Annotated in this window: 50 protein-coding genes, 2 tRNA genes and 2 rRNA genes (2 of these 54 running past the window's edge); 26 read left to right on the top strand and 28 right to left on the bottom strand. The window is 60.6% G+C overall.

Going from position 1 to position 57,671, the window contains the following annotated elements; genetic code table 11:
* The 5 genes from ACXX81_RS00765 to tyrS all read right to left on the bottom strand — a co-directional run.
* A 23S ribosomal RNA gene (locus ACXX81_RS00765) occupies positions 1–818 on the bottom strand (it extends 2,074 nt beyond the left edge of the window).
* 247 nt (positions 819–1,065) lie between these two features.
* A tRNA-Ala gene (locus ACXX81_RS00760) sits at positions 1,066–1,141 on the bottom strand.
* Positions 1,142–1,171: 30 nt separating this feature from the next.
* A tRNA-Ile gene (locus ACXX81_RS00755) sits at positions 1,172–1,248 on the bottom strand.
* A gap of 82 nt (positions 1,249–1,330) precedes the next feature.
* Positions 1,331–2,867 (bottom strand): 16S ribosomal RNA (locus tag ACXX81_RS00750).
* Together the 16S and 23S rRNA genes with 2 tRNA genes alongside form the textbook arrangement of a ribosomal RNA operon.
* 552 nt (positions 2,868–3,419) lie before the next feature.
* Positions 3,420–4,619 (bottom strand): tyrosine--tRNA ligase, encoded by a 1,200-nt coding sequence (tyrS, locus tag ACXX81_RS00745; RefSeq protein ID WP_209985422.1) that lies wholly within the window; start codon positions 4,617–4,619, stop codon positions 3,420–3,422.
* Positions 4,620–4,828: 209 nt separating this feature from the next.
* Here tyrS and ACXX81_RS00740 point away from each other — a divergent pair, with 209 nt between their 5' ends.
* Positions 4,829–6,238: a peptidoglycan DD-metalloendopeptidase family protein gene (locus ACXX81_RS00740; RefSeq protein ID WP_322212045.1), complete on the top strand. Its 1,410-nt coding sequence runs from the start codon at positions 4,829–4,831 to the stop codon at positions 6,236–6,238.
* Positions 6,239–6,241: 3 nt separating this feature from the next.
* Complete coding sequence (locus ACXX81_RS00735; protein ID WP_458571073.1) at positions 6,242–7,333, top strand: anhydro-N-acetylmuramic acid kinase; 1,092 nt, start codon at positions 6,242–6,244, stop codon at positions 7,331–7,333.
* Between the two features lie 90 nt (positions 7,334–7,423).
* Here ACXX81_RS00735 and erpA read toward each other — a convergent pair whose 3' ends face one another.
* Positions 7,424–7,774 carry an iron-sulfur cluster insertion protein ErpA gene (erpA, locus tag ACXX81_RS00730; RefSeq protein WP_003176443.1) on the bottom strand — a complete coding sequence of 117 codons (351 nt, stop codon included), beginning with the start codon at positions 7,772–7,774 and terminating at the stop codon, positions 7,424–7,426.
* A 163-nt stretch (positions 7,775–7,937) separates the two neighbouring features.
* A complete protein-coding gene (gene argC / locus ACXX81_RS00725; RefSeq protein WP_209985429.1) occupies positions 7,938–8,972 on the bottom strand; it encodes an N-acetyl-gamma-glutamyl-phosphate reductase in 1,035 nt (344 codons plus the stop codon).
* Between the two features lie 134 nt (positions 8,973–9,106).
* On the opposite strand from argC, the gene hemJ reads away from it, so the two are divergent.
* From hemJ to coq7, 6 genes are all read left to right on the top strand, one after another.
* A complete protein-coding gene (gene hemJ, locus ACXX81_RS00720; protein ID WP_003232547.1) occupies positions 9,107–9,535 on the top strand; it encodes a protoporphyrinogen oxidase HemJ in 429 nt (142 codons plus the stop codon).
* Between the two features lie 24 nt (positions 9,536–9,559).
* Entirely contained in the window at positions 9,560–10,510 is a 951-nt protein-coding gene (locus ACXX81_RS00715) for an NAD(P)H-dependent flavin oxidoreductase (RefSeq protein WP_458571072.1), read from the top strand.
* Positions 10,511–10,578: 68 nt separating this feature from the next.
* Positions 10,579–11,535 (top strand): DUF805 domain-containing protein, encoded by a 957-nt coding sequence (locus tag ACXX81_RS00710; protein ID WP_458571071.1) that lies wholly within the window; start codon positions 10,579–10,581, stop codon positions 11,533–11,535.
* A gap of 63 nt (positions 11,536–11,598) precedes the next feature.
* Positions 11,599–12,387, top strand: a complete 789-nt coding sequence (locus tag ACXX81_RS00705) for an SDR family NAD(P)-dependent oxidoreductase (RefSeq protein WP_209985437.1) — start codon at positions 11,599–11,601, stop codon at positions 12,385–12,387.
* 45 nt (positions 12,388–12,432) lie between these two features.
* Positions 12,433–12,771 (top strand): histidine triad nucleotide-binding protein, encoded by a 339-nt coding sequence (locus tag ACXX81_RS00700; protein WP_057006693.1) that lies wholly within the window; start codon positions 12,433–12,435, stop codon positions 12,769–12,771.
* 118 nt (positions 12,772–12,889) lie between these two features.
* Positions 12,890–13,537 (top strand): 2-polyprenyl-3-methyl-6-methoxy-1,4-benzoquinone monooxygenase, encoded by a 648-nt coding sequence (coq7, locus tag ACXX81_RS00695; protein ID WP_209985439.1) that lies wholly within the window; start codon positions 12,890–12,892, stop codon positions 13,535–13,537.
* Positions 13,538–13,565: 28 nt separating this feature from the next.
* On the opposite strand, the gene ACXX81_RS00690 is transcribed toward coq7, so the two are convergent.
* The gene (locus ACXX81_RS00690; RefSeq protein WP_003210947.1) at positions 13,566–13,988 is read right to left on the bottom strand and encodes an OsmC family protein; all 423 of its coding nucleotides are present in this window, start codon (positions 13,986–13,988) and stop codon (positions 13,566–13,568) included.
* Positions 13,989–14,203: 215 nt separating this feature from the next.
* Here ACXX81_RS00690 and crp point away from each other — a divergent pair, with 215 nt between their 5' ends.
* Positions 14,204–14,848 (top strand): cAMP-activated global transcriptional regulator CRP, encoded by a 645-nt coding sequence (gene crp / locus ACXX81_RS00685; RefSeq protein ID WP_209985442.1) that lies wholly within the window; start codon positions 14,204–14,206, stop codon positions 14,846–14,848.
* Here crp and ACXX81_RS00680 read toward each other — a convergent pair.
* The 4 genes from ACXX81_RS00680 to ACXX81_RS00665 all read right to left on the bottom strand — a co-directional run bounded on the left by ACXX81_RS00680 (position 14,845) and on the right by ACXX81_RS00665 (position 18,165).
* Entirely contained in the window at positions 14,845–15,540 is a 696-nt protein-coding gene (locus ACXX81_RS00680; protein WP_458571070.1) for a lipoate--protein ligase family protein, read from the bottom strand. The genes crp and ACXX81_RS00680 overlap by 4 nt on opposite strands.
* Before the next feature lie 139 nt (positions 15,541–15,679).
* Positions 15,680–16,516 carry an indole-3-glycerol phosphate synthase TrpC gene (trpC, locus tag ACXX81_RS00675; protein WP_458571069.1) on the bottom strand — a complete coding sequence of 279 codons (837 nt, stop codon included), beginning with the start codon at positions 16,514–16,516 and terminating at the stop codon, positions 15,680–15,682.
* The gene (trpD, locus tag ACXX81_RS00670; RefSeq protein WP_458571068.1) at positions 16,513–17,562 is read right to left on the bottom strand and encodes an anthranilate phosphoribosyltransferase; all 1,050 of its coding nucleotides are present in this window, start codon (positions 17,560–17,562) and stop codon (positions 16,513–16,515) included. The genes trpC and trpD overlap by 4 nt, the downstream gene beginning before the upstream one ends.
* Positions 17,563–17,571: 9 nt before the next feature.
* On the bottom strand, positions 17,572–18,165 hold the full coding sequence (locus ACXX81_RS00665) for an aminodeoxychorismate/anthranilate synthase component II (protein ID WP_003232567.1): 594 nt from the start codon (positions 18,163–18,165) through the stop codon (positions 17,572–17,574).
* A gap of 418 nt (positions 18,166–18,583) precedes the next feature.
* On the opposite strand from ACXX81_RS00665, the gene estP reads away from it, so the two are divergent.
* Complete coding sequence (gene estP / locus ACXX81_RS00660) at positions 18,584–20,506, top strand: esterase EstP (protein ID WP_458571067.1); 1,923 nt, start codon at positions 18,584–18,586, stop codon at positions 20,504–20,506.
* A gap of 75 nt (positions 20,507–20,581) precedes the next feature.
* Here the strand turns inward: estP and trpE are convergent, their stop codons facing one another.
* The 10 genes from trpE to ACXX81_RS00610 all read right to left on the bottom strand — a co-directional run bounded on the left by trpE (position 20,582) and on the right by ACXX81_RS00610 (position 32,295).
* A complete protein-coding gene (gene trpE, locus ACXX81_RS00655; RefSeq protein WP_209985457.1) occupies positions 20,582–22,063 on the bottom strand; it encodes an anthranilate synthase component I in 1,482 nt (493 codons plus the stop codon).
* 70 nt (positions 22,064–22,133) lie between these two features.
* Positions 22,134–22,952, bottom strand: a complete 819-nt coding sequence (locus tag ACXX81_RS00650; RefSeq protein WP_057006684.1) for a phosphoglycolate phosphatase — start codon at positions 22,950–22,952, stop codon at positions 22,134–22,136.
* On the bottom strand, positions 22,949–23,623 hold the full coding sequence (rpe, locus tag ACXX81_RS00645; protein ID WP_209985460.1) for a ribulose-phosphate 3-epimerase: 675 nt from the start codon (positions 23,621–23,623) through the stop codon (positions 22,949–22,951). The genes ACXX81_RS00650 and rpe overlap by 4 nt, the downstream gene beginning before the upstream one ends.
* An 84-nt stretch (positions 23,624–23,707) precedes the next feature.
* Complete coding sequence (locus ACXX81_RS00640) at positions 23,708–24,856, bottom strand: iron-containing alcohol dehydrogenase (protein WP_057006682.1); 1,149 nt, start codon at positions 24,854–24,856, stop codon at positions 23,708–23,710.
* Positions 24,857–24,997: 141 nt separating this feature from the next.
* Entirely contained in the window at positions 24,998–25,822 is an 825-nt protein-coding gene (locus ACXX81_RS00635; RefSeq protein ID WP_209985466.1) for an ABC transporter permease, read from the bottom strand.
* A 12-nt stretch (positions 25,823–25,834) separates the two neighbouring features.
* Positions 25,835–27,082, bottom strand: coding sequence for an ABC transporter permease (locus tag ACXX81_RS00630; protein WP_458571066.1), 1,248 nt, complete (start codon positions 27,080–27,082; stop codon positions 25,835–25,837).
* 147 nt (positions 27,083–27,229) lie between these two features.
* Complete coding sequence (locus tag ACXX81_RS00625) at positions 27,230–28,270, bottom strand: ABC transporter substrate-binding protein (RefSeq protein ID WP_458571065.1); 1,041 nt, start codon at positions 28,268–28,270, stop codon at positions 27,230–27,232.
* Positions 28,271–28,313: 43 nt separating this feature from the next.
* Positions 28,314–29,426 carry an ABC transporter ATP-binding protein gene (locus tag ACXX81_RS00620; protein ID WP_209985475.1) on the bottom strand — a complete coding sequence of 371 codons (1,113 nt, stop codon included), beginning with the start codon at positions 29,424–29,426 and terminating at the stop codon, positions 28,314–28,316.
* 226 nt (positions 29,427–29,652) lie between these two features.
* On the bottom strand, positions 29,653–30,282 hold the full coding sequence (locus ACXX81_RS00615; RefSeq protein ID WP_003232590.1) for a response regulator: 630 nt from the start codon (positions 30,280–30,282) through the stop codon (positions 29,653–29,655).
* A gap of 18 nt (positions 30,283–30,300) precedes the next feature.
* On the bottom strand, positions 30,301–32,295 hold the full coding sequence (locus tag ACXX81_RS00610; RefSeq protein ID WP_458571064.1) for a PAS domain-containing sensor histidine kinase: 1,995 nt from the start codon (positions 32,293–32,295) through the stop codon (positions 30,301–30,303).
* A 75-nt stretch (positions 32,296–32,370) separates the two neighbouring features.
* On the opposite strand from ACXX81_RS00610, the gene ACXX81_RS00605 reads away from it, so the two are divergent.
* Positions 32,371–33,345, top strand: coding sequence for an alpha/beta hydrolase family protein (locus ACXX81_RS00605; protein ID WP_458571063.1), 975 nt, complete (start codon positions 32,371–32,373; stop codon positions 33,343–33,345).
* A gap of 290 nt (positions 33,346–33,635) precedes the next feature.
* Here the strand turns inward: ACXX81_RS00605 and ACXX81_RS00600 are convergent, their stop codons facing one another.
* The 3 genes from ACXX81_RS00600 to ACXX81_RS00590 are packed head-to-tail and all read right to left on the bottom strand — an operon-like array spanning position 33,636 to position 36,101.
* On the bottom strand, positions 33,636–34,403 hold the full coding sequence (locus ACXX81_RS00600) for a TerB family tellurite resistance protein (protein ID WP_057006680.1): 768 nt from the start codon (positions 34,401–34,403) through the stop codon (positions 33,636–33,638).
* A gap of 1 nt (position 34,404) precedes the next feature.
* A complete protein-coding gene (gene murU / locus ACXX81_RS00595; RefSeq protein WP_458571062.1) occupies positions 34,405–35,079 on the bottom strand; it encodes an N-acetylmuramate alpha-1-phosphate uridylyltransferase MurU in 675 nt (224 codons plus the stop codon).
* Complete coding sequence (locus ACXX81_RS00590; protein ID WP_322212059.1) at positions 35,076–36,101, bottom strand: aminoglycoside phosphotransferase family protein; 1,026 nt, start codon at positions 36,099–36,101, stop codon at positions 35,076–35,078. Before ACXX81_RS00590 ends, murU begins: the two co-directional genes overlap by 4 nt.
* A gap of 130 nt (positions 36,102–36,231) precedes the next feature.
* Here ACXX81_RS00590 and ACXX81_RS00585 point away from each other — a divergent pair, with 130 nt between their 5' ends.
* The 11 genes from ACXX81_RS00585 (at position 36,232) to ACXX81_RS00535 (ending at position 50,358) form a co-directional block, all read left to right on the top strand.
* Positions 36,232–39,009: an LPS-assembly protein LptD gene (locus tag ACXX81_RS00585; protein ID WP_458571061.1), complete on the top strand. Its 2,778-nt coding sequence runs from the start codon at positions 36,232–36,234 to the stop codon at positions 39,007–39,009.
* Positions 38,990–40,324, top strand: coding sequence for a peptidylprolyl isomerase (locus ACXX81_RS00580; RefSeq protein WP_458571060.1), 1,335 nt, complete (start codon positions 38,990–38,992; stop codon positions 40,322–40,324). The genes ACXX81_RS00585 and ACXX81_RS00580 overlap by 20 nt, the downstream gene beginning before the upstream one ends.
* Positions 40,321–41,310 carry a 4-hydroxythreonine-4-phosphate dehydrogenase PdxA gene (pdxA, locus tag ACXX81_RS00575; RefSeq protein ID WP_209985499.1) on the top strand — a complete coding sequence of 330 codons (990 nt, stop codon included), beginning with the start codon at positions 40,321–40,323 and terminating at the stop codon, positions 41,308–41,310. The genes ACXX81_RS00580 and pdxA overlap by 4 nt, the downstream gene beginning before the upstream one ends.
* A complete protein-coding gene (gene rsmA / locus ACXX81_RS00570) occupies positions 41,307–42,119 on the top strand; it encodes a 16S rRNA (adenine(1518)-N(6)/adenine(1519)-N(6))-dimethyltransferase RsmA (protein WP_057006674.1) in 813 nt (270 codons plus the stop codon). The genes pdxA and rsmA overlap by 4 nt, the downstream gene beginning before the upstream one ends.
* 239 nt (positions 42,120–42,358) lie before the next feature.
* Entirely contained in the window at positions 42,359–42,739 is a 381-nt protein-coding gene (gene apaG, locus ACXX81_RS00565) for a Co2+/Mg2+ efflux facilitator ApaG/CorD (RefSeq protein WP_209985501.1), read from the top strand.
* Positions 42,739–43,584, top strand: coding sequence for a symmetrical bis(5'-nucleosyl)-tetraphosphatase (locus ACXX81_RS00560; RefSeq protein ID WP_209985504.1), 846 nt, complete (start codon positions 42,739–42,741; stop codon positions 43,582–43,584). Before apaG ends, ACXX81_RS00560 begins: the two co-directional genes overlap by 1 nt.
* Positions 43,585–43,593: 9 nt before the next feature.
* Positions 43,594–43,923, top strand: a complete 330-nt coding sequence (gene glpE / locus ACXX81_RS00555; RefSeq protein WP_458571059.1) for a thiosulfate sulfurtransferase GlpE — start codon at positions 43,594–43,596, stop codon at positions 43,921–43,923.
* 284 nt (positions 43,924–44,207) lie between these two features.
* Positions 44,208–46,130: a PrkA family serine protein kinase gene (locus ACXX81_RS00550; RefSeq protein WP_003194732.1), complete on the top strand. Its 1,923-nt coding sequence runs from the start codon at positions 44,208–44,210 to the stop codon at positions 46,128–46,130.
* A 104-nt stretch (positions 46,131–46,234) separates the two neighbouring features.
* Positions 46,235–47,506, top strand: coding sequence for a YeaH/YhbH family protein (locus ACXX81_RS00545; RefSeq protein WP_057006670.1), 1,272 nt, complete (start codon positions 46,235–46,237; stop codon positions 47,504–47,506).
* Complete coding sequence (locus tag ACXX81_RS00540; RefSeq protein ID WP_209985511.1) at positions 47,503–49,068, top strand: SpoVR family protein; 1,566 nt, start codon at positions 47,503–47,505, stop codon at positions 49,066–49,068. Before ACXX81_RS00545 ends, ACXX81_RS00540 begins: the two co-directional genes overlap by 4 nt.
* A gap of 63 nt (positions 49,069–49,131) precedes the next feature.
* Positions 49,132–50,358: a multifunctional CCA addition/repair protein gene (locus ACXX81_RS00535; RefSeq protein ID WP_231423603.1), complete on the top strand. Its 1,227-nt coding sequence runs from the start codon at positions 49,132–49,134 to the stop codon at positions 50,356–50,358.
* 3 nt (positions 50,359–50,361) lie between these two features.
* Here the strand turns inward: ACXX81_RS00535 and folK are convergent, their stop codons facing one another.
* Together folK and folB are read right to left on the bottom strand one after the other, a co-directional pair.
* Entirely contained in the window at positions 50,362–50,886 is a 525-nt protein-coding gene (gene folK / locus ACXX81_RS00530) for a 2-amino-4-hydroxy-6-hydroxymethyldihydropteridine diphosphokinase (protein WP_209985517.1), read from the bottom strand.
* Positions 50,877–51,230, bottom strand: coding sequence for a dihydroneopterin aldolase (gene folB / locus ACXX81_RS00525; protein WP_209985521.1), 354 nt, complete (start codon positions 51,228–51,230; stop codon positions 50,877–50,879). The genes folK and folB overlap by 10 nt, the downstream gene beginning before the upstream one ends.
* 74 nt (positions 51,231–51,304) lie before the next feature.
* Between folB and plsY the strand changes: the two genes are divergently transcribed.
* The gene (gene plsY / locus ACXX81_RS00520; protein ID WP_458571058.1) at positions 51,305–51,874 is read left to right on the top strand and encodes a glycerol-3-phosphate 1-O-acyltransferase PlsY; all 570 of its coding nucleotides are present in this window, start codon (positions 51,305–51,307) and stop codon (positions 51,872–51,874) included.
* A 33-nt stretch (positions 51,875–51,907) separates the two neighbouring features.
* Here the strand turns inward: plsY and tsaD are convergent, their stop codons facing one another.
* The gene (gene tsaD, locus ACXX81_RS00515) at positions 51,908–52,933 is read right to left on the bottom strand and encodes a tRNA (adenosine(37)-N6)-threonylcarbamoyltransferase complex transferase subunit TsaD (RefSeq protein ID WP_231423601.1); all 1,026 of its coding nucleotides are present in this window, start codon (positions 52,931–52,933) and stop codon (positions 51,908–51,910) included.
* Positions 52,934–53,136: 203 nt separating this feature from the next.
* Here tsaD and rpsU point away from each other — a divergent pair, with 203 nt between their 5' ends.
* The 3 genes from rpsU to rpoD form a co-directional block, all read left to right on the top strand.
* Positions 53,137–53,352: a 30S ribosomal protein S21 gene (rpsU, locus tag ACXX81_RS00510; RefSeq protein ID WP_002551877.1), complete on the top strand. Its 216-nt coding sequence runs from the start codon at positions 53,137–53,139 to the stop codon at positions 53,350–53,352.
* A gap of 443 nt (positions 53,353–53,795) precedes the next feature.
* Positions 53,796–55,766: a DNA primase gene (gene dnaG / locus ACXX81_RS00505; RefSeq protein WP_322214613.1), complete on the top strand. Its 1,971-nt coding sequence runs from the start codon at positions 53,796–53,798 to the stop codon at positions 55,764–55,766.
* A 67-nt stretch (positions 55,767–55,833) separates the two neighbouring features.
* Positions 55,834–57,671, top strand: partial view of an RNA polymerase sigma factor RpoD gene (gene rpoD / locus ACXX81_RS00500; RefSeq protein WP_209985529.1) — the 5' portion only. The gene runs 13 nt beyond the window's last position; only the first 1,838 of its 1,851 coding nucleotides appear in the window; the start codon lies at positions 55,834–55,836; its stop codon lies off the right edge, out of view.

The following is a 57,671-nucleotide window of genomic DNA, read 5'->3' as shown; positions in this document are numbered from 1 at the left end:
AATAGCTTTCGAGGAGAACCAGCTATCTCCGAGCTTGATTAGCCTTTCACTCCGATCCACAGGTCATCCGCTAACTTTTCAACGGTAGTCGGTTCGGTCCTCCAGTTAGTGTTACCCAACCTTCAACCTGCCCATGGATAGATCGCCCGGTTTCGGGTCTATTCCCAGCGACTAGACGCCCTATTAAGACTCGCTTTCGCTACGCCTCCCCTATTCGGTTAAGCTCGCCACTGAAAATAAGTCGCTGACCCATTATACAAAAGGTACGCAGTCACCCAACAAAGTGGGCTCCCACTGCTTGTACGCATACGGTTTCAGGATCTATTTCACTCCCCTCTCCGGGGTTCTTTTCGCCTTTCCCTCACGGTACTAGTTCACTATCGGTCAGTCAGTAGTATTTAGCCTTGGAGGATGGTCCCCCCATATTCAGACAAAGTTTCTCGTGCTCCGTCCTACTCGATTTCATGACTAAGAGATTTTCGCGTACAGGGCTATCACCCACTATGGCCGCACTTTCCAGAGCGTTCCGCTAATCTCAAAGCCACTTAAGGGCTAGTCCCCGTTCGCTCGCCACTACTAAGGGAATCTCGGTTGATTTCTTTTCCTCAGGGTACTTAGATGTTTCAGTTCCCCTGGTTCGCCTCTTACGCCTATGTATTCAGCGTAAGATAACCATCTTATGATGGCTGGGTTCCCCCATTCAGACATCTCCGGATCAAAGTCTGTTTGCCGACTCCCCGAAGCTTTTCGCAGGCTACCACGTCTTTCATCGCCTCTGACTGCCAAGGCATCCACCGTATGCGCTTCTTCACTTGACCATATAACCCCAAGCAATCTGGTTATACTGTGAAGACAACATTCGCCGAAAATTCGAATTTCTCAGTTAAGAGAACTCACAAATTTTACCTTAGCCTGATCCGTTACCAGTGAAAGTAACGTTCAGTCTATCTTTCTATCACATACCCAAATTTTTAAAGAACGATCTAATCAAAGACTAGAAATCAACATTCACCATCATCACAATGGAATGCTCATTTCTAAGCTTTCATACAACAGAAGCAGTAGTGGTGGAGCCAAACGGGATCGAACCGTTGACCTCCTGCGTGCAAGGCAGGCGCTCTCCCAGCTGAGCTATGGCCCCGTATTTCTACAGGCGTTTCCCACACAAAATTGGTGGGTCTGGGCAGATTCGAACTGCCGACCTCACCCTTATCAGGGGTGCGCTCTAACCAACTGAGCTACAGACCCAATTTCGGGCTGCTTCTTATCGTCTTCTTCAATGAATCAAGCAATTCGTGTGGGAACTTATGGAGCAGCTGATGTCGTCGATTAAGGAGGTGATCCAGCCGCAGGTTCCCCTACGGCTACCTTGTTACGACTTCACCCCAGTCATGAATCACACCGTGGTAACCGTCCTCCCGAAGGTTAGACTAGCTACTTCTGGTGCAACCCACTCCCATGGTGTGACGGGCGGTGTGTACAAGGCCCGGGAACGTATTCACCGCGACATTCTGATTCGCGATTACTAGCGATTCCGACTTCACGCAGTCGAGTTGCAGACTGCGATCCGGACTACGATCGGTTTTGTGGGATTAGCTCCACCTCGCGGCTTGGCAACCCTCTGTACCGACCATTGTAGCACGTGTGTAGCCCAGGCCGTAAGGGCCATGATGACTTGACGTCATCCCCACCTTCCTCCGGTTTGTCACCGGCAGTCTCCTTAGAGTGCCCACCATTACGTGCTGGTAACTAAGGACAAGGGTTGCGCTCGTTACGGGACTTAACCCAACATCTCACGACACGAGCTGACGACAGCCATGCAGCACCTGTCTCAATGTTCCCGAAGGCACCAATCTATCTCTAGAAAGTTCATTGGATGTCAAGGCCTGGTAAGGTTCTTCGCGTTGCTTCGAATTAAACCACATGCTCCACCGCTTGTGCGGGCCCCCGTCAATTCATTTGAGTTTTAACCTTGCGGCCGTACTCCCCAGGCGGTCAACTTAATGCGTTAGCTGCGCCACTAAAAGCTCAAGGCTTCCAACGGCTAGTTGACATCGTTTACGGCGTGGACTACCAGGGTATCTAATCCTGTTTGCTCCCCACGCTTTCGCACCTCAGTGTCAGTATTAGTCCAGGTGGTCGCCTTCGCCACTGGTGTTCCTTCCTATATCTACGCATTTCACCGCTACACAGGAAATTCCACCACCCTCTACCATACTCTAGTCAGTCAGTTTTGAATGCAGTTCCCAGGTTGAGCCCGGGGATTTCACATCCAACTTAACAAACCACCTACGCGCGCTTTACGCCCAGTAATTCCGATTAACGCTTGCACCCTCTGTATTACCGCGGCTGCTGGCACAGAGTTAGCCGGTGCTTATTCTGTCGGTAACGTCAAAACAATCACGTATTAGGTAACTGCCCTTCCTCCCAACTTAAAGTGCTTTACAATCCGAAGACCTTCTTCACACACGCGGCATGGCTGGATCAGGCTTTCGCCCATTGTCCAATATTCCCCACTGCTGCCTCCCGTAGGAGTCTGGACCGTGTCTCAGTTCCAGTGTGACTGATCATCCTCTCAGACCAGTTACGGATCGTCGCCTTGGTGAGCCATTACCCCACCAACTAGCTAATCCGACCTAGGCTCATCTGATAGCGCAAGGCCCGAAGGTCCCCTGCTTTCTCCCGTAGGACGTATGCGGTATTAGCGTCCGTTTCCGAACGTTATCCCCCACTACCAGGCAGATTCCTAGGCATTACTCACCCGTCCGCCGCTCTCAAGAGAAGCAAGCTTCTCTCTACCGCTCGACTTGCATGTGTTAGGCCTGCCGCCAGCGTTCAATCTGAGCCATGATCAAACTCTTCAGTTCAAACATCTTTGGGTTTTTAAGAAACCCTAAACTTTGCTCAGCAATCGTTGGTTATTCTTTGATTTCTCGCGGAGTAACTTGCGATGCTGATAATCTTGTTGACTATCAGTCTGACTCCACAAGCACCCACACGAATTGCTTGATTCAGTTGTTAAAGAGCGGTTGGTTAAGATGTTTCGTCTCAACCGAGGCGCGCATTCTACAGCAGCCTCATTTGCTGTCAAGTGATTATTTTCAGAAGCTTTCGAAGAATTCTTCAACAACTTCAACCACTTGCGCTTCCGATCTCTCGTCAGCGGGAGGCGAATTCTACAGCGTTACACGCTGCTGTCAACACCTCTTTTTCTCCGCTTTCGACCGAGAAGATCGAAACGTTAATAGCGCCAAACAACACCGCACTATCAACTTCTTCTGGACTTCGATGAACTGAAGCAACTCGCTGTCGAATCTTGCATAACTACTTGTTTACCAAGGAGTTTTCCGTTTCGACTGCGCCGGAAGTGGGGCGAATTATAGACAGATATAATTCGCCGTCAACACTTAATTTCAGGTTTATTCGGCTTTGAGCGTAATACGCGCAAATGCCTTCTTTCCAGCCTGGCAAACGTGAGTAGCGCCCAGCTCATACATAAAGGTGCGATCAACAACCTCACCGTCTATACGCACACCACCGGACCCCAGCAGATCACGCGCAACCGCAGAGTTCTTCACCAAACCTGCCTTATTAAGGACAGCCGCCACGGGCATCGCCTCTGCAGCAGTCAACTCGATCTCCGGCAGGTCATCCGGCAGCTCGCCATCCTTCATGCGGTTACCTGCCGCACGATGAGCATTGGCCGCAGCCTCCTCACCGTGGAACCGCGCAACGATTTCCTCCGCCAGCTTGATCTTCACATCCCGTGGATTGGCGCCCGCCTCGACTTCAGCCCGCAGCCCATTGATCTCATCCATGGAACGGAAGCTCAACAGCTCGAAGTAGCGCCACATCAGCGCATCCGGGATCGACACCAGCTTGCCATACATCACCCCTGGCGCTTCCTGAATACCCACATAGTTACCCAAGGACTTGGACATCTTCTTGACACCATCCAACCCCTCCAGCAACGGCATGGTCAGAATGCACTGAGCCTCCTGCCCATACGCGCGCTGCAACTCGCGCCCCATCAGCAGGTTGAACTTCTGATCGGTACCCCCCAGCTCAACATCCGCGCGCAACGCTACCGAGTCATACCCTTGAACCAACGGGTAAAGGAACTCATGAATGGCAATAGGCTGATTGGTGGAGTAACGCTTGTCGAAATCATCGCGTTCAAGCATGCGCGCCACCGTGTACTGGGACGTCAAGCGAATGAAGTCCGCCGGCCCCATCTGATCCATCCAGGTGGAGTTGAACGCAACTTCGGTCCTGGCCGGATCAAGAATCTTGAACACCTGAGTCTTGTAGGTCTCGGCATTATCGAGTACCTGCTCGCGAGTCAGCGGAGGGCGCGTGGCGCTCTTGCCACTCGGATCCCCGATCATCCCGGTGAAGTCACCTATAAGGAAGATGACCTGATGCCCCAGCTCCTGAAACTGACGCAGCTTGTTAATAAGCACGGTATGACCCAGGTGCAGATCCGGCGCCGTGGGATCAAAGCCAGCCTTGATACGCAGGGGTTGACCACGCTTGAGCTTTTCGATCAGCTCGGCCTCGACCAACAGTTCTTCCGCACCACGTTTTATCAGCGCTAGCTGCTCTTCAACCGACTTCATAACAGACCCGCAAGGCTCAGATTCAAAAGGGAACCAACCATACAAGATCAGGGACTAATTACAAGTTTTGCCCTGCGCACGGACACCGTTCAGCAAGCCCAGCGTTCGCGAGCTTGCGCCACAGATGATTTGGTTATATTTTATACAGTTATTTCATCTTCATCATGTCATTCATCTTTTCCATTTCATCTTCAAAGTCAAAATTACCTATGACCACTGAACCGTCTAAAGCGCCACCGCTTTACCCGAAGACCCACCTGCTCGCCGCAAGTGGTATCGCCGCCCTTCTTAGCCTGGCACTCCTGGTATTCCCTTCCAGTGACGTAGAAGCCAAACGAACCTCCCTGAGCCTTGAGCTGGAAAGTCCCGCTGATCAACTGACACAAGATCAAGACGCTTCCGACGCGCAACAAGCCACAAACGTTCCGACAGAATCGCCATTTGCCCAGATAGAAAACACCCCGGAAGATACCCGGCAGGCCGAGGCAAAGCCTGCGGCAGACAGCATCAAGAACCCGCTACACCGCGAAGTGATCGTGGCCAAAGGCGACACGCTTTCCACTCTGTTCGAAAAGGTCGGCCTTCCTTCCGCCACCGTTGGCGAGGTATTGGCCACAGACAAACAGGCCAAGCAATTCACCCAACTCAAGCGCGGTCAGAAGCTTGAGTTCGAACTGACTCCAGACGGCCAGTTGAACAACCTGCACACCGCTCTCAGCGACCTGGAAAGCATCAGCCTGAGCAAAGGCGCCAAAGGTTTTGCATTCAATCGAGTCACCACCAAACCAGTGATGCGCTCTGCCTACGTGCACGGCGTGATCAACAGCTCTCTATCGCAGTCAGCGGCACGCGCGGGCCTGTCCCACAGCATGACGATGGACATGGCCAGCGTGTTCGGCTACGACATCGACTTCGCCCAGGACATCCGCCAGGGTGACGAATTCGACGTGATCTACGAGCAGAAAGTCGCCAATGGCAAAGTGGTGGGCACCGGCAACATTCTCTCCGCACGCTTTACCAACCGCGGTAAAACCTACACCGCCGTGCGCTACACCAACAAACAGGGCATCAGCAGCTACTACACCGCCGATGGCAACAGTATGCGCAAGGCGTTCATCCGCACACCGGTGGACTTCGCTCGTATCAGCTCGCGCTTCTCGATGGGTCGCAAGCATCCCATCCTGAACAAGATTCGCGCGCACAAAGGTGTCGACTATGCGGCCCCCCGCGGCACGCCCATCAAAGCGGCAGGTGACGGCAAGGTCTTGCTGGCAGGGCGTCGTGGCGGCTACGGCAACACCGTGATCATCCAGCACGGCAACACCTACCGCACCCTGTACGGCCACATGCAAGGCTTCGCCAAAGGCGTCAAGACCGGCGGTTCGGTCAAACAGGGCCAGGTGATTGGCTACATAGGGACTACCGGCCTGTCCACCGGCCCGCACTTGCACTATGAATTCCAGGTCAACGGCGTGCACGTCGATCCATTGGGCCAGAAGCTGCCGATGGCCGACCCGATCGCCAAGGCCGAGCGAGCGCGCTTCATGCAGCAGAGCCAGCCACTGATGGCGCGCATGGATCAGGAACGCACCACCTTGCTCGCCTCGGCGAAGCGTTAAGGTATGCCGCGCTATATAGGTGTGATGTCCGGAACCAGCCTCGATGGCCTGGACGTCGCGCTGATCGAACAGGACTCGGCGATCAACCTGATCGCCACCCATTACATCCCTATGCCGGACACCCTGCGCGCCGAGTTGCTCAGCCTGTGCGCCAGTGGCGCGGACGAAATTGCCCGCTCGGCCATCGCCCAACGGCACTGGGTGGAGCTTGCCGCTCAGGGCATCCATGCATTGCTGGATCAGCAAAACCTCAAGCCTCAGGATATTCGCGCGATTGGCAGCCACGGCCAGACCATTCGTCACGAACCCGCACGGGGCTTCACCGTACAGATAGGCAACCCGGCGCTGCTGACCGAGCTCACCGGCATCACCGTGGTCAGCGACTTCCGCAGCCGTGACGTGGCCGCCGGTGGCCAGGGCGCGCCCCTCGTACCCGCGTTCCACGAAGCGCTGTTTGGCGAACGAACCGGCAACCGTGCGGTGTTGAATGTGGGAGGCTTCAGCAACCTCAGCCTGATCGAGACGGGCAAACCTGTAGCCGGTTTCGACTGCGGACCGGGCAACGTGCTGCTGGATGCGTGGATCCACCAGCAACAAGGCGAGCACTTTGACCGTGACGGCCAATGGGCAGCCAGTGGCAAGGTAGAGCCAGCGCTACTCAGCGCGCTGCTCAGCGATCCGTTCTTCCTGACCCGAGGCCCGAAAAGTACCGGTCGAGAAGTATTCAACCTGCCATGGTTGCAACAACACCTGGCACGGCTGCCCGCCTTCCAGCCCGAGGATGTGCAGGCGACTTTGCTGGAGCTGACGGCTCTGACCATTGTCGAGTCCCTGCAGGCAGCTCAACATCAGACCGAAACCCTGCTGATCTGCGGCGGCGGCGCCCATAACGCCACGCTGATGAAGCGCCTGGCCGCCCTGCTTCCCGCCACCCAGGTCAGCAGCACCGCCGTCTATGGCGTCGACCCGGACTGGGTGGAGGCCATGGCGTTCGCCTGGCTGGCCCACTGCTGCCTGGAGGGCATCGCCGCCAATCGCCCGAGCGTCACCGGCGCCCGTGGGTTGCGAGTACTGGGCGCAATCTACCCCGCCTGACTGCTCCGCAAAACCGACAGACAGCAAAACGCCGCTTGGCCGATCAAAGCCAAGCGGCGTTTTTGTACGCGATGCAGACTCGGTTATCGATCAGATCGAAAACGAAGAACCGCAACCACAGGTCGTGGTCGCGTTAGGGTTCTTGATCACGAAACGCGAACCTTCCAGACCTTCCTGATAATCCACTTCGGCACCTGCCAGGTACTGGAAACTCATCGGGTCCACGACCAGGCTCACGCCCTCGCGCTCGACGATGGTGTCATCGTCGGCCACATCTTCATCGAAGGTAAAACCATACTGAAACCCTGAACAACCGCCGCCCGTAACAAATACGCGCAGCTTCAAGCGATCATTACCCTCTTCATCGACCAGGCTCTTCACCTTGTGCGCAGCACCGTGGGTAAATTGCAAAGCCGTGGGGGTGAAGGATTCAACGCTCATGCTGATAATCTCCCGGCGTAACGCCGTCATATGCGTAATGACCGGCATTATCCGCTTCTCCTAGAAAAGCGGTCAACTATTGTTACGGTATATCAATCGGCAACGCGCTCATAAAAACACAAAAGGCCCGATTAGCGGGCCTTTGCGTATCTACAGCAAAGACTCAAGGCAACATGCCCGCGTGGGAAAGACCCAGCTTCTCATCCAGACCAAAGAGGATGTTCATGTTCTGCACCGCCTGGCCCGACGCCCCCTTGACCAGATTGTCGATCACCGACAGCACCACCACCAGGTCGCCATCCTGCGGACGGTGTACCGCAATCCGGCACACATTGGCACCGCGCACACTGCGGGTTTCCGGATGACTGCCAGCCGGCATGACATCGACGAACGGCTCATTGGCATAGCGCTTTTCAAACAGTGCCTGCAGATCGACCGAGCGATCGACCACGGTTGCGTACAGCGTGGAATGAATACCGCGAATCATCGGCGCGAGGTGCGGCACAAAGGTCAGGCCCACGTCCTTGCCCGCTGCCCGGCAGAGGCCCTGGCGGATTTCCGGCAAATGACGATGCCCTTTAACGGCATAAGCCTTCATGCTTTCTGCGGTCTCGGAGTACAGCGAACCTACCGCCGCTCCACGACCGGCGCCGCTCACTCCCGACTTGCAGTCTGCGATCAGGCGCGAAGCGTCGGCCAGCCCGGCTTCCAGCAACGGCAGAAAGCCCAGTTGGGTTGCGGTCGGGTAGCAACCTGGCACCGCAATCAAGCGGGCTTGCTTGATCTGCTCACGATTGACTTCCGGCAGGCCATACACCGCCTCCTCCAGCAACTGCGGCGCGCCGTGCGGCTGGCCATACCACTTGGCCCATTCATCGGCGTCCTGCAGGCGGAAGTCGGCGGAGAGGTCGATGACCCTGGTACCGGCGGCCAGCAGTTCGCCGGCCAACGCATGGGCAACCCCGTGAGGGGTGGCAAAAAACACCACGTCACAGGCGCCCAGGGTCTTGACGTCCGGCACGCTGAACGCCAGGCCGTCGTAATGGCCGCGCAGGTTAGGGTACATATCGGCCACGGCCAGGCCGGCCTCGGATCGAGAGGTGATGACCACCACCTCAGCCTGCGGATGCTGAGCCAACAGACGCAGCAATTCGACACCGGTGTAACCCGTGCCGCCGACGATACCGACCTTGACCATAACCCTGCCCTCAACGAACCACTGGAAAGCCGTCGATAATAGGGGTCGTATCGCCCTGCGACAACCGTCAACGTGACGTATGGGCGCATCAGCCACTACTATCTTCCCTACCGTGAACCTGGGAATAACTAGAAATGCTCTATCTATGGATCAAAGCCTTCCACATCATCAGCATCGTCTGCTGGTTTGCCGGGCTGTTCTACCTGCCGCGCCTGTTCGTCTACCACGCTCAAAGCGAGGACACCGTCAGCAAGGAACGCTTCAGCGTCATGGAGCGCAAGTTGTACCGCGGCATCATGGGGCCGGCGATGATTGCCTCCCTGGTCTTTGGCATCTGGCTGATCGTCCTCAACCCGGGCATCTTTCAATCCGGCGGCTGGATCCACGCCAAGCTGACCCTGGTAGTGCTGCTGATCGGCTATCACCATATGTGCGGCGCGCAGGTAAAACGCTTCGCTCGTGGTGAAAACACTCGCAGCCACGTGTTTTATCGCTGGTTCAACGAAGTGCCTGTGCTGATGTTGCTGGCCATCGTAATTCTGGTCGTGGTCAAACCGTTCTAACTTCAATCACTCGGAGTTGCGCCAATGTCACTGCCCGCCTTGCTCGAACAGCGTCTGCACCTACCCCTGGTGGTAGCGCCGATGTTCCTGATCTCCAACCCGCAACTGGTACTGGCGTGTTGTCGCAACGGGGTGGTCGGCAGTTTCCCGGCGCTCAACCAGCGTGAAAGCAGCGGCTTCAAGGCCTGGCTGGAGGAAATAGAAGCGGGCCTGGCGCAGTTCGATAACCCCGCGCCGTACGCCGTGAACCTGATCGTGCACAACAGCAACCCACGGCTGCAGGCCGACCTCGCGATCTGCGTCGAACACAAGGTCCCCATCGTCATCACCAGCCTCGGTGCGGTAAAGGAGCTCGTGGACGCCGTGCACAGCTACGGCGGCCTGGTGTTCCACGACGTCACCACCCGGCGCCATGCCGAAAAGGCCGCCGAAGCAGGTGTCGATGGTTTGATCGCCGTGGCCGCAGGCGCCGGAGGCCATGCCGGCACCTGGAGTCCTTTCGCGCTGATTGCCGAAATTCGTCAGTTCTTCGACAAAACCCTGCTGCTGGCCGGCTGCCTCAACCATGGCCACGAAGTGCTCGCCGCGCAAATGCTGGGCGCAGACCTGGCCTACCTCGGCACACGCTTTATCGGCACCACCGAAAGCCATGCTCCGGATGCCTATAAAGAGATGCTGCTCACATCACACGCCGCCGACATCGTGCACACTCCGGCTGTTTCCGGTGTGCCCGCAAGCTTCATGCGCCAGAGCCTGGAAAACGCCGGCTTCGACCTCACGGCCCTGCAAGGCAAAGGCGGCTCCACGCTCAAGCCGTTGAGCGACGAGGCCAAGGCCTGGAAGACCTTATGGTCCGCCGGCCAGGGTGTCGGCGAGATCAATGATCTGCCCGGCGTCGATGAACTCGTTGCGCGCCTGGATGCCGAATACCGCACGGCGCGCGAGCAGGCCGCACAGTTGCGCTGGCCACGCTGATACACTCGCCGGGCCCGCCGATAAAGCAGGCCGGCCCACCTTCCCTTACAACTGACAAGGATGCCCGCATGAGCGACAACCGTTTCAAGATTGTGTTTGACGGAGCCCTGCTCCCGGGTGTCGAAAGCACCACTGCCAAGCTGAATCTGGCCGAGTTGTTCAAGAGCGATGTGGCTGCGATCGAGAAGCTCTTCACCGGCCGCCCGGTTGCGCTCAAACGCGACCTGTCGCGTGCCGATGCCGAGACCTACCTCACCGCCCTGAAGAATGCCGGGATCGATGCCCGCATCGAGGCCGAGCAACCCGTCGCCTTCAGCCTCGCTGAAACCCATGAAACCGGCTCTAAAGACTTCTCCAGCCCGGCCACTTCACCCTACGCGCCACCACGCGCCGCCGTCGGTGATGACCTGCCGGAATTTGCCGACCTGAAGGTGTTCACCATCAATGGTCGCATCGGGCGCCTGCGCTACCTGGCCTGGACGTTGGTGCTGACCCTCGCCATGCTGGTGGCCGGCGGCATCATCAGTACCGCCAGTTTCGCCGTGGCGACCGCCTCGCCGACAGCGGCCATCATTCTCGGTGGTGTGCTGGGTTTTGCGCTGTTTGTCGCACTGGTCGTGGTCAGCGTGCAGATCGGTGTGCAGCGCCTGCACGACCTGGGCTGGTCCGGCTGGCTGTACCTGCTCAACCTGGTGCCGCTGGTCAACAGCGTGTTCCCGCTGCTGATGCTGGTACTGCCAGGTAACGCAGGCGCCAACCAATATGGCGCACCGCCTCCGCGCAACTCCACCGCGGTCAAAGTCCTCGCGACCCTGTGGCTGGCGTTCATTCCGGTGATGCTGGCTATCGTGGTGACCTTGGGCATGAACGGCTACCTTGACCAGCTTGAGGCCAACATGGACAGCAACTATGAAAGCAGTTCGATCACCACCGATGAAGCCGGCGACCAGAGCGTCATCATGGAGGATGAAGACGCGCAAAGTGCTGACGATGCAGGCGAACCTGTAGACTCTCCGGAACAGTAAAGAAACGCCCGCCGCTTGTGACGCCTCCGTCACAGGCCCGGCGGCGTTGCGATGGAGAAAGGCATGACCCGTTACGCTCTGATCACCGGTGCCTCCAGCGGCATCGGCCTGGCCCTGGCCGAAGCCCTGGCGCGGCGTGGCCGCAGCTTGATTCTGGTGGCCCGCCAGCGTGATCAGTTGGAAAGCATTGCACTGGAATTGACTCAACGCTTTGGCGTCGAAGTGCTGTTTCGAGCCTGCGATCTGGGCGAGCCACTGCGCTTGTCCGGCTTTTTGCTGGAGCTGGAAGAAGGCGAGCGGCAGATCGACCTACTGGTCAATTGCGCCGGCATCGGCACCAGCGGGCCGTTCCTGGCCCAGGACTGGATGACCGAGCAGGACCTGATCGAAGTCAACATCCTCGCCCTCACCCGCCTGTGTCACGCATTGGGCAACGCCATGGCACTGCAGGGCGGCGGGCAGATTCTGAATGTGGCGTCCGTCGCGGCGTTCCAGCCCGGCCCGTGGATGAGCAGCTATTACGCCAGCAAGGCCTATGTGCTGCACTTCTCCGAAGGCTTGCGCGAAGAACTCAAAACCTGCGGCATCAACGTGTCCGTGTTGTGCCCCGGCCCCACGCGCACCGCATTCTTCGGCACAGCACAAATGGACACCGCCAGGCTCGACCGCAGCCAGCAACTGATGAGCCCCGAAGAAGTCGCGCTGTACACCGTGCGCGCCCTGGAAAAAAACAAAGCCATCATCATTCCCGGGCGACGCAATCGCTGGCTGACGTTCAGCCCGCGTCTGAGCCCGCGCTGGCTGACGCGCAAGATCGCCGGCGCAATCAACAAGGCCTATTGCCTGCGCTGACCGCCTGGGTACACTCACCCGCACATCAATAAGGGAGAAACAGCTGTGGATACTCTGTTCACCAAGATCATCAACAGAGAAATACCTGCCAACATCATCTACGAGGATGACCAGGTTCTGGCCTTCCACGATATCGCACCGCAGGCGCCGGTACATTTTCTGGTGATTCCGAAAAAACCCGTCCGCACCCTGAACGACCTGACCGAGGACGACAAGGCGCTGGCTGGCCATATCCTGTTCACAGCTCAACGCCTGGCGCTGGAACTGGGCTGTGAGGAAGGGTTTCGGGTGGTCATGAACTGCAACGAGATGGGCGGCCAAACCGTTTATCACATCCATATGCATGTGCTGGGTCAGCGCCAGATGAACTGGCCGCCGGGCTGAAACAGCCTGTTTGGGGAGGTCATGGCCGCTGGCCGCGACCTCGTGCCCCAGACTGCACGCAAACGCTTCACTCTCTCTTGCGGTAGACTGGCCGCTGAGATTTTTCCCGGAGGTCTGCATGACTACCCAACGTCACTACTCGCCGATTGACCGCCTGCTGCTGCAAGCCGACACCGCCATGCGCACGCTGCTGCCCTTCAGCGGCCAGCCTCACCGCCCCTCGCCGGCCATCGTGCAGCCCGATGCCCAGATGAGCGCGACCGAGACCCGCCATGTCGCCGGCCTGATGCGCATCAACCATACCGGCGAAGTGTGTGCCCAGGCGCTGTACCAGGGCCAGGCCCTGACCGCCAAGCTGCCGCAGGTGCGCGCCGCGATGGAGCATTCGGCCGAGGAAGAAGTCGACCACCTGGCCTGGTGCGAGCAACGCATCCGCCAGTTGGGCAGTCATCCCAGCGTGCTCAATCCGCTGTTCTATGGTTTGTCATTCGGCATCGGCGCTGCCGCCGGCCTGATCAGCGACAAGGTGAGCCTGGGCTTCGTCGCCGCCACCGAGCATCAGGTGTGCAAGCATCTGGATGAGCACCTCGAGCAATTGCCGGCAGAGGACGAAAAATCCCGGGCAATCCTCGAACAGATGCGCATTGATGAAGCCCTCCACGCGGACAGCGCGTTGGATGCCGGCGGTTTTCGCTTCCCGGCGCCGGTACGATTCGGCATGGGCCTGCTGGCCAAAGTCATGACCAAAAGCACCTACCGTATCTAGCAGGAGCGAGCGTGCTCGCTCCTGGCGCTCAACCCAGTTCGATAATCTCGTAATCATGGGTGATGGCCACGCCGGCCGCACCCAGCATGATCGACGCCGAGCAATACTTCTCAGCCGACAGCTCGATGGCCCGCTTGACCTGGGCCTCCTTCAGCGCCCGCCCCTTCACCACAAAATGCATGTGAATCCTGGTAAACACCTTGGGATCTTCCGTGGCGCGCTCGGCCTCCAGAAACGCCTCGCAGCTCTCCACCGCCTGACGGGACTTTTTCAGGATACTGACCACGTCGAAATTGCTGCAGCCGCCCACGCCCAGCAGCAGCATTTCCATCGGCCGCACGCCGAGGTTGCGGCCGCCCGCTTCCGGCGGACCGTCCATCACCACCACATGGCCGCTGCCCGATTCACCGAGGAACATGGCTTCGCCCGCCCATTGGATGCGTGCCTTCATCGCCCAGACTCCACTGCTAAAAAAGGGTCGCCAGCTTAGCACAGGGCCCGGCAGCGGCAGCGTTTGGCGCGAATGCGATCAATAAAAACGTTTACCCGATAAATTCGCTAATCGAGACAGAATGTGTCTGGTAAGCTGGCGCCAATTCGATGGCGTATTGCCACTGTCGGAGAGCATAACTTCAATTCCTTAGCGTCGCCTTTCGGGAAACAACCATGGTTGCCCTTACTCCCACACCCAAGATCAAGAATCTCGACAAGCTGTTGATGCATTGCCAGCGCCGGCGCTACCCGGCCAAGCACAACATCATCTGCGCCGGCGAACGCTCCGAAACACTGTTTTTCATCATCAAGGGCTCGGTCACTATCCTGATCGAGGACGACGACGGCCGCGAGATGATCATCGCCTACCTCAACACCGGCGATTTCTTCGGCGAGCTGGGCCTGTTCGAACAAGCCGGAAAGGAACAGGAACGCAGCGCCTGGGTACGCGCCAAGGTCGAATGCGAAGTCGCCGAGATCAGCTACACCAAGTTTCGTGAACTGTCCCAACAGGACCCCGACATCCTGTATGCCCTGAGCGGTCAGATCGCCCAGCGTCTGCGCGACACCACGCGCAAGGTCGGCGACCTGGCATTCTTCGACGTCACCGGCCGCGTGGCCCGGTGCCTGCTGGAGTTGTGCAAACAACCCGATGCCATGACCCACCCGGATGGCATGCAGATAAAAGTGACGCGCCAGGAGATCGGACGCATTGTCGGCTGTTCACGGGAAATGGTCGGTCGCGTACTCAAGGACCTGGAAGAACGCAACCTGGTGCACGTCAAAGGCAAGACGATGGTGGTGTTCGGCACGCGTTAAGCGGGCATGAAACCGGCGAGCATCTGACGGTACAAAGTGTCGAGCCGGCCGATGGCATCGGGCGCGGCAAAGGCTTCATGCAGGGCAATATGGCTGTCGGTGCGCACCCGCTGCTCCAGGCCACAGGCTTGATTGAAACGGTTGACTGCCGCAATCAATGCCTCGCGATGGTCATCCAGTAGTAACGCGCCGTGTACCAATCCCAGCGGGCGACCGCCGCTTTGCCGCCAGCGCTGGGCGGTGCCAACCATCTTGCGACCGTTGAGGTTGACGTTGTAACGCCCGTCGCAGAAGGCGCCATCGACTTCACCCACACTGGCATCACCGCCCAGCTCGATCAGCACGTCGCAGATCGGCTGGCACAAACGCTGATAACCGGTTTCGATTCGCCCCTGGTCTCCTTCGCTGCGGGGTGGCGCGTAGACCAGTGCGATATTCACCGTGGCGCCCGACTGCGGCACCGGCTCGCCGCCGGTTTCGCGCAGCAGCACCGGCCAACCGGCCTGCGCCGACACCTCGCTCGCCGCCGCGAACGCCGGCAACCGGCTCAAGCGACGCGGCATCACCAGCGCCTGGTCGGTGGGCTGCCAGAACAGCAACCCGAATGCCTGCTCGCCTGCGCAAACGGCTGCCAGCAAATCCTGCTCGGCGGCAAGGCCGGCCTCAACAGTCATCGCCATCGGTTGAATCATGCGCCCATCTCCCTGAATACACCCACACCCAATGTGGGAGGGGGCTTGCTCCCGATAGCGAAGTATCAGTCGAAATACGCATCAACTGAACGAATGCCATCGGGAGCAAGCCCCCTCCCACAGGTTGACCGTGTTTCAATCAGTCCAGTGTCGAGCCGCCGACCGGCACGCCACGCTCCGGGAAGAACAGACGTTGCAACTCCGCCCCCGGGTGCTCGGCGCGCATGAACGTCTCGCCCACCAGGAACGAATACACGCCATTGATTTCCATCAGTTCCACATCGGCACGGTTGGCGATGCCACTCTCGGTGATCACCAGGCGGTCACGCGGAATGCGCGGCAGCAGGTCGAGGGTGGTTTCCAGGCTGACGTCGAAGGTGTGCAGGTTACGGTTGTTCACGCCAACCAACCGCGTGTCGACGGTTTTCAATGCGCGCTCCAGTTCATCGCCGTCGTGTACTTCAACCAACACGTCCAGACCGACGCTCTTGGCCACCGCCGCCAGTTCGGCCAGCTTTACGTCATCCAGCGCCGAGACGATCAGCAGTACACAGTCGGCGCCCAGGGCACGGGCTTCGATGATCTGGTACGGGTCAACCATGAAATCCTTGCGGATCACCGGCAGCTTGCACGCCGCGCGCGCCTGCTGCAGGAACAGGTCGGAGCCCTGGAAGTAGTCGATGTCGGTCAGCACGGAGAGGCACGTCGCCCCGCCCTTCTCGTAACTGGCGGCAATGTCGGACGGAACGAAGTGCTCACGAATGACGCCTTTGCTCGGCGAGGCCTTTTTCACCTCGGCAATCACCGCAGGCTGCTTGAGCTTGGCCTGGGCGATCAAGGCATTGGCAAAACCGCGCGGGGCATCGGCGACTTTCGCCTGCGCTTCCAGCTCGGCCAGGCTCACACGCGCACGGCGCTCAGCGACTTCTTCTGCCTTGCGGGCCAGAATTTTTTGTAGAACGGTTGGCACACTCATCCTTCATTCTCCATCTTGAATACCGCAGTGAATGCTCCCAGCTCTTCGAGTTTTTCGCGAGCCAGACCGGTGTGAAGTGCATCGTGAGCCAAGGCGACACCCTCTTTAAGACTATAGGCATGGTCGGCGGCGTAAAGTGCCGCGCCAGCATTCAGAACAATCATCTCGGCCGCTTTTTGACCGTTCTCGGTCTTGCGGCGCCCCAGGGCATCGCGGATCAACTCCAGGGACGCGGCCGGGCTTTCCACCGCCAGGCCATGCAGACTCTGGCTCTTCATGCCGAGGTCTTCAGGTTCGACCCAATATTCGGTGATTTGGTCGTTCTTGAGCTCCGCCACAAACGTCGGCGCCGCCAGGCTGAATTCGTCCAGGCCATCCTTGGAATGCACCACCAGCACATGCTTGCTGCCCATGCGTTGCAACACTTCGGCCAGCGGCCGGCACAGGGCTTCGCTGAACACGCCCACCACCTGATGCTTCACACCGGCCGGATTCGTAAGCGGGCCAAGCATGTTGAACAGGGTGCGCAGGCCAAGATCCTCGCGCGGGCCGGCGGCGTGTTTCATCGCACCGTGATGGGACTGGGCAAACATGAAGCCGATGCCGACGCTGTCGATGCAGCGTGCCACTTGCACCGGCGTCAGGTTCAGGTAGATGCCCGCTGCCTCCAGCAGATCGGCACTGCCGCTCTTGCCGGACACCGCACGGTTGCCGTGCTTGGCCACTGTGCAGCCCGCCGCCGCAACCACGAATGAAGACGCCGTGGACACGTTGAAGATATTCGCGCCATCGCCGCCAGTGCCGACCACGTCGACCACACCGTCGAGGGTCTTGAGTTCAACCTTGTCCGCCAGCTCGCGCATGACCGACACAGCGCCGACGATCTCGTCGATGCTCTCGCTCTTCATGCGCATGGCCATCATGAACGCACCGATCTGTGCGTCGGTGCACTGACCGGTCATGATCTCGCGCATCACATCGCTCATTTCCGCGGTGCTCAGGTCCAGGTGGCCGACGATACGGCCCAGGGCAGTCTTGATATCCATGAAAAGTCCTTAGCGCGTGCCGCCGCTCTGCTTGAGAAAGTTGGCGAACAGCTCGTAACCCTGCTCGGTCAGAATCGACTCAGGGTGAAATTGCACCCCTTCGATATTCAGCGTCTTGTGGCGCAGGCCCATGATCTCGTCGACCGAGCCGTCTTCCAGCTGGGTCCAGGCGGTCGGTTCCAGGCACTCGGGCAGGGTTTCACGCTTGACCACCAGCGAATGGTAGCGGGTCACTGTTACGGGATTGTTCAACGCCTGAAATACGCCCAAGTCCCTGTGGAACACCGGGCTGGTCTTGCCGTGCATCACCTGGCGCGCACGCACCACGTCACCGCCAAAGGCCTGGCCGATGGACTGATGGCCCAGACACACGCCCAGGATAGGCAGCTTGCCGGCGAAATACTGAATGGCTTCGAGGGAGATGCCCGCCTCGGTCGGGGTGCAGGGGCCAGGCGAAACCACGATGCGTTCCGGGTTCAGCGCTGCGATCTGCGCCACGCTCAGTTCGTCGTTGCGCACCACCTTGACCTCGGCACCGAGTTCGCCCAGGTACTGCACGACGTTGTAGGTAAAGGAATCGTAGTTATCAATCATCAGCAACATGTGGGTTCAAACCTCTTGAATTCACTGATTTCGAATGTCCGCCTTCCAGGGCGTGACCCGCTGTCGAACGCACGTTCCAGTGGCCGGCCGAGCCGACACGGGGCGTCAGACAAAGGGTGAAGAAGGCAAATCGGTACAGGTCCGGCGGGGCCGGCAGGGAACAGTCAGGCGCGCCAACGCCAACGGGCGTGAGCCTTGATGACGCGCATCAAGAGTTTGCTGATGATCAACACGGGGAGGGTCTCGTTCATACGTTGGGGCACAGTAGCGTAGCCTCGCGAGCGGTGCAATATAGTCGCGCAAATACGCGGGTAGACCTGCCTTGGTTTATCGGAAAAAGCTGTTTTCACTTGAAGAACATTCTCAATGTCTGGTTAATGTTTCGCTTCCGATACAACAAAACCAAATGGACTTTGTCATGCAAAAACCCGCCCTTCTTGCCCCGCTCGCCGGCTGCCTGTTGTCCCTGGCCTGTGCCCAGGCGCTTGCAGCCTCCTCGCCCTATTCAACCATGGTGGTGTTCGGTGACAGCCTGGCCGACGCCGGCCAGTTCCCGGATGGCAACGCCGGGTCGACACTGCGTTTTACCAACCGCACCGGGCCGAACTTCCAGGGTGACTTCGGCCTGGTCTCATCGACCTTGCTCGGTACCCGGCTGGGCGTTGCGCCCAACGACCTGAACGCCTCGACCTCGCCGGTTCGCGCGGCCCAGGGCCTGCCCGACGGCAACAACTGGGCGGTCGGCGGCTACCGTACCGACAACATCCTGGACTCGATCAACTCGGTGTCCAACGCCACGGTCCCGCCCAACAATCCCGGCGGCGGTACGGTATTGCGCAGCCGCCAGGGCTACCTGCCGGCCAACGGCGGGCGGGCGGATCCAAACGCGCTGTATTTTCTCTCCGGCGGCGGTAACGACTTCATTCAAGGCCGCGTGCTCAGCGCGGGCCAGGCCGTCGCTGCAGGCGGCCGCCTGGCCGACAGCGCCCAGGCCCTGCAACAGGCCGGCGCCCGCTACATCATGGTGTGGATGCTGCCCGACCTGGGGCTCACACCGGCCATCAACGGCACACTGCTGCAGGCGCCGAGTTCGGCCCTCAGCAGCCTGTTCAACCAATCGCTGGTGCAACGGCTGTCGCAGATCGACGCGCAGATCATCCCGCTGAACATTCCGCTGCTGCTCAATGAAACCTTCGCCGACCCCGGCCGCTTCGGCCTGGCCACCGGGCAAAACCTCACCGGCACCTGCTTCAGCGGCAACGGCTGCAGCGCCAACCCGACCTACGGCATCGGCGGCACCACCCCGGATCCGACCAAGCTGATCTACAACGACGCCGTGCACCCCACCATCGCCGGGCAACGCCTGATTGCCGACTACGCTTATTCACTGCTGTCGGCGCCCTGGGAACTGACCCTGCTGCCCGAAATGGCCCAAGGCACCTTGCGCGCCCACCAGGATGAACTGCGCAACCAATGGCAGGCCGATAACGGCCGTTGGCAAGCGGTCGGCCAGTGGCGCGCGATTGTGGCCGGCGGTGGCCAGCATGTGGACTTCAACCACCAGGACAGCGCCGCGAGTGGCGATGGCACTGGCTACAACCTGAATGTCGGCGGCAGCTACCGGCTCAACGAGGACTGGCGCGTCGGCGTGGCGGCCGGCTTGTACCGCCAGACCCTGGAAGTCGGCGCCAACGATTCGGACTACAAGCTCAACAGCTACATGGGCACCGCCTTCGCCCAATATCAGCAAAACCACTGGTGGGCCGACGCGGCGTTGACCGGCGGCAAGCTGGACTTCGACAGCCTCAAACGCAAGTTCGCCCTGGGCGTCAGCGAAGGCTCCGAAAAAGGCGACACCGACGGCTGGCTGTGGGCCTTGAGCAGCCGCGTGGGCTACGACATCGCCGCGCCGGACAGCGACTGGCACCTGTCACCGTTCATCAGCGCCGATTACGCACGGGTCGAAGTCAACGGCTACTCGGAGAAAGACAATCGCTCCACGGCCCTCACCTTTGATGACCAGCAACGCGACTCCAAACGTCTGGGCGCAGGCCTGCAAGGCAGCTACCGGGTAACACCGCAGACCCAGGTGTACGGCGAAGTGGCCCACGAGCACGAGTTCGAAAATGACACGCAGAAAGTGAACATGTCGCTCAACAGCGTGCAGGCCATCGACTTCAAGCTGGACGGCTATACGCCACGCAGCAATTCGGATCGCCTGAGCCTGGGCGTCAGCCACAAGCTGACTCAGGAGCTGGCACTACGGGCGGCGTATAACGTGAGGAAGGATGACAGTTTGACCCAGCAAGGCGTCAGCGTTGGCGTGAGTCTGGATTTCTGATGCAGTCTTGAGAGCGGAACAAAACAAATGTGGGAGCTGGCTTACCAGCCCCCACATTTTGTTCAATGCCAGCCTTTAGCGTTGCGGCGTTTGCTCGGCCAAGGCCACAGCCCGGAACATCGCGCGGCGCTTGTTCAGGGTTTCCTCCCACTCGAGGGCCGGCACCGAGTCGGCGACAATCCCGCCGCCCGCCTGCACATGCAGTTCGCCGTCCTTGATCACCGCCGTGCGAATCGCAATCGCCGTGTCCATGTTGCCGTTCCACGCAAAATACCCCACGGCACCGCCGTAGACACCGCGCTTGACTGGCTCCAGCTCATCAATGATTTCCATCGCGCGAATCTTCGGCGCGCCCGACAAGGTGCCCGCCGGCAGAATCGCGCGCAGTGCGTCCATGGCGGTCAGCCCGGCCTTCAGCTCGCCGGTGACGTTGGAGACGATGTGCATCACGTTGGAATAGCGCTCGATCACCATCTTCTCGGTCAACTTCACCGAACCGATTTCCGAGACACGCCCGGTATCGTTACGGCCCAGGTCGATCAGCATCAAGTGCTCGGCAATTTCCTTGTCGTCGCTCAGCAGGTCCTGTTCCAGCGCCAGGTCGGCTTCTTCGGTCGCGCCACGGGGACGCGTGCCGGCAATCGGGCGCACGGTGATCAGGTTGTCCTCGACACGCACCAGCACTTCCGGCGAACTGCCCACTACGTGGAAGTCGCCAAAGTTGAAAAAGTACATGTAAGGCGTCGGGTTGAAGCAGCGCAGTGCGCGATACAAGTCGATGGGCGCAGCCTTGAAGTCAATGGACATGCGCTGCGACGGCACCACCTGCATGCAGTCTCCGGCAAGGATATATTCCTTGATGGTATCGACTGCGCGCTCGTAGTCATCCTGAGTAAAGCTTGAGCGAAAGATCGGATCGGCGGCCGGCGGACGGCTGAGGTCCAGGCCGCGACGCGGAGTGATCGGCTGGCGCAGTTTGTCCAACAAGGCTTCGAGGCTCGCCAGCCCCTGCTCGAACGCATCGGCCTGGGCCGGGTCGGCGAGCACGATGGCGTGCATCTTGCCGGCCAGGTTGTCGAACACCACCACCGCGTCGGAGACCATCAGCAGAATATCCGGCACGCCCAGCGGGTCCGGGTTCGGGCATTTGCCCAGGCGCTTTTCCACATAGCGCACGCAGTCGTAGCCGAAATACCCGACCAGGCCGCCGTTGAAACGCGGCAGGCCCGGGATGGTCGGCACGTTGTAGCGCGCCTTGAAGCTTTCGACGAAGGCCAGCGGGTCTTCCACGTCATGGCTTTCGATCTCGACGCCATCGTGGGTGATGCTCACGTGGTGATCGTGCACCCGCATCACCGTGCGGCACGGCAGGCCGATGATCGAATAACGGCCCCACTTTTCGCCGCCCTGTACCGATTCGAGCAGGTAGGAGTTGGGCTCGTCGGCCAGTTTCAGGTAGATCGACAACGGCGTGTCGAAGTCGGCCAGGGTGTCGCAGGCCAGGGGAATACGGTTATAGCCGGCAGCGGCCAAACGCAGGAATTCTTCGCGGGTCATGATGTGCCTCGTGGCATGAGGGTCTGGCGGTCGGGTAGGCAAACGTGCCGCAGGGTGCGGCCAGGAGCAGTCAGGCGCGCCAACGCCAGCGGGCCAGAGCCTTGATGACTTTCATCCAGAGTTTGCGGGTAACCACCACGATGGCATTTCCAGAAGGGGACGGGTCGATGTCGGGCAACGTTATCCCAGCGCCCGCTCCCAGGCAACCGGGGATTAACAGGCGCAGATCATCAATCACCAGCGCCGGCGATTCTTCGGCAATCGGCCGGCCATGGTTGTAGCCATAACTCAAGGCCACGCACTGCACGCCTGCGGCTTTCGCGGCCTGTACATCGCTGCGCGAGTCGCCGACGAACAACGACTGGGATGCCGGAATATTGGCCATTTTCATCACGAAAAACAGCGCCGCCGGGTCGGGCTTTTTCTGCGGCAAGGTATCGCCGCCGATGATCCAGCGGAAATAGCGGCCGATTTTCATCTGGTCCAGCAGCGGCGCGACAAAGCGTTCCGGCTTGTTGGTGATCAGGGCCATTTCCACGCCCTTTTTGTGCAGCCACTTGAGGGTGTCGCGCACGCCGGGGTACACCACCGTCAATTCATGGCTGCTTTCATAGGCCGCGTTGAACAGTTCCAGAGCGTGCTCGGCCTCCACCTCGTCGACACCCGTGGCGTCGATATGGTTGGCCAGGGCCCGGCGCACCAGCATCGGCGCGCCATTACCCACCCAGTCGCGCACCGCCTCGATCCCTGCCGGCTTGCGCCCCAGTTTGAGCAGCATGGTGTCCACCGCCGCAGCCAGGTCGGGCACCGAATCGATCAACGTACCGTCCAGATCGAACATCACCAGCCGTGGCAGCTTGCCGGGAAACAGCTGCTCGAAGCCGCTCATGGACGCGTCAGCGCCAGTTCGGCGCGCATCTTGTCGATGACTTCCTGGTAGTTCGGCGCATTGAAGATCGCCGAGCCGGCCACAAAGGTGTCGGCACCGGCGGCGGCGATGTCGCGGATATTATTGACGTTCACCCCGCCGTCGATCTCCAGGCGGATATCCCGGCCCGAAGCGTCGATCAGCGCCCGCGCTTCGCGCAGCTTGTTCAGGGTGCCGGGGATGAACTTCTGCCCGCCGAAGCCCGGGTTGACGCTCATCAGCAGCACCATGTCGACCTTGTCCATCACGTACTCGAGCACGTTCAGGGGCGTGGCCGGGTTGAACACCAGGCCCGCCTTGCAGCCGCCTTCGCGGATCAGTTGCAGGGTGCGGTCGACGTGCAGCGTGGCTTCCGGGTGGAAGGTGATGTAAGTGGCGCCGGCCTCGATGAAGTCACCGATGATGCGGTCGACCGGGCTGACCATCAGGTGCGCGTCGATCGGCGCGGTGATGCCGTACTTGCGCAGCGCTGCGCAGACCATCGGGCCGATGGTCAGGTTGGGCACGTAGTGGTTGTCCATGACATCGAAGTGCACGAAGTCGGCACCGGCGGCCAACACCTTGTCCACTTCTTCACCCAGGCGGGCGAAGTCGGCGGAGAGAATCGATGGAGCAATGACGAAGGGCTGCATGACGCACCTTTTCTGAGCTAAATCACGATGGCGCGCATTGTATACCTCATGCTTTGCCGCGCGCACCGTGACCTCGTTCAAGGATCAGAAAGCGGCCCGGTAGATTTTCTCGATATCCGCCGCGCTGAGCTTGCGCGGGTTGTTGCGCATCAGACGCTCGATGCCCGCCGCTTCCACCGCCATGGCCGGGATTGCGTCCTCGGGCACCCCGAAACTGTGCAGCCCGGCCGGGATTTCGACGGCAGCGCACAGGCGCGTCATCGCCTCGACAGCCTGGTCGGCGGCGTCATTGGCGCTCAGCCCGGTGACATTCACGCCCATGGCCTGGGCAATGTCCTGCATGCGCTCGACACAGGCCAGTTTGTTCCAGTGCATCACGTAGGGCAGCAACAGCGCGTTGCTCACGCCGTGGGCGATGTTGAAGCGTCCGCCCAGCGGGTACGCCAACGCATGCACCGCGCCCACGCCGGCATTGCCGAACGCCATGCCGGCCATCAGGCTGGCGGTGGCCATATCGTCACGGGCCTTGAGATTGGCCGGGTTGGCATACGCCTTGGGCAGCGCGTTGGCAATCAGCTTGACCGCGCCAATGGCCAGCGCATCGGTGATCGGCGACGCATTCAGCGACAGGTAAGACTCGATGGCATGCACCAGCGCATCCAGACCGCTGGCGGCGGTGACGCTGCGCGGGCAGGTCAGGGTCATTTGCGGGCTGATCAGCGCCACATCCGGCAACAGGTAGTCGCTGACGATGCCCTTCTTCAATTGCGCCGCCTTGTCGGAGAGGATCGCCACATTGGTCACCTCCGAACCAGTGCCAGCCGTGGTGGGGATGGCGATCAGCGGCGGCCCTTTGCGCGGCACCTGGTCGACGCCGAACAAATCTGCCAGGGCGCCGTGGTAGCCGGCGTAGGCCGCCACGCTCTTGGCGATATCGATGGCACTGCCGCCGCCCAGACCGATCAGCCCGTCGTGCCCACCGTCGCGATAGACCTGCATGCAGTCTTCGACGATGGCGATTTCCGGGTCGGGCAGCACACGGTCGAAAATCTCATAGGTGCGTCCGCCCAGGTGTTCGAGCGCCAGCGCCACGGTGCCGGACTTGACCAGCGCGGCATCGGTGACGATCAGCGGGTTATCCACATCCAGGCGCGTGAGTTCGGCGGCGAGTTGCTCGATGGCGCCAGCGCCGGTGAGCAGTTTGTGGGCGATCTTGAATGAGGAAGTACTCATGTGCGCGGCCTCTTATCGGTGATGGGCTGGCACAAGGATAGCTGACAGATGAGCGTTGTCTGCCATTCAGCATCTGAATGCACGCAATTCAAATGTGGGAGGGAGCAAGCCCCCCTCCCACAATGGATCTCTATCTGATCTCTAGACCTGCGCTGTCCGCAGCTTCTCGCTGCGCCCACGCAACCACTCCAGCGTCAGCAACAGCAGCACCGAGAACCCGATCAGCAAGGTCGCCGCCGCGGCAATCGTCGGGCTGAGGTTTTCGCGGATACCGCTGAACATCTGCCGTGGCAGGGTGGCTTGCTCGGGACCAGCGAGGAACAGCGTCACCACCACCTCATCGAACGAGGTGGCAAAGGCGAACAGCGCCCCGGAAATCACCCCCGGCGCAATCAATGGCAAGGTCACCCGACGAAACGCGGTCAACGGTGAGGCCCCGAGGCTCGCCGCCGCACGCACCAGATTATGGTTGAACCCCTGCAAGGTGGCCGACACCGTGATGATCACGAACGGCACGCCCAGCACCGCATGCACCACGATCAGCGAAAAAAAGCTGTTGCCCAGCCCCAGCGGTGCAAAGAACAAATAACTGGCCACGCCGATAATCACCACCGGCACCACCATCGGCGAAATCACCAGGGCCATCACCAGCGCCTTGCCGGGAAAATTGCCGCGCGTCAGGCCAATCGCCGCTAGCGTGCCGAACACCATCGCCAGCACGGTGGCCGCCGGCGCCACGATGATGCTGTTCTTCAGCGCGCGCATCCATTCGGCCGAGGCAAAGAAATCCTCATACCAATGCAGCGAAAAGCCCTGCAACGGGTACACCAGGAAACTGCCGCTGTTGAACGACAGCGGGATAATCACCAGCACCGGCAAAATCAGGAACAGCAGGATCAGGCCGCACAGCACCCGCAGGCTGTAGAACCACACCCGCTCCACCGGGGACATATAAGGACTCAGCATCGCAAGGTCTCCTCAGCTCAGGCGCAGGCGGCTCGCGCCCACCAGTCGGTTGTAGATCAGGTACAGCAACACGGTGGCCAGCAGCAGCAGGCCGCCCAATGCCGTGGCCATGCCCCAATTGATGCTGGTGTTGGTGTAGAACGCCACGAAGTAGCTGACCATCTGGTCGTTCGGGCTGCCCAGCAAGGCCGGGGTGATGTAGTAACCAATCGCCAGAATGAACACCAGCAGGCAGCCAGCGCCGACACCGGCGTAGGTCTGCGGGAAGTACACGCGCCAGAAACTGGCGAACGGGTGACAGCCCAGGGAAATCGCCGCACGCAGGTAGGTAGGCGAAATGCCCTTCATCACGCTGTAGATCGGCAAAATCATGAACGGCAGCAGGATGTGCACCATGGAGATGTAGACCCCGATGCGGTTGAACACCAGTTCCAGCGGGCTGTCGATCAGGCCCAGGCCCATCAGCGCGCTATTGATCAGGCCGCCCGACTGCAGCAACACGATCCACGCCGCCACCCGCACCAGAATCGAGGTCCAGAACGGCAACAGCACCAGAATCATCAGCAGGTTGCTTTTGCGCGCCGGCAGGTTGGCCAGCAGGTACGCCAGCGGGTAGGCCAGCAGCAGGCAGATCACGGTGATCACCAGGCCCATCCAGAAGGTGCGGGCGAAGATGTCCAGGTAGATCGCCTGGTCGGGCGTGGCCGGGGCGATCTCGCCGAGGTCGTCGATGCGGTGATCGACGGCCGCCAGCAGGTAGTACGGGGTAACGCTGCTGGTATTGCGCCGGATCGCCTGCCAGTAGGCTGGGTCGCCCCAGCGTTCGTCGAGGTTTTCCAGCGCTTGCTTGTAAGAGCCGGGCGTTTCGGCAAACGGCAGCGCCCGCGCGGTTTTCGTCAGCAGGCTGCGATAGCCCGCCAGTTCCATGTTCAAGCGTTTGGACAAGTCGCCCAGGGTCTGGTTTTTACGCGCCTCGCCCAGGTCTTCGCTGAGCGCCTGGTACACCGGCTCGCCCGGCAGGCCGCGCCCATCCCAGGCCGTCACGGCCACCACGGTACGCGGCAAGCCCGCCACCACTTCCGGGTTGCCGACACTCTTGAACAACAGCGCGACAATCGGCACCAGAAACACCAGCAGCAAAAACAGCACCAGCGGCGCAATCAAGGCCTGCGCCTTCCAGCGGTTGAGCCGCTCGGCACGCGCCAGGCGCTGCTTGAGGGTGGGGCTGTTGACCTCGTTCGAGGGAACGGCGATGGCCATGGCTGACTCCGGATATTGAAGATAAATGCACACCCTTGTGGGAGGGGGCTTGCTCCCGATAGCGGGGGGCAAGTCAGCCTGTCTGTTGCCTGACCCTCTGCCATCGGGAGCAAGCCCCCTACCACAGGGGGTCAGCGGTGCTGCTGCTTACTTGGCCGCCCAGGAATTGAAGCGCTGCTCCAGTTGCTCGCCGTTATCGGCCCAGAAGCTCACGTCGATCTGCACCTGGTTGGCGATGTTTTCCGGGGTGGTCGGCATGTCCTTGAGGACGTCCTTGGCCAGCAACGGCACGGCCTGGGTGTTCGCCGGGCCGTAGGCGATGTTTTCCGAGTAGGTCTTCTGCTGCTGCGGCTGCACTGAGAAGGCGATGAATTTCTTCGCCGCTTCCGCGCGGTCCTTGGCCAGGCCTTTAGGGATGGCCCAGGCGTCGAAGTCGTAGATACCGCCATTCCACACCACTTTGAGGTTGCTTTCTTTCTGCACGGCGGCGATGCGGCCGTTGTAGGCCGAACTCATCACCACGTCACCCGAGGCCAGGTACTGCGGCGGCTGTGCGCCGGCTTCCCACCACTGGATCGACGGTTTGAGTTCGTCGAGTTTCTTGAATGCGCGGTCCTGGCCATCTTTGCCGGCCAGCACTTTGTACACGTCTTTGGGCGCTACACCGTCGGCCATCAGCGCAAATTCCAGGGTGTACTTGGCGCCCTTGCGCAGACCACGCTTGCCGGGGAATTTCTTGGTGTCCCAGAAATCCGCCCAACTGGTTGGCGCGGAAGCCAGCTTGTCGGCGTTATAGGCCAGCACGGTCGACCACACGAAGAAGCCCACGCCGCACGGCTGGATCGCGCCCTTCACGTAGTCGGCGGTGTTGCCGAACAGTTTCGGGTCGAGTGGCTCGAACATGTCTTCGTCGCAGCCACGCGACAGTTCCGGCGACTCCACTTCCACCAGGTCCCAGGACACGCTCTTGGTGTCGACCATGGCTTTGACCTTGGCCATCTCACCGTTGTATTCGCCGGCGACAATCTTGCCATTGCCCGCACTTTCCCACGGCGCGTAGAACGCCTTGACCTGGGCCGCCTTGTTCGCGCCACCGAACGACACCACGGTCAGGTCGGGGCCTGCCATGGCCTGTGTGGCGCCCACCAAGCCAAGTGCCAGGGCCGAATACTTAAGGGATTTCAACATTGTTGTGCTCTCCACGTGCAGGGTTGGTGAAGCCAGGGGGCGATCAGTTCGCCTCTAGAAGTGGGTCGAGTGCGCGAACGTGCTCGACTTGCCAGCCAATCGGTACCACGTCGCCGACCGCCAGGGCCGGGTCCAGCTCGGCAATCGGTTGTTTCACAAAGAAATCGGTCTTGCCGCAGACCTCCAGGCGCACCCGCACGTGGTCGCCCAGGTAGATGAACTCCGCCACGCGCCCGGAGAAACGGTTGACGCAGCGTTCGCTGGTGCCGTTGAGGCTGACGCGCTCAGGGCGCACCGACAGGGTGACGGGGCCGCCGACCTCGCCGACGTTCACCGCCAGTGCCTCGACCTTCTCGCCCCGCGCCAGCTCCACCACGCAACGCTCGCCGGTGTGGCTGTGCAGGCGGCCATTGAGGCGGTTGTTTTCGCCGATGAAGTTGGCGACGAAGGTGTTTTTCGGCTCTTCATACAAGCTGCGCGGCGCGGCGATCTGCTGGATTTCGCCCTGGTGAAACACTGCTACGCGGTCGGACATGGTCAAGGCTTCGCCCTGGTCGTGGGTCACGTACACCACGGTCAAGCCGAGGCGCTGGTGCAGGTGCTTGATCTCCATCTGCATGTGCTCGCGCAGTTGCTTGTCGAGGGCGCCGAGGGGTTCGTCCATCAACACCAGCTGTGGCTCGAACACCAGCGCGCGGGCCAGGGCCACGCGCTGTTGCTGGCCGCCGGACAGCTGCGCGGGGTAGCGCTGGGCGAAGGCATCGAGCTGGACCATGCTCAGCACGCGCTTGACCCGTTCGCTGATATCGGTCTTGCTCAACGAGCGTACCGACAAGGGAAAGGCGAGGTTTTCGGCGACGGTCATGTGCGGGAACAGCGCGTAATTCTGGAACACCATGCCGATATCGCGCTTGTGCGGCGGCACGTTGTTGATGGAGCGCCCGGCCAGCTGGATCTCGCCGGCGGTGGGTGTCTCGAAACCGGCGAGCATCATCAGGCTGGTGGTCTTGCCCGAACCGGACGGCCCGAGCAGGGTGAGGAACTCGCCCTTGCGAATCTCCAGGTTGAGGTCCTTGACGATCAGGTTCTCGCCGTCGTAGCTCTTCTGCACGCCACGAAAGCTGACCAGCACATCCTTTGAATCCACCTCGCTCATACCCGCACCTTTGTGTTTTGGACTGCTGTGGCACAAGCGTAGTCCAGGTGCGAGGCCCCGGAAATCGGGGGCCAGGAGAGAATCGCATCAGCCGGACGGAAGGTGGCGGGTAGGGATTGCCCTACACCGATGGCGGGGATGGGACAGTGCCGTGGCAAGGCGCGAGCTGCACACGGCAGGAACGGTGCGGCGGTGGTTTTCCGGGTCGTCGTTATTGGGTAAGTCGTTAGAGAAGCTTGTGCTCCATGGCGTACTTCACCAGCTCGGCCAATGAGGTGATATGCAGCTTCTGCATCAAACGCGCCTTGTGGGTGCTGATGGTCTTGTTGCTCAGGGCCAGTTGCTGGGCGATGTCATTGACGTTGGCGCCCTGGGCCAGGCGCTCGAACACCGAAAACTCCCGCTCCGAGAGCAGCGAATGCAACGGCCGCGAGTCGGTGAGGCCGACCTCGAAGACCATCCGGTCGGCCAGGTCCGGGTCGATATAGCGCCCGCCCGCCGCCACCTTGCGAATCGCCGCCAGCAGCAGCGCGGGGTCGCTGTCCTTGGTGGCGTACCCTGCCGCACCGACTTTCAGGGCGCGCGCGGCCATTTGAGCTTCGTCGTGCATCGACAGCACCAGGATCGCCGGCGGATCGTTCAGCGCGCGAATACGCGCAATCGCTTCCAGCCCATTGACGCCCGGCATCGAAATATCCAGCAGCACCACTTCGCAGGGCACATGGCGCAAGGTCTCGAGCAACTGCTCGCCGTTGCTGGCCTCGCCAACCACCAGCAGGTCTTTGGCCAGACCGATCAATTGCTTGATGCCTTCTCGAACAATGGTGTGGTCTTCGGCTACCAGTACGCGGATCACAGGGGTTTCCTTTTGTAGTTAGGCATCCAGCGGCACCGTGACACTCAGGGTGGTGCCCTCCCCCAACGCGCTGTCAAGGGTCAACAGCCCGCCCATGATCAGCACCCGCTCGCGCATGCCCACCAGGCCGAACGACACCGGGCGCTCCCCGGTCTGGACGAACCCCACGCCGTCATCGCTGATGCTCAGCCGCAGGGACTCGCCGTCTATCGCCAGGGTCAGTTCGACAGTATGCGCCTGGGCATGGCGCATCACATTGGTCAGCGCCTCCTGCAGGATACGGAACAAGCCGATGGCCTTGGCATCACTCAGGGCCGGCAGGTGTTCCGGCACCTGCACCAGGCAAGGAATCTGCGTGCGCGCTTCGAACCGCCGCGCCTGCCATTCGATGGCCGAGCCGATCCCGGCGTCCAGAATCGGCGGGCGCAGGGCCGTGGCCACGTCGCGTACCAGTTGGAACAGTTGGGCGATCAGACGCTTCATGCTGTTCAAGCGCTCATGCAGCCCGGGATCAAGCTGCGCATAGGCCAGCTCGCACATGGAGGTTTCCAGCTTGAGCACCGTGAGCATCTGCCCGAGTTCGTCGTGCACCTCGCGGGCGATGCGTGCCTTTTCTTCTTCGCGCACGGTTTCCAGGTGGGCGGAGAGTTCGCGCAATTGCGCTTCGCTTTGCAGCAAGGCAGCCAGGGTGCGGCGCAGTTCGGTGACGTCATTGAGATAGACCACCAGGTATTCGGCCTCGGCAAAGCGCAGAAAACTCAGCGACACCGTGACTGGCACGATGCTGCCATCGGCGCGCGTGCAGTCGGTGGCGAAGTTCTGTGGCGCCTCTTCGTTGGCCCGCGCACGCTTCCACAGGTTGAGCCAGCGGTCCATGTCCAGCGTGGGATCAAGCGCGGCCAGCGGCCGTTCGATCAGCGCGCCGGGGCCGTAGCCGAGCATGCTTTCGGCCGCACGGTTGGCGTAGCGCACATGGCTGTCCCAGTTGACCCAGAGAATTCCGACGGTGCTTTGATCGATGGAAAACTGCGTCAGCCGCAGCGCTTCAGCGCCGGCGGCGCGGGCGGCACTTTCTTCACGCGCGGCCAGCAGGCTGCGTTCGAGCCCGCGCTGCTGACGGCGCTGCCAAGCCACCAGCGTCAGGCTGGCAAGCAGCAACAGGCCCAGCAGCAGGCAGAGGTTTTGCCACAACCCGGGGGATGCGGACAGGCGTGGATACTGGGGTTGCAGCCAGCGATTGTGCAATTGGTCGAGGTCGCGGGCGGGGATGGCGCGCAGGGCGCTCTGCATGATGCCCGCCAGCTGGGGCCAATCGCGGCGCGTCGCCACCCGCAGCAATTGCGGCAGGCCAACATCGCCCACCACCGCCACCCCGGCGAACTCCGCTTCGCCCGACAGCCGGCTCAACTGCGCTTCGTCCACCACCGCATAGCGGGCCTGCTGGCTCACCAACAATTGCAGGGCCTGGCGCTCCATGGGCACGCCTTGCAGATTGAGGCCGGGATAAGTGCTGCGCAGATAATCGGCCACTGCGCTGGGCATGCGCACGGCGATGCGCGAGAGGCTGTCGAGCTTTTCCAGCTCCACCGCACCGCCGCCCTCGCGGATACCGACGATGTGCTGCGGCACGCGCATGTAGGGATCGCTGAACGACCACAGGCGCAAGCCGGCCGGGGTTTGCTGCAAGCCGGGGGCGATATCGATCTCGCCGTCGCGCATGGCGGTTTCGAGTGAATCCTGAGCAGGAAAATTGCGCCACGACAGCTCGATATTCAGCGCCTTGGCCAGCCATTGCATCAATTCCACATTGGCTCCGGACAAACGCTGCAACCGCCGGTCGTATTGCGCATACGGTGCCTGCAGCACCAGGCCGACGCGCAGTTGCGGATGACGGGCCAGCCATTCCCGTTGCTCGGCATTGAGTTGCGCCTGCGGTACGCCCGGCGCAGGGGCCGCATTGGCGATCAAGGCGAGGCACAGACAGCCGATAAACAGCACACAGCGAAAACCCATGATCACGTCTCACGTCACTGACAAATACTGACCAACCCATTAGGCTGCTGGAATCATTCCGGCCGGGAAGCAACGATGCCATCACCCAACCGCTCAGCAGTGCCAGCATTGTGCCTGTCGCTGTTATTTACCAGCGCCTTTTCTGTCCAGGCCGCCGACGCCCCTGCGCCCGCCGCCGAAAAACCGGCCGAGCGCCAGCCTCTGTTGGAGCGCAGCCAGGAAGAGTCCGCCGCCCTCGAGCGCCAGCTCCCGCGTGGCGAGCAGCAACAACTGCAGGCTGGCAGCGAGTCATTCCTGGCCCTGTGGAAGCCGGCCAACAGCGCCGAAGCCGAAGGTGTGGTGATTATCGTGCCGGGTGCCGGGGAAACGGCGGACTGGCCGCAGGCAGTTGCGCCGCTGCGACGTAAATTGCCGGACGCCAACTGGGGCACGCTCAGTCTGTCGTTGCCGGACGTGAACCTCGACACCCTGCCGCCCCGGGTAATGGAATCCCCCAAGGCCGCCGTTGACACCAGCAGCAAGGAAGGCAGCACCGCCGCCAAGCCGATCGAACAGGCCGCCAGCGCCGAGGCCGAAGGCACCGACCCGGCCGTGGTACCCGGTGCGGATGAACAGGACAAGACCGACGCCAAACGCATCTTCGACCGTATCGACGCCGCCGTGGCCTTCGCCCAGGCCCAGAGCGCGCGCAGCGTGGTGCTGCTCGGCCATGGCACCGGTGCCTGGTGGGCCGCGCGTTACCTGAGCGAAAAACAACCGGCCCAGGTGCAGAAACTGGTGATGGTGGCCGGCAAGACCCCGCCGGCCCGCCAGCCGGACCTGCTGCAACTGGCACCGGCGCTGAAACTGCCGACGGCGGACGTCTTCTATCAAGACAGCGCAGCCGCCAGCAAAAACGCCCTGGCGCGCAGCCAGGCCGCCAAGCGCGCGAAAAATGAGGGTTACAAGCAGGTGTCGCTCAAGACGCTGCCCGGCAACAGCTCGGCCGAGCAGGAGCAGTTGTACCGCAGGGTTCGCGGCTGGCTGAGTCCGCAGGGCAACGCCGACTGACACCACAGAACCAGGTTGAATGCTTAAACCCAGTAGTCAGGGGGCCATTGTGGCGAGCGGGCTTGCCCTAATGCCGTTCAGTTAAGCGCAGATTCCCTGTGGCGAGCAGGCTTGTCCTGCGTTGGGCTGCGCAGCAGCCCCAAAGCCAGGCGCTGAGCCGTATCAGGTACACCGCGTTTTGCTCGATTGGGGGCGCTTCGCACCCCAACGCGGGGCAAGCCCGCTCGCCACAGAGGTCTTCGGTCGGAAGCAACTCCTCCTGTATTCATTGGGTTGTCATTTGGACACTGTCAGCGAAAATCCCGGCGCTCGCGAATCAACGCATATGCATTGTGCAACTCCCGGGTACGTTCGGTGGCCTCGCGCACTTGCGCGGGGCTGGCGCCTGAGCCAGCGATTTTATCCGGGTGATGGCGGCTGAGCAGGCGGCGGTAGGCACGCTTGATCACGGACGGTTCGCTCGTCGCGGTCACCCCCAGAATGCGCAGGGCGTCCTGATAGGCACCGCCCCGGTTGGCCACCGGCTTGCGCTCCGGCGCATAGTCGGACGCCAGCGCCTGCAGCTGTTGCGGGGTCCAGCCCAGCCATTTACCCCACAGATCAATGAGGTCGCGCTCGGCGTTGTCCGCCTTGCCGTCCGCCCAGGCCATGCGCCAGCAGGCGCGCAGCACACCCTCCGCCGCATGGGGCTGGGCCTTGAGCACGCGCAAATAGGTGCGCACCCGGTCGGATCCGGACTTGCCCCGGTTAAACGCAGCAATCGCCCGATGCCGGGCCGGCTCGCTCATGTCCAGTGCACGCATTTCCTGGCGGGCCTGCTGGATATGCCCATCCACCACGCGGCCGTTGCTTTTGGCCAGGCGACCCAGCAGCACAAACAACAATTCGTCGTTGCGCAACACCGGGCGCCCACCCAGGCGTTCACGCAACTGTTCCCAGCTTTGCAACTGCAGGCGGCGGTCCAGCGCCTGCCCCAGCAATGCGCCCAATAAAGCCCCCGGAATACTGGCAATGGCATAGCCAGCCCCGGCGCCGATCAGCGTCCCTGGCCACAACATGCTAGCGCCCCGCTGTCAGCAGGGTTTCGACCTGCGCCAGACGCTCCAGCGTGCCGACATCAATCCAGTGTCCCGTCATGTGCTCTCCCGTTACCTGATCCCTGGCCATCGCCTCGCGCAACAGCGGCGCGAGTTTGAAGGCGCCAGCGCTGCAACCCGCGAACAAACGTGGGTCGAGCACTGAAATGCCACTGAAGGTCAGGTTATCGGCACCGGGCGCCGCATCATGAAGCAGGCCGTCATCCAGGCGAAAATCCCCGCCCGAAGGGTGATGCGCCGGGTTGTCGACCATCACCAGGTGGGCCAGGCCCTGGATCGGCTGCTTGAGACGGGTAAAGTCGTAGTCGGTCCAGATATCGCCATTGACCACCAGAAACGGCTCATCCCCCAGCAGCGGCAAGGCCTGGAAAATCCCGCCGCCGGTTTCCAGCGGCTCGCCCTCGGCGGAATAACGGATGCGCACACCGAACTGCGCGCCGTCGCCAAGGTAGCGCTCGATCTGTTGGCCGAGCCAGGCATGGTTGATCACGATGTCGGTAAAGCCTGCCCTGGCCAGCGCCTCCAGGTGATATTCGATCAAGCGCTTGCCGCCGGCCTGCACCAGCGGCTTGGGCGTGTGCAGGGTGAGCGGGCGCATGCGTTCGCCCTTGCCGGCCGCCAGGATCATCGCCTTCATAACACGGCCTCGGCCGGCTGGCGCAGGCTGCAAAGCAGCTCACCCAGCGCATCGAGTTCGGGGCGCTCGGCGAGCACGGCTTCTATATAAGCAAAGAAACGCGGCACATCGGCCAGGTAACGCGGCTTGCCGTCGCGGTGGCAGATACGCGAGAAGATGCCGATGACCTTGAGGTGACGTTGCACACCCATCAGGTCGCTGGCGCGCAGGAAGTCGTCGAAATCCGCCTGCACCGGGATGCCCAGTTGTACGGCGCGCTCCCAGTAACCGCGCTGCCATTCACGCACGCGGGCCTGGGGCCAACTGAGGAAGGCATCCTTGAACAGGCAGGTGATGTCGTAGGTCACCGGGCCGTAGACTGCGTCCTGGAAGTCGAGCACGCCGGGATTGGGCGTGCTGAGCATGAGGTTGCGCGGCATGTAGTCGCGGTGCACCAACACCTTGGGCTGGGCCAGGGCGCTGTCGATCAGCAGGTCGCTGGCGCGCTGCCAGAGAGCCTGCTGCTGCGGGTCCAGCTCCAGACCCAGGTGCCGACGCACGTACCACTCGGGGAACAATTCCAGCTCGCGGCGCAGCAAGGCCACGTCGTAACTGGGCAGCGGCTCGTCCATCGGCAACTGCTGAAAAGCCAGCAAGGCATCGATGGCATCGGTGAACAAGGCGTCGGCATTTTGCGTGTCGATCACGTCAAGAAAGGTCTTTGTGCCCAGGTCATTGAGCAAAAGAAAGCCGCGCGGCAGATCTTCTGCATAAATTTTTGGGACATTTATTCCTGATTTCGCCAGCAAATAAGCGATATCGACGAAAGGTTTGCAGTTTTCCTGAGGGGGTGGTGCGTCCATCACGACCAACGTGCGGCCGCCCCCCTCCCAACGGAAATAACGCCTGAAACTCGCGTCGCTGCTGGCCGCAGTCAATGTGGCCGGGGGTACGGCGCCCCAGTCCTGAGCGTTGAAAAGGATCGGCAACTGCTCATCCAGCCAGACTTCCAGCTGTTGTAAACGTAGATCGTGCTCGGGCATTACAAGGGTCTCCGACGGCGCTAGCCGTCAAGCGGGGCATGCTTTATTATCACGCATCTTTTTCAGACCATCGAGAGGCGTGCGGCCCAAACCGCGGGCAGATGGCACGCAGGAAGCCCGGACTAATAAGATGGCATTGAAATCCCCCGCGTTTCGTAGAAAATTTCCGTTGCTGGTAACCGGCAGTCTGCTGGCCATGCAACCTTTCGCCACCTCATTCGTGGTCGCCGCGGAACAGTATGACTGCTCAGTCTCTGCTTCGGGTGCCTGGGATTGCGCGCCGAAAACCGCCGCCGCCCCATTACCACCGCGCCCGGTGCATGACGGCGCTGCCGTCAGCTCGGCCAACAGCACGGCCCAGGCCGCTGCGAGTGGCACTGCCGAGGCCGAGCCGAAGACGGCGCTGGTCACCGAATCCAAGGGCCGTGGCCTGCGTTCGCGCAGCGCCGACTACAGCCACTTGGACTGGGTGCCGCGCAATAAGCTGACCGCAGCCCAACTGGCCGAAACCGGCCCGTACTGCGGCGGTGCGTACATCGAGCCGATTCGTCCTGGCATGAACGACAAGACGGACAAGAGCGATGCGCCCACCTTCATCGGCGCCAAGGCCTCCCGTTACGAGCAGGAGTCGCAGGTCGCGACCCTCGCCGGTGACGTGGTCATGCGCCAGGGCAGCATGCAGCTCGAATCCCAGGAAGCCAGCCTGTACCAGGCCGAGAACCGTGGCGAGCTGAACGGTAACGTGCGTCTGCGCGACAATGGCGCGCTGATCGTCGGCGACCATGCCGAGGTCCAGTTGGACACCGGTGCGGCGCAAATCGACAACGCCGAGTACGTGATGCACAAGTCGCGTATCCGCGGTAACGCGCTGTACGCCAAGCGTGCCGAAAACGCGATCATCCGTCTCAAGGACGGTACGTACACCACCTGCGAGCCGGACAGCAACGCCTGGCAACTGCGCGGCAACAACATCACGTTGAACCCGGCCACCGGTTTCGGTACGGCCACCAACGCGACGTTGCGGGTCAAGAACATCCCGATCCTGTACACCCCGTACATCTATTTCCCGATCGATGACCGTCGTCAATCCGGCTTCCTGCCACCGAGCTTCAGCACCGGCAGCGAGACCGGCTTTACTCTGGTAACGCCGTACTACTTCAACCTGGCGCCGAACTACGACGCCACGTTGTACCCGCAATACATGACCAAGCGCGGCCTGTTGATGGAAGGCGAATTCCGCTACCTCACCAAGTCCAGCGAAGGCCAGTTCGGTGGTGCGTACCTGAACGACGACAACAACGAGCGCAGCAAGCAGACCGATTACGAGAAAACCCGCTATATGCTCAATTGGCAGCATAAGGGCGGGTTGGATTCGCGCGTGACAACGCAGGTGGATTACACCCGGATCAGCGACCCTTACTACTTCCAGGACTTGAAGTCCTTTGAAGAAGGCGTTGAGAGCCGTGACGCTCTGAATCAGCAGGGCTCTGTGTCGTATCGCGGTGACAACTACACAGCTCGCCTGAATCTCCAGGCGTACCAGTTGGCGACCATCTCGCAAATCACGCCGTACGACCGCTTGCCTCAGATCACCTTCAACGGTGCACTGCCATACCATCCGGGCGGGCTGAACTTTACTTATGAGACCGAAGCGGTACGTTTTGATCGGGACCTGCAAAACGGTTCCTTCACTGATGAAAACGGCCTTACATCCGCGCGCCTCGACACCTTTGTCACCGGCCTGACCCGTGCAAACGGTACTCGCCTGAACGTGGCACCCGCTGTCGACTACCCGATGAACTGGACTTACGGTTTTATTACGCCAAAGCTTAAGTACGTCTATACCAAGTACGATCTGGACCTCGACACCATCGGCAAGAACACGCTTGCAGCGGGCGATGAGTTCAAAAGTTCTCAAGACCGTGCTGTGCCGATCGCCAGCGTAGACAGCGGCCTGTTCTTCGACCGCAAGACCAACTGGTTCGGCAAAGAATACAACCAGACTCTTGAGCCTCGCGCTTACTACCTCTACGTGCCGAACAAGGACCAGAGCGACATCCCGGTCTTTGACACCAGTGAAAACACGTTCAGCTACGCCTCGCTGTTCCGCGACAACCGCTTCAGTGGCAATGACCGGATCGGCGATGAAAACAAGCTGTCCCTGGGTGTGACCAGCCGCTGGATCGAAGAAAACGGCTTTGAACGTCAGCGTGTGGCCATCGGCCAGGCCCTGTACTTCAAGGATCGCAAGGTTCAACTGCCAGGCATCCTGGCTGCCGACCGTGACGACGCCAAGACCGATGTGTCGCCGATCGCGCTGGACTACGAGTTCCGCTTCAACCGCGACTGGCGCGCCACGGCCGACTATAACTGGGACCCGGTGAGCCACTCGCCACGTTCCGGCAGCGCAATGTTCCACTACCAGCCGGAAGACAACCCGAACAAAATCATCAACCTTGGCTATCGCTATCGTAACGACCAAGTGGTCTACAACCAGTTGACCGGCAAATGGCAGTTCGGTGGTGACTACAGCGTTCCGTCAGACACTGCGAACTACGTGAAGGATTACTACAAAATCCAGCAACACGACTTCTCGATGATGTGGCCGATCATTCCTCAGTGGAACCTGATTACCCGTTGGCAGTATGACTACGCCCGCAACCGCACTCTGGAAGCGTTCGGCGGTTTCGAGTACGACAACTGCTGCTGGAAGCTGCGCGTCATCAACCGTTACTGGGTTTCCAACGACGAATACAGCCAGATCGCCCCACTTAACGAAAAGGGTGACCACGGTCTCTTCTTCCAAATCGTTCTCAAAGGACTCGGCGGCCTGACCGGCGCCAAGGTAGAGAGCTTCCTCGACAAAGGCATTGAAGGTTATCGTCAACGTGAAGATCAAGCTTTCTGAGTCTCTGCGCCCGCTCGTACTGGGCGCGCTGTTCCTGGGTGCCGCATCGGCGCACGCTGCGGTTCAACAGCTGGATAAGGTCGTGGCCATCGTCGATAACGACGTGATCATGCAGAGCCAACTGGACCAGCGCGTCAAGGAAGTCCAGCAGACCATCGCCAAGCGTGGCGGTGGTGTACCGCCGACCAGCGTGCTGGACCAGCAGGTACTGGAACGCCTGATCGTCGAAAACCTGCAACTGCAGATCGGCGAGCGTTCCGGCATCCGTATCTCGGACGAAGAACTGAACCAGGCCGTCGGTACCATTGCTCAGCGCAACAACATGAGCATCGACCAGTTCCGCGCCGCCCTGGCCCACGATGGTCTTTCCTATGAAGACGCCCGTGACCAGATCCGCCGCGAGATGATCATCAGCCGTGTACGCCAGCGCCGTGTGGCCGAGCGGGTTCAGGTATCCGAGCAGGAGGTGAAGAACTTCCTCGCGTCGGACCTGGGCAAGATGCAGCTTTCCGAAGAACTGCACCTGGCCAATATCCTGATCCCGACCCCGGACAGCGCCAACTCCGAGCAGCTCAACGCCGCCGCCGCGAAAACCCAGGCTATCTATGATCGCCTGAAAGCCGGTGCCGACTTTGCTCAAATGGCCATTGCCCAATCCGGTAGCGACAATGCCCTTGAGGGCGGTGACATGGGCTGGCGTAAAGCCGCGCAACTGCCACCTCCGTTCGACCGTGAGCTGAGCGCCATGCAAGTCGGTGGCATTACTCAGCCGGCCCGTACCCCGGGCGGCTTCATTATCTTGAAGCTGCTGGAACGTCGTGGCGGCGAGACTTCGCTCAAAGACGAAGTGCATGTACGTCATATCCTGGTCAAGCCAAGTGAAATCCGCACCGAGGCGCAAACCAAGGAACTGGCGCAGAAGATCTATGACCGCATCGAAAGCGGTGAAGACTTCGCCACCCTGGCCAAGAGCTTCTCGGAAGACCCGGGTTCTGCCCTCAACGGCGGCGACCTCAACTGGATCGACCCGCGTGCGCTGGTGCCGGAGTTCCAGGACGTGATGGCCAAGACTCCGCAAGGCGTGCTGTCCAAGCCGTTCAAGACTCAATACGGCTGGCACGTACTGGAAGTCCTCGGCCGTCGCGCTACCGACAACACCAACCAGGCCCGCGAGCAACAAGCGCTGACCGTGCTGCGTAACCGCAAGTACGACGAAGAGCTGCAAACCTGGTTGCGTCAGATCCGTGACGAAGCCTACGTGGAAAACAAGCTGCCAGGCGCCGAGCAAACAGGCACCGACCAGGCTACTCAGTGAAACCACAGCGTTTCGCAGTGACACCCGGCGAGCCGGCCGGCATTGGTCCAGACCTGTGCCTGCTACTCGCCTCGCACGCCCAGCCGCATCCCCTGATCGCCATAACCAGCCGCGACCTGCTCCTTGAGCGGGCCGCGCAGTTGGGTGTGGCTGTCACGCTGCTGGACGTGGCGCCGGGCAACTGGCCGGAGCTGCCGGCCCCGGCGGGCAGCCTGTACGTGTGGGACACGCCCTTGCAAGCCAGGGTCATTGCTGGTCAGTTGGACAAGGCCAACGCGGCCTTCGTACTCGAAACCCTCACCCGCGCAGGCCTTGGCTGCCTCAACGGTGACTTCGCCGGCATGATCACCGCCCCGGTGCACAAGGGCGTGATCAATGAATCCGGCATTGCCTTTTCCGGGCATACCGAATTCCTCGCCGAACTGACCCATACCGAACAAGTGGTGATGATGCTGGCCACCCGTGGCCTGCGCGTCGCCCTGGTGACCACGCACCTGCCACTGCGGGACGTCGCCGACGCCATCACCGCCGAGCGAGTGGAGCGTGTGACGCGCATCCTGCACGCCGACCTGCAACACAAATTCGGCATTGCCCGGCCCCGTATTCTGGTCTGTGGGCTCAACCCACACGCCGGCGAAGGCGGCCACCTGGGCCATGAAGAAATCGACATCATCGAACCCACCCTGGAGCGTCTGCGCCAAGAAGGCATGGACCTGCGCGGCCCGCTGCCGGCGGACACTCTGTTTACCCCCAAATATCTGGAGCACTGCGACGCAGTGCTGGCGATGTACCACGACCAGGGACTGCCCGTGCTGAAGTACAAAGGCTTCGGCGCCGCTGTCAACGTGACACTGGGCCTGCCGATCATCCGCACCTCCGTCGACCATGGCACCGCCCTGGACCTCGCGGGCAGCGGCAAAATAGATACCGGCAGCCTGCACGTGGCCCTGGAAACCGCCTATCAGATGGCCGAGACCCGTATATGACCGAGCATTACCAACACCGGGCGCGCAAGCGCTTCGGGCAAAACTTCCTGCACGACGCTGGCGTGATCGACCGCATCCTGCGCTCCATCCACGCCAAGCCAGAAGACCGCCTGCTGGAAATCGGCCCGGGCCAGGGCGCGCTGACCCAAGGCCTGCTGGCCAGCGGCGGCCAGCTCGACGTGGTTGAGTTGGACAAGGACCTGATCCCGATCCTCAACCAGCAGTTCGCCGGCAAGACCAACTTCAACCTGCACCAGGGCGACGCGCTGAAGTTCGACTTCAACAGCCTCAATGCCGCGCCCAACAGCTTGCGAGTAGTGGGCAACCTGCCCTACAACATCTCCACACCGCTGATCTTTCACCTGCTCAACAACGCCTCGATCATCCGCGACATGCACTTCATGCTGCAAAAGGAAGTGGTCGAGCGTCTGGCCGCCGGCCCTGGCGGCGGTGATTGGGGCCGGCTATCGATCATGGTTCAGTACCATTGTCGCGTTGAGCACCTGTTCAACGTCGGCCCCGGCGCGTTCAACCCGCCGCCGAAGGTCGACTCGGCCATCGTGCGCCTGGTGCCCCACGCCGTGCTGCCGCATCCAGCCAAGGATCACAAACTGCTGGAGCGCGTAGTGCGTGAAGCGTTCAACCAACGCCGCAAAACCTTGCGCAACACGCTCAAGGCACTGCTGAGCAATGCCGAAATCGAAGCCGCCGGCGTCGACGGCAGCCTGCGCCCTGAACAGCTGGACCTCGCCGCCTTCGTGCGGCTGGCCGACCAGTTGGCGATCCAGCCTGCGCCAGCAGTGGAATAAGGCTCAAGCCTCGACACAATCCAAATGTGGGAGGGGCTTGCTCCCGATTGCAGAGTGTCAGTCGATGCATGCGTTGACTGATCCGCCGCTTTCGGGAGCAAGCCCCCCCCACAATTGAATCCAGTGATGCCAACAGTTGCTCAAAGCCTCCCGGACAGCATGTCTGGCCTAGTGCCCATCTCTTGGCCTAGACTGACCCGCATCTGCTGTCTTCCGCTTTTGCTTTTAAGGCCTCTTGCATGTCCGATCCTCGTTACCAGATCGACGTCAGCGTCGTCACCCGCTTTCTGGCGGACCAATCCCAACCCGAGCACAACCGCTTCGCCTTTGCCTACACCGTCACAGTGAAGAACAACGGCCTGGTGCCGGCCAAGCTGCTGTCGCGCCACTGGGTGATTACCGACGGCGACGGCCAGGTCGAGGAAGTACGCGGTGCAGGCGTGGTCGGCCAGCAGCCATTGATCGACAGCGGCGCCAGCCACACCTACAGCAGCGGCACGGTGATGACCTCAAGGGTCGGCACCATGCAAGGCTCGTATCAGATGAAAGCCACCGACGGCCAACTGTTCGACGCCATTATCAAGCCGTTCCGCCTCGCCGTGCCCGGGGCCCTGCACTGATGGCGACGTACGCGGTCGGCGACCTGCAGGGCTGCCTGGATCCCCTCAAGCGCCTGCTGGAGCGCGTGGCCTTCGACCCGGCGCAAGATCGCCTGTGGCTGGTCGGCGACCTGGTCAACCGCGGCCCGCAGTCACTGGAAACCCTGCGCTATCTCTATGGCCTGCGTGATTCGCTGGTGTGCGTATTGGGCAACCATGACCTGCACCTGCTGGCGGCCGGCCGTAACATCGAGCGCCTGAAAAAGGGCGACACCCTGCGCGAAATCCTCGAAGCGCCGGACCGCGCCGAACTGCTGGAATGGGTGCGCCGGCAAAAAATCATGCATTACGACGAAGCGCGCAACATGGCGCTGGTGCATGCGGGCATTGCGCCGCAGTGGACGCTGAAGAAAGCCCTCAAGTGCGCCGCCGAAGTCGAAATTGCCCTGGCCGACGATAACCTCTACACCGCCTACCTCGACGGCATGTACGGCAATGAGCCGGTCAAATGGGACAATGACCTCACCGGCGTGGCACGCCTGCGGGTGATCACCAACTACTTTACGCGTATGCGCTTCTGCACGGTCGACGGCAAACTGGACCTCAAGACCAAGGAGGGCGCTGACAGCGCGCCGCCTGGCTACAAGCCCTGGTTCGCCCACAAGGAGCGCAAGACCCGCGACACGAAGATCATCTTTGGTCACTGGGCCGCCCTCGAAGGCAACTGCGATGAGCCCGGCGTATTCGCCCTCGACACCGGCTGCGTGTGGGGCGGCGCCATGACCCTGATGAACATCGATACCGGCGAGCGCCTCCGTTGCCAGTGCCAATCCCCTCTCCCACCACAAACGGCCGCCCAGCCCTAGGAGCCCGCCATGAGCGAATTCAAACGTATCCCCCCCGCACAAGCCCAGGCCCTGCGCGAGCAAGGCGCCGTGGTGGTCGATATTCGTGACCAGCCCACGTACGCCGCTGCTCACATCAGCGGCGCCCGGCATCTGGACAACGTCAATATTCAAGACTTCATCCGCGCCGCCGATCTCGACGTGCCGCTGATCGTGGCCTGCTACCACGGCAACTCCAGCCAGAGCGCCGCCGCTTACCTGGTCAGCCAGGGCTTCTCCGACGTCTATAGCCTGGACGGCGGCTTTGAGCTGTGGCGTGCGACCTATCCCGCAGAAATTTCCTCGGGCGATCCGCAATAATTTTTTTCACACCCCGCCACCCCGCGTGATGCTTGGGCTTGCGCCGTTTCTGACGAACGGCGCGGGCAAACTAATTACGCATCACGCCTTGACCTCCACGATTCCGAACTATCCTTAAGCGCAGGCCATCCAAATCAGGGGAGAGCCGGTACACCGGCGCACGGGTCATCGGTAGCGTTTCAGGGTGTTCTGGGGGGAAACAGCCATTGGTGTCTGCCAATGGTTGCCAGCATCGACTGATTGATCCGGCGTCGGCTCCACGTATCGAGCGAGGTGACGACGTCATGAGTATCTTTAGCCACTTCCAACAGCGCTTTGCGTCCACACAGCAGGAAGAACTCACGCTTCAAGAGTATCTGGAGCTGTGCAAACAGGACCGCAGCACCTACGCGTCGGCCGCCGAGCGCCTGCTATTGGCGATCGGCGAGCCGGAGCTGGTGGAGACCGCGAACAATTCGCGCCTGTCGCGAATATTCTCCAACAAGGTGATCCGTCGCTATCCGGCCTTTGAAGACTTCCACGGAATGGAAGAATGCATTGACCAGATCGTCTCCTACTTCCGCCACGCCGCCCAAGGCCTGGAAGAGAAGAAACAGATTCTTTACCTGCTCGGCCCGGTGGGTGGCGGTAAATCCTCCCTCGCCGAGAAGCTCAAACAGCTGATCGAGAAGGTCCCCTTCTATGCCATCAAGGGCTCGCCAGTATTCGAGTCGCCCCTGGGGTTGTTCAACGCCACGGAAGATGGCGCGATCCTCGAAGAAGACTTCGGCATCCCTCGGCGCTACCTCAACACCATCATGTCGCCCTGGGCCACCAAGCGCCTGGCCGAGTTCGGTGGTGATATCAGCCAGTTCCGCGTGGTCAAGCTCTACCCTTCGATCCTCAACCAGATCGGGGTGGCCAAGACCGAGCCCGGCGACGAAAACAACCAGGATATTTCGGCGCTGGTGGGCAAGGTCGATATCCGCAAACTCGAAGAATTTCCGCAGAATGACGCCGATGCCTACAGCTACTCGGGCGCACTGTGCCGGGCCAACCAGGGCCTGATGGAGTTCGTGGAGATGTTCAAGGCGCCGATCAAGGTGCTGCACCCACTGCTCACCGCCACCCAGGAAGGCAACTACAACAGTACCGAAGGCCTGGGGGCGATTCCGTTCACCGGGATCCTGCTGGCCCACTCCAACGAATCGGAATGGCACACCTTCCGCAATAACAAGAACAACGAAGCCTTCATCGACCGGATCTACATCGTCAAAGTGCCGTACTGCCTGCGCGTCAGCGACGAGATCAAGATCTACGACAAGCTGCTGTTCAACAGCTCCCTGGCCAAGGCTCATTGCGCGCCTGACACCCTGAAGATGCTCGCGCAGTTCACCGTGCTGTCACGCCTCAAGGAGCCGGAAAACTCGAATATCTATTCGAAGATGCGCGTATACGACGGCGAAAATCTCAAGGACACCGACCCCAAGGCCAAGTCGATCCAGGAATACCGCGACACCGCGGGCGTGGACGAGGGCATGAACGGGCTGTCGACGCGCTTCGCGTTCAAGATCCTGTCCAAGGTCTTCAACTTCGACCCGCACGAAATCGCCGCCAACCCGGTGCACTTGCTGTATGTGCTGGAGCAGCAGATTGAACAGGAGCAATTCCAGGCCGAAACCCGCGAACGTTACCTGCGCTTCCTCAAGGAATACCTGGCGCCGCGCTATATCGAATTCATCGGCAAGGAAATCCAGACCGCGTATCTCGAATCCTACAGCGAGTACGGCCAGAACATCTTCGACCGCTACGTGCTGTACGCCGACTTCTGGATCCAGGATCAGGAATACCGCGACCCGGAAACCGGCGAAATCCTCAACCGCGTGGCCCTCAACGAGGAACTGGAAAAAATCGAAAAACCGGCCGGCATCAGCAATCCGAAGGATTTCCGCAACGAAATCGTCAACTTCGTACTGCGCGCCCGCGCCAACAACAACGGCAAGAACCCCACTTGGCTCAGCTACGAGAAGCTGCGCGTGGTCATCGAGAAGAAAATGTTCTCGAACACCGAGGACCTGTTGCCGGTCATCAGCTTCAACGCCAAGGCCAGCAAGGAGGATCAGCAAAAACACAACGACTTCGTCACACGCATGGTCGAGCGAGGCTATACCGACAAACAGGTACGACTGCTGTCGGAATGGTACCTACGGGTCCGGAAATCGCAGTGAGAGCAGTAGCTGCAAGCTTCTAGCTGCAAGCTGCAAGAGAACAGCGCACGCCGTTCCAACTTGCAGCTTGCAGCTTACGACTTGAAGCTCCCCGGAGGGGCCCCATGAGCTATGTGATCGACCGACGCCTCAATGGCAAGAACAAGAGCACGGTAAACCGGCAGCGTTTCCTGCGGCGTTACCGTGACCACATCAAAAAGGCCGTGGAAGAAGCGGTCAGCCGCCGCTCCATCACCGATATGGAGCATGGCGAGCAGATCAGCATTCCCGGGCGGGATATCGACGAGCCGGTGCTGCACCACGGACGCGGCGGCAAACAGACGGTCGTGCACCCGGGCAACAAGGAGTTCACCACCGGCGAACATATCCAGCGACCCCAGGGTGGCGGTGGCGGCAAGGGTGCGGGCAAGGCCGGCAACTCCGGCGAAGGCATGGACGAGTTCGTGTTCCAGATTACCCAGGAAGAATTCCTCGAGTTCATGTTCGAGGATCTGGAGCTGCCCAATCTGGTCAAGCGCAACCTCACCGGCACCGACACCTTCAAGACCGTGCGCGCGGGGATCAGCAACGAAGGCAATCCGTCGCGCATCAATATCATCCGCACCCTGCGTTCAGCCCACGCGCGGCGCATTGCGCTGTCCGGCAGCAGCCGCGCCAAACTGAGGGAAGCCAAGGAAGAACTGGCGCGGCTCAAACGCGAAGAACCGGACAATTTCGGCGATATCCAGCAGATCGAGGCGGAAATCGAAAAACTCAGCGCGCGTATTCATCGTGTGCCGTTTCTCGATACCTTCGACTTGAAATACAACCTGCTGGTCAAGCAGCCCAACCCCAGCTCAAAGGCCGTGATGTTCTGCCTGATGGACGTGTCCGGCTCCATGACCCAGGCCACCAAGGACATTGCCAAGCGCTTCTTTATCCTGCTGTACCTGTTCCTGAAGCGGAACTACGACAAGATCGACGTGGTGTTCATCCGCCATCACACCAGCGCCCGGGAAGTGGACGAGGAAGAGTTCTTTTACTCGCGGGAAACCGGCGGCACCATCGTGTCCAGCGCGTTGAAGTTGATGCAGGAGATCATGGCCGAGCGCTATCCGGCCAATGAGTGGAATATCTACGCGGCCCAGGCTTCCGACGGTGACAACTGGAACGATGACTCGCCGATCTGCCGCGATATTCTGATCAACCAGATCATGCCGTTCGTGCAGTACTACACCTACGTCGAAATTACCCCCCGTGAGCACCAGGCCCTGTGGTTCGAATATGAGCGCATCGGCGAAGCCTTTGCCGACACATTTGCCCAGCAGCAACTGGTCTCGGCCGGCGATATTTACCCGGTCTTCCGTGAACTCTTCCAGCGCAGGTTAGTGACATGACCGCCAAAAAAGAGACTAGACGCCAACCCCTTTCCACCGGGTCCGAGTGGACCTTTGAACTGATCCAGGCCTATGACCGGGAAATCAGCCGCATTGCGGCGGGTTATGCGCTGGACACTTACCCCAACCAGATCGAAGTGATCACCGCCGAACAGATGATGGATGCCTACGCCTCGGTAGGCATGCCGCTGGGTTACCACCATTGGTCCTACGGCAAACACTTCCTCAGCACCGAGAAATCCTACACCCGTGGCCAGATGGGCCTGGCCTACGAGATCGTGATCAACTCCGACCCATGCATCGCCTACCTGATGGAAGAAAACACCATCTGCATGCAGGCGCTGGTGGTCGCCCATGCGTGCTATGGACATAACAGCTTCTTCAAGGGCAACTACCTGTTCCGCACCTGGACGGATGCCAGTTCGATTATCGATTACCTGGTGTTCGCCAAGCAGTACATCATGCAGTGCGAGGAGCGCCACGGCATCGATGCGGTGGAAGACCTGCTCGACTCCTGCCATGCATTGATGAACTACGGGGTCGACCGCTACAAACGCCCGTACCCGATTTCTGCCGAAGAAGAACGCCTGCGCCAGGCTGAGCGCGAGGAGCATCTGCAGAAGCAGATTAACGACCTGTGGCGCACCATTCCGAAAAAGGCCGGCAAAAACAACGACAAGGATAATGCGCGCTTCCCCGCCGAACCTCAGGAAAACATCCTCTATTTTCTGGAAAAACACGCGCCACTGCTTGAGCCCTGGCAGCGCGAAATCGTGCGCATTGTGCGCAAGATCGCCCAGTATTTTTATCCACAGCGCCAGACTCAGGTGATGAATGAAGGCTGGGCAACCTTCTGGCACTACACCCTGATGAACGACCTGTACGACGAAGGCCTGGTCACGGACGGCTTCATGATGGAGTTCCTCACCTCCCACACCAGCGTAGTGTTCCAGCCCGGCTTCGACAGCCCTTATTACAGCGGCATCAACCCTTACGCCCTGGGCTTCGCGATGTACCGCGATATACGGCGCATGTGCGAGCACCCCACTGAGGAGGATCGCCGCTGGTTCCCGGAAATAGCCGGCAGCGACTGGCTGTCGACCATCAAGTTCGCCATGAGCAGCTTCAAGGACGAGAGCTTTATCCTGCAGTACCTGTCGCCTCAGGTGATCCGCGATCTCAAGCTGTTCAGCATCATGGATGACGACCTCAAGGACGATCTGGTGGTGCCGGCCATCCACGATGAACCGGGCTACCGCACCATCCGCGAAACCCTGGCGGCGCAATACAACCTGGGCAATCGCGAGCCCAACGTGCAAATCTACAGCATCGATGTGCGCGGTGATCGCTCGCTGACCCTGCGTCACCAGCAGCACGACCGCAAACCCTTGGGCGAGTCCACCGAAGAAGTCCTCAAGCACCTGCACCGGCTGTGGGGCTTCGACATTCACCTGGAAACCCTGCAGGGCGATCAAGTGATGAAAACCCATCACGTGCCACCGCGCAGCGATCACGGTGATGGCGACTATGGCCGTCTGGATTTGGCAGTAGTTCATCTCTGAAACGGCAAAGCCTCCATTGGTCAGGCACAGGCGGTATCCTGTGGCGCTAATGGAGGCTTTTTCATGAAAATCTACACAGTCGGCGGCGCCGTACGCGACCGCTTGCTGGGCATCAAGGTTACCGATGTCGACCGCGTAGTGGTTGGCGCGAGCGCCGAAGAAATGCTCGCCAAAGGCTACAAGCCGGTAGGCGCAGACTTCCCGGTATTCCTTGACCCTAAGAACGGCGACGAGTACGCGCTGGCCCGCACTGAACGCAAAAGTGGCCGGGGCTATGGCGGTTTTGTGTTTCACGCCAGCCCCGAAGTGACGCTGGAAGAAGACCTGATCCGTCGCGACCTGACGATCAACGCCATGGCGGAGGACGACGACGGTAATGTGATCGATCCGTATCACGGCCAGCGCGACCTGCAAGCCCGTATTCTTCGCCACGTTTCCCCCGCGTTTGCCGAAGATCCGTTACGTGTGCTGCGCGTGGCGCGCTTTGCCGCACGGTATGCGTCCCTGGGTTTTACCGTCGCGCCGCAGACCCTGGAACTGATGCGCCAACTCAGCGAGTCCGGCGAACTGGAAGCGCTGACACCCGAGCGCAGTTGGAAAGAAATCTCCCGCGCACTGATGGAGAATCAGCCCCAGGTATTTATCCAGGTGCTGCGCGACTGCGACGCGCTGAAAACCCTGATGCCGGAAGTGGACGCCCTGTTCGGCGTGCCGCAACCCCAAGCCCATCATCCGGAAATCGATACCGGTGTGCACACATTGAGCGTGCTGGAACAAGCCGCCGTGCATCATCAACCGCTGACAGTGCGCTGGTCCTGCCTGCTGCACGACTTGGGCAAGGGCACCACGCCTGGGGATAAGTTGCCGCAGCACATTGCCCATGAACAACGGGGTTTGAAGCTGATCAAGGCAGTGAACGAACGCTTCAAGGTGCCGAAGGATTGCCAGGAGCTGGCACTGCTGGTGGGTCAATATCATACCCACGGCCACCGTGCGCTGGAGCTGAAAGCCTCGACGTTGTTGGAGTTGCTGCAAAGTTTTGATGTGTATCGTCGGCCGCAACGCTTTGAAGAGTTTGTGGTGAGCTGCGAAATGGATGCGCGTGGCCGCAAGGGACTGGAGCAGAGAAGTTATCCACAAGCAGATTATTTACGCGGCGCAGCGAAGGCGGCGCGCGAGGTGCCAGTGGCGCCGCTGCTGGAGAAAGGCTTCAAAGGCCCGCAATTGGGCGAGGCATTGAAGCGCGAACGGCTCAAAGCACTGCAGGCCTACAAATCACTGCAGACCTGAGCCTCACGCCTGCAGGAGGGTTGCGGGCGTGAGTGGCTGGCCCTGCCATTCGAACCCGACCGGCGCCAGCACCTGGTCGATCTGTGCATCACGCCACAGCTCGGCCATGGTCCTGCGGGCCAGTGGATGCACGCGTTCCGGTGCCATCATCGACAGCGGCCACAGAACGAAAGCGTTGGTCAGGATCTCTGCGCGCGGCAGGATCAAACCGTCGAAATCCCCCACCAGCTCGCCGTACAGCAATACGTCGATGTCCAGCGGCAAGCCTTTGCGGCCGGGTGCATAGCGGCCGTTTTCGGCCTCGATGAGTTTCAGCCTGCGGTCCAGTTCCTTCAGCGGCAGGTCGGTATATGCCGACACCACCAAGTTGAAAAAAGGCCCGCTCTTGATGCCAACCGGCTGGCTTTCGAATACCGCCGAGCAACGCATCTGCGTCAGAAAGCTCGCCAATGCATCCAGCCCGGCGCACAAACGCAACTCGCGCTCGATATTGCTGCCAAGGCCGAGGTAAACCTGAGTCAGCGACATCCGCGCTCGATCTCCACGCCCACGCCCCTGGCAGCCGGCACGGCACCTGGCTTGGTCAACTTGAGGTGCAACCAGGGAATCTGGAACTCACTCATCAGCACCTGCGCCAGGCGCTCGGCGAAGGTTTCCACCAGCTGGTACCGGGACTCGTCGGCAAAGGCCTGGATACGTGCGGACACGCTGGCGTAATCCAGCGCCAGGGTCAGGTCGTCACCGGCCGCGGCCGGGCGATTGTCCCAGGCGAAACTCAGGTCCAGGCGCAGGCATTGCTTGATGCCGCGCTCCCAGTCGTAGGCGCCGATCACCGTGTCGACTTCCAGGCCTTCGATAAACACTCTGTCCAAGCACTCTTCTCCGCAGCACGACAAGGGCGCGATGCCCCGTTAGAATCAGGGCGTCCTCGCCCGGAATAGTTAGCATGTTTTGGTCACTGGCGATTTTCGCCTACCTGCTCGGCTCGCTGTCCTTCGCCATTGTGCTCAGCCGCCTGACGGGAAATCCCGATCCGCGAATGAGTGGCTCAGGCAATGCCGGCGCCACCAACATGTTGCGTCTGGCCGGCAAGAAACTTGCCGTATTGACCCTGCTGGGTGACGTCTGCAAGGGCCTGGTGCCCGTGCTGATTGCCAGCCTCGCCGGCCTGGCCCTGCAACAGCAGGCCTGGGTGGGCGTATGCGCCGTCCTGGGCCACCTGTTTCCCATATACTTTCGCTTTCGCGGCGGCAAAGGCGTCGCCACGGCGGCCGGCATGCTGCTGGGGATCTACCCACCCGCGGCTTTGCTGGCCATGACGGCCTGGCTGCTGACGTTCTACCTGACCCGCACCAGCTCCCTGGCCGCGCTGATCGCCACGCCGCTCACCCTGCCGTTGCTGGCCTGGCAGGCGCCGGCAGCGCTGTTGCCGATGAGCGTGCTGACGCTGCTGATCGTCTGGCGCCACCGCGGCAATCTACGCGACCTGTTTGCCGGGCGCGAACGGCATTTTTAAATACGCCCGGTGAACCCGGTTCATGCGCAAGCCTTACAACGGTGACAACTGCTCCATCGGCCAGCGCGCCTGCACGCTGATCGCCAGGCTTTCATGCTGCCCGGCCTGCAGGCGCTGGCAGCCGGCGTAGGCGATCATCGCGCCATTGTCGGTGCAGAACTCGGGGCGTGCGTAGAACACATCGCCCTTCATGTCACCGAGCATTTTTTCCAGCGAGGTACGCAAGGCCTTGTTGGCGCTGACGCCGCCAGCGATCACCAGGCGCTGCATGCCCGCCTGCTTGAGCGCGCGTTTGCACTTGATGGTCAAAGTTTCCACCACGGCCTGCTGGAACGCCAGAGCGATGTCGCAACGGGCTTGCTCACTGTCGTCCCCGGCGCTGACGCTTTGCTGCCAGGTGTTGAGTGCCGAGGTTTTCAAACCGCTGAAGCTGAACATCAGCCCCGGGCGATCACACATCGGACGCGGGAAGGTGTAGCGACCGGCCACGCCCTTTTCGGCGAGACGCGCGATTTCCGGGCCGCCAGGATAATTGAGGCCCATCATCTTCGCGGTCTTGTCGAACGCCTCACCGGCGGCATCGTCCAGGGACTCGCCCAACAGGGTGTATTGACCGATTCCATCGACCTGAACCAGTTGCGTATGGCCGCCCGACACCAACAAAGCGACGAACGGGAACTGCGGTGGTGTTTTTTCCAGCATGGGCGCCAGTAAATGGCCTTCCATGTGGTGCACACCGAGGGCCGGAATGCCCCAGGCAAATGCCAGCGCCTGCGCGCAAGAGGCCCCAACCAGAAGGGCTCCAACCAATCCGGGACCGGCGGTGTAGGCGATGGCATCGATCTCGGTCGGCACACAGCCGGCCTCGTCCAACACCTGCCGGATCAACGGCAGCATGCGCTTGACGTGATCGCGGCTGGCGAGCTCCGGCACCACGCCGCCATAGGCACGGTGCAAGTCGATCTGACTGAACAGTGCATCGGCCAAAAGCCCGCGTTCACTGTCGTAAAGTGCGACACCGGTTTCATCGCAGGAGGTTTCAAGTCCCAGTACTAGCATGGGTTTGCGCCTTGTAGAGGCTGAATTCGAAGGCGCGCATAATAGTCGCCACTCCCCCTCCCGCCTAGCGGTTTTCGATCAGAGGCTTTGCATTCCGGGCAATGAGAGGTTAACATCCGCAACCCTTAAAAACCGACGACCTCAGCCGCGAATTTTTTGCGACGAGAACGTTGAATCCCGGTAATGAAAGAAGGTAGCTCTGGATGCCAGCCGTCAAAGTAAAAGAGAACGAACCCTTCGACGTAGCTCTGCGTCGTTTCAAGCGCTCCTGCGAAAAAGCCGGTGTTCTGGCTGAAGTTCGTAGCCGCGAATTTTATGAGAAGCCAACTTCTGAGCGTAAGCGCAAGGCAGCAGCCGCTGTTAAGCGTCACGCCAAGAAAGTTCAGCGCGAACAGCGCCGCGCCGTTCGTCTGTACTAATACACAGACGTTCGTAGCAAGCTTCTGCCAAGCCCGGCCCTCAGCCGGGCTGTTGGCATTTGCGGATATCGCTTGATGCTTCACTGTTGACGCCGCACACGCGACCGATACAACCGCTTCACACGTCAGGACTGGCTCTTTTGCCAGCGGTGCGCGTCTCTTCTGACGAGCCTAACAAGGCTACTGACGAGCACACTTATTCTTCAAACAGACGATCAACCGTGTCGGCTGTGCCCATGACGAGTTCCGAGGCCGCCCGCAGGCCAAGACCGGATACCGGGGCAACATTTCCATGCCGACTCCTGATAGAAACCTAACGTCAGAGAATGTTCGGCAGATACACTTCCTGACAATCCATGCAGACGCAAGCTGGTCGAGCACTCGATAGCTGCGCTTGAACACTTCATGGACCCCGATTGACACGCAGTGATGACGAGAACGCCATGGCCGGGCTGATTCCCCAGAGCTTTATTGACGACCTTCTGAACCGCACCGACATCGTCGATGTTGTCAGCTCACGCGTGCAATTGAAAAAAGCCGGCAAGAACTACACCGCCTGCTGCCCGTTCCACAAGGAAAAGACCCCGTCGTTCAGCGTCAGCCCCGATAAGCAGTTCTACTATTGCTTCGGCTGCGGCGCAGGCGGCAATGCCCTCGGCTTCCTCATGGACCACGACAACCTGGACTTCCCCCAGGCGATCGAGGACCTGGCTAAAGCCGCCGGCATGGAAGTCCCCCGCGAAGAGAGTGGCCGCCCGCACAAACCGCGCCAGCCCACCGATTCGCCGCTGTACCCGCTGCTGACCGCTGCCGCCGACTTTTATCGTCAGGCGCTCAAGAGCCATCCGCAACGCAAGGCCGCCGTCGACTACCTCAAGGGCCGCGGCCTCACCGGCGAAATCGCCCGTGACTTCGGCCTGGGCTTCGCGCCGCCCGGCTGGGACAACCTGTACAAGCACCTGAGCAGCGACACGCTCCAGCAAAAAGCCATGATCGATGCCGGCCTGCTGGTGGAAAACGCCGAGACCGGCAAGCGCTACGACCGTTTCCGCGACCGCGTGATGTTCCCGATCCGCGACAGCCGTGGTCGTATCATCGCCTTTGGTGGGCGCGTGCTGGGCGACGACAAGCCCAAGTACCTGAACTCACCGGAAACCCCGGTGTTCCACAAGGGCCAGGAACTCTATGGCCTGTATGAAGCGCGCAAGAACAATCGCAACCTTGATGAGATCATCGTGGTTGAAGGCTATATGGACGTGATCGCCCTGGCCCAGCAAGGTTTGCGCAACGCCGTGGCGACCCTCGGCACCGCCACCAGCGAAGAACACCTCAAGCGGCTGTTTCGCGTGGTACCCAGCGTGCTGTTCTGTTTCGATGGCGACCAGGCCGGTCGCAACGCCGCCTGGCGCGCCCTCGAAGCTACGTTGTCGAGCCTGCAGGACGGGCGCCGCGCGCGCTTTCTGTTCCTGCCCGAAGGCGAAGACCCGGACACTTTGGTACGCGCCGAAGGCACCGATGCATTCCGTGCGCGCATCAACCAGCATGCACAGCCGCTGGCGGATTATTTCTTCCAGCAACTGACCGAGGAAGCCGACCCGCGCTCCCTTGAGGGCAAGGCCCACATGGCCACCCTCGCCGCACCACTGATCGACAAGGTGCCCGGCGCCAACCTGCGCACCCTGATGCGCCAGCGTCTGCTGGAAATTACCGGGTTGAGCGGCGAGGCCGTCAGCCAGCTGGTGCACAGCGCGCCGCAGACCGCACCACCGACCTATGATCCGGGCATGGACTACGATGCCATGCCGGACTACGCCGACTTTCACCCGCCGCAGGACGCCTATGCGCCGCAGCAGGACTGGACGCCAAAGAAACCCGGTGCCGGCGGCAAGAAGTGGGAAAAGAAACCCTGGAGCAAGAATTTCAAGCGCGGTGATCGCGACGAGGCTTATGCCCCGCGAACACCGGTCGCCGTCGAAGCACCCACGCTGATTGCCCTGCGCACGCTCATCCACCACCCGGAACTGGCGGGCAGGGTTGAAAGTGCCGAGCATTTTGCCAATGAGAGCAATACCTACGCTCAGGTGCTGATTGCCCTGATCGAAGCCGTGCAGAAAAATCCTAAGCTAAACTCCATCCAGTTGATGGCTCGTTGGCATGGCACCGAACAGGGCCGTTTGTTGAAAGCACTCGCAGAAAAGGAGTGGCTAATTGACGGCGATAACCTTGAACAACAGTTTTTAGACACCATTACTAGGTTATCTGCGGGTCAGCACACGCAGACCCTCGATGAGCTTATCAAGAGAGCAAGGCAGCCAGGATTGTCGGCTGAAGAGCAAATTCAGATAGCAAAACAGATGCGCGACCTATTAAAACAGAATGTTTCAGCATCAAACCCGACCTCAGCTGGCGTGTGAGGTCATAGCTCGGGTATAATCCTCGGCTTGTTTTTTGCCCGCCAAGACCTTCAGTGGATAGGGTGTTATGTCCGGAAAAGCGCAACAGCAGTCTCGTATCAAAGAGTTGATCACCCTTGGTCGTGAGCAGAAGTATCTGACTTACGCAGAGGTCAACGACCACCTGCCTGAGGATATTTCAGATCCTGAGCAGGTGGAAGACATCATCCGCATGATCAATGACATGGGGATCCCCGTACACGAGAGTGCTCCGGATGCGGACGCCCTTATGTTGGCCGACGCCGACACCGACGAGGCAGCCGCTGAAGAAGCCGCTGCCGCGCTGGCTGCGGTGGAGACCGACATCGGTCGCACGACTGACCCTGTGCGCATGTATATGCGTGAAATGGGCACCGTCGAGTTGCTGACGCGTGAAGGCGAAATCGAAATCGCCAAGCGCATTGAAGAGGGTATCCGTGAAGTGATGGGCGCAATCGCGCACTTCCCTGGCACGGTTGACCACATTCTCTCCGAGTACACTCGCGTCACCACCGAAGGTGGCCGCCTGTCCGACGTCCTGAGCGGTTATATCGACCCGGACGATGGCATTGCGCCGCCTGCCGCCGAAGTACCGCCACCGGTCGATCCGAAAGCCCCGAAAGCGGACGACGAGACCGACGACGAAGAGACTGAAGGCAGCAGCGACGACGAAGACGAAGTCGAAAGCGGCCCGGATCCGGTTATCGCTGCACAGCGTTTCGGTGCGGTTTCCGATCAAATGGAAATCACACGCAAGGCCCTGAAGAAGCATGGTCGTTCCAACAAGCAGGCAATTGCCGAGCTGTTGGCCCTGGCTGAGCTGTTCATGCCGATCAAACTGGTACCGAAGCAATTCGAAGGCCTGGTTGAGCGTGTTCGCAGTGCCCTCGAGCGTCTGCGTGCACAAGAGCGCGCAATCATGCAGCTGTGTGTGCGTGATGCACGCATGCCGCGTACCGACTTTCTGCGCCAGTTCCCAGGCCATGAAGTTGACGAAAGCTGGACCGACGCGCTGGCCAAGGGCAAGGCGAAATACGCCGAAGCCATCGGTCGTCTGCAGCCCGATATCATCCGCTGCCAACAGAAGTTGACCGCGCTTGAGACCGAGACCGGCCTGACGATTGCCGAGATCAAGGACATCAACCGTCGCATGTCGATCGGTGAGGCCAAGGCCCGCCGCGCGAAGAAAGAAATGGTTGAAGCCAACTTGCGTCTGGTGATCTCCATCGCCAAGAAGTACACCAACCGTGGCCTGCAATTCCTCGATCTGATCCAGGAAGGCAACATCGGCTTGATGAAGGCTGTGGACAAGTTCGAATACCGTCGCGGTTACAAGTTCTCGACCTATGCCACCTGGTGGATCCGTCAGGCGATCACTCGCTCGATCGCTGACCAGGCACGCACCATCCGTATTCCGGTGCACATGATCGAGACGATCAACAAGCTCAACCGCATTTCCCGGCAGATGTTGCAGGAAATGGGTCGTGAACCGACCCCGGAAGAGCTGGGCGAACGCATGGAAATGCCTGAGGATAAAATCCGCAAGGTATTGAAGATCGCCAAAGAGCCGATCTCCATGGAAACCCCGATCGGTGATGACGAAGACTCCCATCTGGGTGACTTCATCGAAGACTCGACCATGCAGTCGCCAATCGATGTCGCCACCGTTGAGAGCCTCAAGGAAGCAACCCGCGACGTACTCTCCGGCCTCACTGCCCGTGAAGCCAAGGTACTGCGCATGCGTTTCGGCATCGACATGAATACCGACCACACCCTTGAGGAAGTCGGTAAGCAATTTGACGTGACCCGTGAGCGGATCCGTCAGATCGAAGCCAAGGCGCTGCGCAAGTTGCGCCACCCGACGCGAAGCGAGCATCTGCGCTCCTT

The organism is Pseudomonas sp. GNP013 (assembly GCF_054343995.1).
This window is presented reverse-complemented; position numbering and strand designations above follow the sequence as displayed.

Coding starts and splice junctions, on each gene's coding strand:
- tyrS (WP_209985422.1), bottom strand. CDS start 4,619: ATGAAGTCGGTTGAAGAGCAGCTAGCGCTGATAAAACGTGGTGCGGAA.
- ACXX81_RS00740 (WP_322212045.1), top strand. CDS start 4,829: ATGACCACTGAACCGTCTAAAGCGCCACCGCTTTACCCGAAGACCCAC.
- ACXX81_RS00735 (WP_458571073.1), top strand. CDS start 6,242: ATGCCGCGCTATATAGGTGTGATGTCCGGAACCAGCCTCGATGGCCTG.
- erpA (WP_003176443.1), bottom strand. CDS start 7,774: ATGAGCGTTGAATCCTTCACCCCCACGGCTTTGCAATTTACCCACGGT.
- argC (WP_209985429.1), bottom strand. CDS start 8,972: ATGGTCAAGGTCGGTATCGTCGGCGGCACGGGTTACACCGGTGTCGAA.
- hemJ (WP_003232547.1), top strand. CDS start 9,107: ATGCTCTATCTATGGATCAAAGCCTTCCACATCATCAGCATCGTCTGC.
- ACXX81_RS00715 (WP_458571072.1), top strand. CDS start 9,560: ATGTCACTGCCCGCCTTGCTCGAACAGCGTCTGCACCTACCCCTGGTG.
- ACXX81_RS00710 (WP_458571071.1), top strand. CDS start 10,579: ATGAGCGACAACCGTTTCAAGATTGTGTTTGACGGAGCCCTGCTCCCG.
- ACXX81_RS00705 (WP_209985437.1), top strand. CDS start 11,599: ATGACCCGTTACGCTCTGATCACCGGTGCCTCCAGCGGCATCGGCCTG.
- coq7 (WP_209985439.1), top strand. CDS start 12,890: ATGACTACCCAACGTCACTACTCGCCGATTGACCGCCTGCTGCTGCAA.
- ACXX81_RS00690 (WP_003210947.1), bottom strand. CDS start 13,988: ATGAAGGCACGCATCCAATGGGCGGGCGAAGCCATGTTCCTCGGTGAA.
- crp (WP_209985442.1), top strand. CDS start 14,204: ATGGTTGCCCTTACTCCCACACCCAAGATCAAGAATCTCGACAAGCTG.
- ACXX81_RS00680 (WP_458571070.1), bottom strand. CDS start 15,540: ATGATTCAACCGATGGCGATGACTGTTGAGGCCGGCCTTGCCGCCGAG.
- trpC (WP_458571069.1), bottom strand. CDS start 16,516: ATGAGTGTGCCAACCGTTCTACAAAAAATTCTGGCCCGCAAGGCAGAA.
- trpD (WP_458571068.1), bottom strand. CDS start 17,562: ATGGATATCAAGACTGCCCTGGGCCGTATCGTCGGCCACCTGGACCTG.
- ACXX81_RS00665 (WP_003232567.1), bottom strand. CDS start 18,165: ATGTTGCTGATGATTGATAACTACGATTCCTTTACCTACAACGTCGTG.
- estP (WP_458571067.1), top strand. CDS start 18,584: ATGCAAAAACCCGCCCTTCTTGCCCCGCTCGCCGGCTGCCTGTTGTCC.
- trpE (WP_209985457.1), bottom strand. CDS start 22,063: ATGACCCGCGAAGAATTCCTGCGTTTGGCCGCTGCCGGCTATAACCGT.
- ACXX81_RS00650 (WP_057006684.1), bottom strand. CDS start 22,952: ATGAGCGGCTTCGAGCAGCTGTTTCCCGGCAAGCTGCCACGGCTGGTG.
- rpe (WP_209985460.1), bottom strand. CDS start 23,623: ATGCAGCCCTTCGTCATTGCTCCATCGATTCTCTCCGCCGACTTCGCC.
- ACXX81_RS00640 (WP_057006682.1), bottom strand. CDS start 24,856: ATGAGTACTTCCTCATTCAAGATCGCCCACAAACTGCTCACCGGCGCT.
- ACXX81_RS00635 (WP_209985466.1), bottom strand. CDS start 25,822: ATGCTGAGTCCTTATATGTCCCCGGTGGAGCGGGTGTGGTTCTACAGC.
- ACXX81_RS00630 (WP_458571066.1), bottom strand. CDS start 27,082: ATGGCCATCGCCGTTCCCTCGAACGAGGTCAACAGCCCCACCCTCAAG.
- ACXX81_RS00625 (WP_458571065.1), bottom strand. CDS start 28,270: ATGTTGAAATCCCTTAAGTATTCGGCCCTGGCACTTGGCTTGGTGGGC.
- ACXX81_RS00620 (WP_209985475.1), bottom strand. CDS start 29,426: ATGAGCGAGGTGGATTCAAAGGATGTGCTGGTCAGCTTTCGTGGCGTG.
- ACXX81_RS00610 (WP_458571064.1), bottom strand. CDS start 32,295: ATGGGTTTTCGCTGTGTGCTGTTTATCGGCTGTCTGTGCCTCGCCTTG.
- ACXX81_RS00605 (WP_458571063.1), top strand. CDS start 32,371: ATGCCATCACCCAACCGCTCAGCAGTGCCAGCATTGTGCCTGTCGCTG.
- ACXX81_RS00600 (WP_057006680.1), bottom strand. CDS start 34,403: ATGTTGTGGCCAGGGACGCTGATCGGCGCCGGGGCTGGCTATGCCATT.
- murU (WP_458571062.1), bottom strand. CDS start 35,079: ATGAAGGCGATGATCCTGGCGGCCGGCAAGGGCGAACGCATGCGCCCG.
- ACXX81_RS00590 (WP_322212059.1), bottom strand. CDS start 36,101: ATGCCCGAGCACGATCTACGTTTACAACAGCTGGAAGTCTGGCTGGAT.
- ACXX81_RS00585 (WP_458571061.1), top strand. CDS start 36,232: ATGGCATTGAAATCCCCCGCGTTTCGTAGAAAATTTCCGTTGCTGGTA.
- rsmA (WP_057006674.1), top strand. CDS start 41,307: ATGACCGAGCATTACCAACACCGGGCGCGCAAGCGCTTCGGGCAAAAC.
- apaG (WP_209985501.1), top strand. CDS start 42,359: ATGTCCGATCCTCGTTACCAGATCGACGTCAGCGTCGTCACCCGCTTT.
- ACXX81_RS00560 (WP_209985504.1), top strand. CDS start 42,739: ATGGCGACGTACGCGGTCGGCGACCTGCAGGGCTGCCTGGATCCCCTC.
- glpE (WP_458571059.1), top strand. CDS start 43,594: ATGAGCGAATTCAAACGTATCCCCCCCGCACAAGCCCAGGCCCTGCGC.
- ACXX81_RS00550 (WP_003194732.1), top strand. CDS start 44,208: ATGAGTATCTTTAGCCACTTCCAACAGCGCTTTGCGTCCACACAGCAG.
- ACXX81_RS00545 (WP_057006670.1), top strand. CDS start 46,235: ATGAGCTATGTGATCGACCGACGCCTCAATGGCAAGAACAAGAGCACG.
- ACXX81_RS00540 (WP_209985511.1), top strand. CDS start 47,503: ATGACCGCCAAAAAAGAGACTAGACGCCAACCCCTTTCCACCGGGTCC.
- ACXX81_RS00535 (WP_231423603.1), top strand. CDS start 49,132: ATGAAAATCTACACAGTCGGCGGCGCCGTACGCGACCGCTTGCTGGGC.
- folK (WP_209985517.1), bottom strand. CDS start 50,886: ATGTCGCTGACTCAGGTTTACCTCGGCCTTGGCAGCAATATCGAGCGC.
- plsY (WP_458571058.1), top strand. CDS start 51,305: ATGTTTTGGTCACTGGCGATTTTCGCCTACCTGCTCGGCTCGCTGTCC.
- tsaD (WP_231423601.1), bottom strand. CDS start 52,933: ATGCTAGTACTGGGACTTGAAACCTCCTGCGATGAAACCGGTGTCGCA.
- rpsU (WP_002551877.1), top strand. CDS start 53,137: ATGCCAGCCGTCAAAGTAAAAGAGAACGAACCCTTCGACGTAGCTCTG.
- dnaG (WP_322214613.1), top strand. CDS start 53,796: ATGGCCGGGCTGATTCCCCAGAGCTTTATTGACGACCTTCTGAACCGC.